Annotated in this window: 52 protein-coding genes and 3 tRNA genes (1 of these 55 running past the window's edge); 26 read left to right on the top strand and 29 right to left on the bottom strand. The window is 48.7% G+C overall.

The genetic code is table 11. The features are described from left to right. The first annotated feature begins 617 nt into the window (after positions 1-617). On the top strand, positions 618-2,315 hold the full coding sequence (locus ACTQ16_RS11920) for a sulfate permease (RefSeq protein ID WP_294972587.1): 1,698 nt from the start codon (positions 618-620) through the stop codon (positions 2,313-2,315). A gap of 142 nt (positions 2,316-2,457) precedes the next feature. Here the strand turns inward: ACTQ16_RS11920 and ACTQ16_RS11925 are convergent, their stop codons facing one another. The 5 genes from ACTQ16_RS11925 to ACTQ16_RS11945 form a co-directional block, all read right to left on the bottom strand. Further along, positions 2,458-3,198, bottom strand: coding sequence for an amino acid ABC transporter ATP-binding protein (locus tag ACTQ16_RS11925; protein WP_294972584.1), 741 nt, complete (start codon positions 3,196-3,198; stop codon positions 2,458-2,460). A 4-nt stretch (positions 3,199-3,202) separates the two neighbouring features. Beyond that, positions 3,203-4,756, bottom strand: a complete 1,554-nt coding sequence (locus ACTQ16_RS11930) for an ABC transporter substrate-binding protein/permease (RefSeq protein ID WP_295346638.1) — start codon at positions 4,754-4,756, stop codon at positions 3,203-3,205. Positions 4,757-4,771: 15 nt separating this feature from the next. Then, positions 4,772-6,451 (bottom strand): NAD(P)/FAD-dependent oxidoreductase, encoded by a 1,680-nt coding sequence (locus tag ACTQ16_RS11935; protein WP_441937581.1) that lies wholly within the window; start codon positions 6,449-6,451, stop codon positions 4,772-4,774. A 102-nt stretch (positions 6,452-6,553) separates the two neighbouring features. Beyond that, a complete protein-coding gene (gene yfcE / locus ACTQ16_RS11940) occupies positions 6,554-7,099 on the bottom strand; it encodes a phosphodiesterase (RefSeq protein ID WP_153126261.1) in 546 nt (181 codons plus the stop codon). 124 nt (positions 7,100-7,223) lie between these two features. Beyond that, positions 7,224-7,478 (bottom strand): hypothetical protein, encoded by a 255-nt coding sequence (locus tag ACTQ16_RS11945; RefSeq protein ID WP_295420433.1) that lies wholly within the window; start codon positions 7,476-7,478, stop codon positions 7,224-7,226. Positions 7,479-7,762: 284 nt separating this feature from the next. On the opposite strand from ACTQ16_RS11945, the gene thrA reads away from it, so the two are divergent. The 4 genes from thrA (at position 7,763) to ACTQ16_RS11965 (ending at position 13,856) form a co-directional block, all read left to right on the top strand. Beyond that, a complete protein-coding gene (thrA, locus tag ACTQ16_RS11950) occupies positions 7,763-10,204 on the top strand; it encodes a bifunctional aspartate kinase/homoserine dehydrogenase I (protein WP_441937582.1) in 2,442 nt (813 codons plus the stop codon). Between the two features lie 55 nt (positions 10,205-10,259). After that, positions 10,260-11,510, top strand: a complete 1,251-nt coding sequence (locus tag ACTQ16_RS11955; RefSeq protein WP_441937584.1) for a cofactor-independent phosphoglycerate mutase — start codon at positions 10,260-10,262, stop codon at positions 11,508-11,510. Positions 11,511-11,585: 75 nt separating this feature from the next. Next, complete coding sequence (thrC, locus tag ACTQ16_RS11960; protein WP_441937585.1) at positions 11,586-12,887, top strand: threonine synthase; 1,302 nt, start codon at positions 11,586-11,588, stop codon at positions 12,885-12,887. Between the two features lie 12 nt (positions 12,888-12,899). Further along, positions 12,900-13,856 (top strand): D-2-hydroxyacid dehydrogenase, encoded by a 957-nt coding sequence (locus ACTQ16_RS11965; RefSeq protein ID WP_441937587.1) that lies wholly within the window; start codon positions 12,900-12,902, stop codon positions 13,854-13,856. A gap of 233 nt (positions 13,857-14,089) precedes the next feature. Here ACTQ16_RS11965 and ACTQ16_RS11970 read toward each other — a convergent pair whose 3' ends face one another. From ACTQ16_RS11970 to ACTQ16_RS12020, 11 genes are all read right to left on the bottom strand, one after another. Further along, positions 14,090-14,383 carry a hypothetical protein gene (locus ACTQ16_RS11970; protein WP_441937588.1) on the bottom strand — a complete coding sequence of 98 codons (294 nt, stop codon included), beginning with the start codon at positions 14,381-14,383 and terminating at the stop codon, positions 14,090-14,092. A gap of 190 nt (positions 14,384-14,573) precedes the next feature. Continuing rightward, entirely contained in the window at positions 14,574-15,617 is a 1,044-nt protein-coding gene (locus ACTQ16_RS11975) for an iron chelate uptake ABC transporter family permease subunit (RefSeq protein WP_441937590.1), read from the bottom strand. A 4-nt stretch (positions 15,618-15,621) separates the two neighbouring features. Beyond that, positions 15,622-17,013, bottom strand: coding sequence for an ABC transporter substrate-binding protein (locus tag ACTQ16_RS11980; RefSeq protein WP_441937591.1), 1,392 nt, complete (start codon positions 17,011-17,013; stop codon positions 15,622-15,624). A gap of 46 nt (positions 17,014-17,059) precedes the next feature. Beyond that, on the bottom strand, positions 17,060-17,620 hold the full coding sequence (locus tag ACTQ16_RS11985) for a GNAT family N-acetyltransferase (protein WP_441937592.1): 561 nt from the start codon (positions 17,618-17,620) through the stop codon (positions 17,060-17,062). A 12-nt stretch (positions 17,621-17,632) separates the two neighbouring features. Further along, positions 17,633-17,785 carry a hypothetical protein gene (locus tag ACTQ16_RS11990; protein ID WP_217327071.1) on the bottom strand — a complete coding sequence of 51 codons (153 nt, stop codon included), beginning with the start codon at positions 17,783-17,785 and terminating at the stop codon, positions 17,633-17,635. 247 nt (positions 17,786-18,032) lie between these two features. After that, positions 18,033-18,569 (bottom strand): hypothetical protein, encoded by a 537-nt coding sequence (locus ACTQ16_RS11995; protein ID WP_295346618.1) that lies wholly within the window; start codon positions 18,567-18,569, stop codon positions 18,033-18,035. Between the two features lie 81 nt (positions 18,570-18,650). Next, positions 18,651-19,694 (bottom strand): CHC2 zinc finger domain-containing protein, encoded by a 1,044-nt coding sequence (locus ACTQ16_RS12000; protein WP_441937594.1) that lies wholly within the window; start codon positions 19,692-19,694, stop codon positions 18,651-18,653. A gap of 30 nt (positions 19,695-19,724) precedes the next feature. Further along, positions 19,725-21,284: a hypothetical protein gene (locus ACTQ16_RS12005; RefSeq protein WP_441937595.1), complete on the bottom strand. Its 1,560-nt coding sequence runs from the start codon at positions 21,282-21,284 to the stop codon at positions 19,725-19,727. Between the two features lie 229 nt (positions 21,285-21,513). Then, positions 21,514-22,137, bottom strand: a complete 624-nt coding sequence (locus ACTQ16_RS12010; protein WP_441937596.1) for a hypothetical protein — start codon at positions 22,135-22,137, stop codon at positions 21,514-21,516. Positions 22,138-22,450: 313 nt separating this feature from the next. Further along, the gene (locus ACTQ16_RS12015; RefSeq protein WP_441937598.1) at positions 22,451-23,476 is read right to left on the bottom strand and encodes a hypothetical protein; all 1,026 of its coding nucleotides are present in this window, start codon (positions 23,474-23,476) and stop codon (positions 22,451-22,453) included. Next, positions 23,463-24,461 carry a hypothetical protein gene (locus ACTQ16_RS12020; protein ID WP_441937599.1) on the bottom strand — a complete coding sequence of 333 codons (999 nt, stop codon included), beginning with the start codon at positions 24,459-24,461 and terminating at the stop codon, positions 23,463-23,465. Before ACTQ16_RS12020 ends, ACTQ16_RS12015 begins: the two co-directional genes overlap by 14 nt. 1,034 nt (positions 24,462-25,495) lie before the next feature. Between ACTQ16_RS12020 and ACTQ16_RS12025 the strand changes: the two genes are divergently transcribed. Next, positions 25,496-25,588: a smalltalk protein gene (locus ACTQ16_RS12025; RefSeq protein ID WP_153117805.1), complete on the top strand. Its 93-nt coding sequence runs from the start codon at positions 25,496-25,498 to the stop codon at positions 25,586-25,588. A 36-nt stretch (positions 25,589-25,624) separates the two neighbouring features. Beyond that, on the top strand, positions 25,625-26,251 hold the full coding sequence (locus ACTQ16_RS12030) for a DNA-binding protein (protein WP_441937601.1): 627 nt from the start codon (positions 25,625-25,627) through the stop codon (positions 26,249-26,251). Positions 26,252-26,764: 513 nt separating this feature from the next. Here ACTQ16_RS12030 and ACTQ16_RS12035 read toward each other — a convergent pair. Further along, complete coding sequence (locus tag ACTQ16_RS12035) at positions 26,765-27,049, bottom strand: hypothetical protein (protein WP_217759943.1); 285 nt, start codon at positions 27,047-27,049, stop codon at positions 26,765-26,767. 412 nt (positions 27,050-27,461) lie between these two features. Between ACTQ16_RS12035 and ACTQ16_RS12040 the strand changes: the two genes are divergently transcribed. The 4 genes from ACTQ16_RS12040 to nrdG all read left to right on the top strand — a co-directional run bounded on the left by ACTQ16_RS12040 (position 27,462) and on the right by nrdG (position 33,114). Then, complete coding sequence (locus tag ACTQ16_RS12040; RefSeq protein ID WP_294969772.1) at positions 27,462-28,928, top strand: SLC13 family permease; 1,467 nt, start codon at positions 27,462-27,464, stop codon at positions 28,926-28,928. A gap of 292 nt (positions 28,929-29,220) precedes the next feature. Beyond that, positions 29,221-30,060, top strand: coding sequence for a type II pantothenate kinase (gene coaW, locus ACTQ16_RS12045; protein WP_294969775.1), 840 nt, complete (start codon positions 29,221-29,223; stop codon positions 30,058-30,060). Between the two features lie 315 nt (positions 30,061-30,375). Beyond that, a complete protein-coding gene (locus ACTQ16_RS12050; RefSeq protein WP_441937603.1) occupies positions 30,376-32,595 on the top strand; it encodes an anaerobic ribonucleoside triphosphate reductase in 2,220 nt (739 codons plus the stop codon). Positions 32,596-32,598: 3 nt separating this feature from the next. Beyond that, positions 32,599-33,114: an anaerobic ribonucleoside-triphosphate reductase activating protein gene (nrdG, locus tag ACTQ16_RS12055; protein WP_153122319.1), complete on the top strand. Its 516-nt coding sequence runs from the start codon at positions 32,599-32,601 to the stop codon at positions 33,112-33,114. A 31-nt stretch (positions 33,115-33,145) separates the two neighbouring features. Here nrdG and ACTQ16_RS12060 read toward each other — a convergent pair whose 3' ends face one another. Then, positions 33,146-33,583 carry a 2-amino-4-hydroxy-6-hydroxymethyldihydropteridine diphosphokinase gene (locus ACTQ16_RS12060; RefSeq protein WP_295346871.1) on the bottom strand — a complete coding sequence of 146 codons (438 nt, stop codon included), beginning with the start codon at positions 33,581-33,583 and terminating at the stop codon, positions 33,146-33,148. A gap of 146 nt (positions 33,584-33,729) precedes the next feature. Here ACTQ16_RS12060 and ACTQ16_RS12065 point away from each other — a divergent pair, with 146 nt between their 5' ends. The 4 genes from ACTQ16_RS12065 to ACTQ16_RS12080 all read left to right on the top strand — a co-directional run bounded on the left by ACTQ16_RS12065 (position 33,730) and on the right by ACTQ16_RS12080 (position 36,794). Continuing rightward, positions 33,730-34,656, top strand: coding sequence for a glucosaminidase domain-containing protein (locus ACTQ16_RS12065; RefSeq protein ID WP_441937605.1), 927 nt, complete (start codon positions 33,730-33,732; stop codon positions 34,654-34,656). A 111-nt stretch (positions 34,657-34,767) separates the two neighbouring features. Next, positions 34,768-36,057 carry a M64 family metallopeptidase gene (locus ACTQ16_RS12070; RefSeq protein WP_294969793.1) on the top strand — a complete coding sequence of 430 codons (1,290 nt, stop codon included), beginning with the start codon at positions 34,768-34,770 and terminating at the stop codon, positions 36,055-36,057. Between the two features lie 48 nt (positions 36,058-36,105). Then, positions 36,106-36,273, top strand: coding sequence for a hypothetical protein (locus ACTQ16_RS12075; RefSeq protein ID WP_441937606.1), 168 nt, complete (start codon positions 36,106-36,108; stop codon positions 36,271-36,273). Positions 36,274-36,311: 38 nt separating this feature from the next. Continuing rightward, positions 36,312-36,794 carry a cytidine deaminase gene (locus ACTQ16_RS12080; RefSeq protein WP_294969797.1) on the top strand — a complete coding sequence of 161 codons (483 nt, stop codon included), beginning with the start codon at positions 36,312-36,314 and terminating at the stop codon, positions 36,792-36,794. A gap of 79 nt (positions 36,795-36,873) precedes the next feature. Here the strand turns inward: ACTQ16_RS12080 and ACTQ16_RS12085 are convergent, their stop codons facing one another. The 9 genes from ACTQ16_RS12085 to spt all read right to left on the bottom strand — a co-directional run bounded on the left by ACTQ16_RS12085 (position 36,874) and on the right by spt (position 42,821). Beyond that, positions 36,874-37,626: a tetratricopeptide repeat protein gene (locus ACTQ16_RS12085; protein ID WP_441937608.1), complete on the bottom strand. Its 753-nt coding sequence runs from the start codon at positions 37,624-37,626 to the stop codon at positions 36,874-36,876. Then, on the bottom strand, positions 37,627-39,081 hold the full coding sequence (locus ACTQ16_RS12090; RefSeq protein WP_441937610.1) for a right-handed parallel beta-helix repeat-containing protein: 1,455 nt from the start codon (positions 39,079-39,081) through the stop codon (positions 37,627-37,629). It lies immediately after the preceding gene. A gap of 42 nt (positions 39,082-39,123) precedes the next feature. Then, complete coding sequence (locus ACTQ16_RS12095) at positions 39,124-39,825, bottom strand: LrgB family protein (protein WP_256621031.1); 702 nt, start codon at positions 39,823-39,825, stop codon at positions 39,124-39,126. Continuing rightward, positions 39,825-40,256 (bottom strand): CidA/LrgA family protein, encoded by a 432-nt coding sequence (locus ACTQ16_RS12100; RefSeq protein ID WP_294969804.1) that lies wholly within the window; start codon positions 40,254-40,256, stop codon positions 39,825-39,827. The genes ACTQ16_RS12095 and ACTQ16_RS12100 overlap by 1 nt, the downstream gene beginning before the upstream one ends. A 202-nt stretch (positions 40,257-40,458) precedes the next feature. Next, entirely contained in the window at positions 40,459-41,025 is a 567-nt protein-coding gene (locus ACTQ16_RS12105) for an AAA family ATPase (RefSeq protein WP_153122311.1), read from the bottom strand. Between the two features lie 78 nt (positions 41,026-41,103). Continuing rightward, a tRNA-Pro gene (locus ACTQ16_RS12110) sits at positions 41,104-41,177 on the bottom strand. Between the two features lie 39 nt (positions 41,178-41,216). Next, positions 41,217-41,290: transfer RNA gene (locus tag ACTQ16_RS12115), tRNA-Pro, on the bottom strand. A 36-nt stretch (positions 41,291-41,326) separates the two neighbouring features. Continuing rightward, a tRNA-Pro gene (locus tag ACTQ16_RS12120) sits at positions 41,327-41,400 on the bottom strand. Between the two features lie 230 nt (positions 41,401-41,630). Next, positions 41,631-42,821: a serine palmitoyltransferase gene (gene spt / locus ACTQ16_RS12125; RefSeq protein ID WP_294969807.1), complete on the bottom strand. Its 1,191-nt coding sequence runs from the start codon at positions 42,819-42,821 to the stop codon at positions 41,631-41,633. 194 nt (positions 42,822-43,015) lie between these two features. Here spt and ACTQ16_RS12130 point away from each other — a divergent pair, with 194 nt between their 5' ends. Then, positions 43,016-44,056 carry a YegS/Rv2252/BmrU family lipid kinase gene (locus ACTQ16_RS12130; RefSeq protein WP_294969810.1) on the top strand — a complete coding sequence of 347 codons (1,041 nt, stop codon included), beginning with the start codon at positions 43,016-43,018 and terminating at the stop codon, positions 44,054-44,056. 128 nt (positions 44,057-44,184) lie between these two features. On the opposite strand, the gene ACTQ16_RS12135 is transcribed toward ACTQ16_RS12130, so the two are convergent. Beyond that, the gene (locus tag ACTQ16_RS12135) at positions 44,185-44,985 is read right to left on the bottom strand and encodes a tRNA1(Val) (adenine(37)-N6)-methyltransferase (protein WP_441937612.1); all 801 of its coding nucleotides are present in this window, start codon (positions 44,983-44,985) and stop codon (positions 44,185-44,187) included. Between the two features lie 219 nt (positions 44,986-45,204). Here ACTQ16_RS12135 and lon point away from each other — a divergent pair, with 219 nt between their 5' ends. The 10 genes from lon (at position 45,205) to ACTQ16_RS12185 (ending at position 56,531) form a co-directional block, all read left to right on the top strand. After that, positions 45,205-47,664, top strand: coding sequence for an endopeptidase La (gene lon / locus ACTQ16_RS12140; protein ID WP_441937613.1), 2,460 nt, complete (start codon positions 45,205-45,207; stop codon positions 47,662-47,664). 2 nt (positions 47,665-47,666) lie between these two features. Next, positions 47,667-48,794 (top strand): tRNA guanosine(34) transglycosylase Tgt, encoded by a 1,128-nt coding sequence (tgt, locus tag ACTQ16_RS12145; protein WP_294969818.1) that lies wholly within the window; start codon positions 47,667-47,669, stop codon positions 48,792-48,794. Positions 48,795-49,002: 208 nt separating this feature from the next. Next, a complete protein-coding gene (locus ACTQ16_RS12150) occupies positions 49,003-50,154 on the top strand; it encodes an LptF/LptG family permease (RefSeq protein WP_441933526.1) in 1,152 nt (383 codons plus the stop codon). 23 nt (positions 50,155-50,177) lie between these two features. Continuing rightward, complete coding sequence (locus ACTQ16_RS12155; protein ID WP_441937615.1) at positions 50,178-52,037, top strand: DEAD/DEAH box helicase; 1,860 nt, start codon at positions 50,178-50,180, stop codon at positions 52,035-52,037. Between the two features lie 192 nt (positions 52,038-52,229). Beyond that, the gene (locus tag ACTQ16_RS12160) at positions 52,230-52,691 is read left to right on the top strand and encodes a peroxiredoxin (protein ID WP_118080839.1); all 462 of its coding nucleotides are present in this window, start codon (positions 52,230-52,232) and stop codon (positions 52,689-52,691) included. 12 nt (positions 52,692-52,703) lie between these two features. Then, positions 52,704-53,432, top strand: coding sequence for a sulfite exporter TauE/SafE family protein (locus ACTQ16_RS12165; RefSeq protein ID WP_441937617.1), 729 nt, complete (start codon positions 52,704-52,706; stop codon positions 53,430-53,432). A 98-nt stretch (positions 53,433-53,530) separates the two neighbouring features. Further along, positions 53,531-53,794 carry a GlsB/YeaQ/YmgE family stress response membrane protein gene (locus tag ACTQ16_RS12170; RefSeq protein ID WP_006847444.1) on the top strand — a complete coding sequence of 88 codons (264 nt, stop codon included), beginning with the start codon at positions 53,531-53,533 and terminating at the stop codon, positions 53,792-53,794. A gap of 45 nt (positions 53,795-53,839) precedes the next feature. After that, a complete protein-coding gene (locus ACTQ16_RS12175) occupies positions 53,840-54,349 on the top strand; it encodes an HD domain-containing protein (RefSeq protein WP_441937618.1) in 510 nt (169 codons plus the stop codon). 39 nt (positions 54,350-54,388) lie between these two features. After that, positions 54,389-55,672 (top strand): dicarboxylate/amino acid:cation symporter, encoded by a 1,284-nt coding sequence (locus ACTQ16_RS12180; RefSeq protein WP_441937620.1) that lies wholly within the window; start codon positions 54,389-54,391, stop codon positions 55,670-55,672. A 418-nt stretch (positions 55,673-56,090) separates the two neighbouring features. Continuing rightward, on the top strand, positions 56,091-56,531 hold the full coding sequence (locus ACTQ16_RS12185; protein ID WP_295346860.1) for an Hsp20/alpha crystallin family protein: 441 nt from the start codon (positions 56,091-56,093) through the stop codon (positions 56,529-56,531). Positions 56,532-56,730: 199 nt separating this feature from the next. Here ACTQ16_RS12185 and ACTQ16_RS12190 read toward each other — a convergent pair whose 3' ends face one another. Next, positions 56,731-57,671 carry the 3' portion of a hypothetical protein gene (locus tag ACTQ16_RS12190; protein WP_337946699.1) on the bottom strand. Its footprint extends 349 nt past the window's final position, so the window shows 941 of its 1,290 coding nt (coding positions 350-1,290); the start codon falls outside the window, past its right edge — the gene reads right to left on this strand; its stop codon occupies positions 56,731-56,733.

Below are 57,671 nucleotides of genomic sequence, written 5' to 3' on the forward strand. Positions count from 1 at the left end.
CGTCTTGCCTCATTGCTGAAGCAATCGGTGTTTGTTGTCTGTACTTAGGACGAATATCCTTTTCGTTTATTGAAGCTTAGTAAACCTGACTTGTCAATTGCTTGACGGTTCATTTCTTTTACCCAGTCAACTTTCTTATTTCTAAGAAGTTAACCGCTTCTTGTACTACTTGTCTGTTTATGTAAAATCTTTCAAAGAACTCTTTCTTTAATTGCTAAGAGAAACCGTATTTCTCAAAAGCGAGTGCAAAAGTACTAACTATTTCCGAAACTACCAAATTTTTCAAGAAGAAAATTTCATTTTTATTTTAAATTTAACAGAATTAAACACTTCACGGCGTTTTATGTCATACTGCTCCTTATAATATACATACGTGCACTCGCAGATATGTGCGGGCACACACATACATGCGCAATCCATAATACTGTATTGAAAAATAAAGGGAGAAGAAAAGAAGAAAGAAAAGAGGAAAGGAAGAAAAGAGAGAATAAAGGAGAAAAAGGATAAAGAAAACAAGAAACTATGAAAAACATTTTGCCATATAAAAAAAATGTAGTACCTTTGCAGACGTTTTAACGGATAACAAGAAATAATTACATAATTTTTAAAACTTTCAAATGAAGGCATTAGCAATTAAGTCGAGTTTGTTTTCCTGTTTGAAGACATACAACAAGAAAACATTCATGTCTGACCTCATGGCAGGTATCATCGTTGGTATTGTAGCCCTGCCTCTGGCCATCGCATTCGGTATCGCTTCTGGCGTGACCCCTGAAAAGGGTATCATCACCGCTATTGTAGCAGGTCTTATCATCTCCATCTTCGGTGGAAGCAAGGTGCAGATAGGTGGTCCTACGGGAGCATTCATCGTTATCATCTATGGCATTATCCAGAAATATGGCATGGAAGGTTTGACGATAGCGACACTGATGGCTGGTCTGTTCCTGGTTCTCTTTGGACTTCTCCGTCTTGGAACCATCATCAAGTATATCCCTTACCCTATCGTAGTGGGATTCACCAGTGGTATCGCCGTAACCATTTTCACGACCCAGATCAAGGACCTCTTTGGATTGACACTAGCTTCCAATCCTTCCGACTTCCTGGAGAAATGGGGTGTCTACTTCCAGAGTTTTGATACCATCGATCCATGGTGTGCCCTCATCGGTGTAGTGAGCGTAGTGGTTATCGCCATCACACCAAAGTTCAGCAAGAAGATTCCGGGTTCTCTCATTGCCATCATCCTGATGACAGTTGTAGCACTATTGCTCAAGCAGTTTGCTGGTGTAGAGAGCATAGAAACCATCGGTGACCGCTTCTCTATCAGCAATGAGTTGCCTGCAGCCCAGGTTCCAGAGATGAACTGGGAGACTATCAAGAGTCTCGTATCTCCAGCCATCACCATCGCCATTCTGGGTGCTATCGAGAGTTTGCTTTCTGCAACCGTAGCCGATGGTGTCATCAGCGATCATCATGACAGTAATACCGAGTTGGTAGCCCAGGGTTTGGCAAACCTCGCTTCCCCACTCTTTGGCGGAATCCCAGCCACAGGTGCCATCGCCCGTACCATGACCAATATTAATAATGGTGGTAAGACTCCAGTTGCCGGCATCATTCATGCTGTGGTATTGTTGCTGATATTCCTCTTCCTGATGCCTCTTGCCAAATACATCCCGATGGCATGTCTTGCCGGTGTATTGGTTGTTGTATCCTACGGAATGAGCGGATGGAGAAGTTTCCTGGCGCTGATGAAGAATCCGAAGAGCGATGTTACAGTGCTCCTGATCACCTTCTTCCTCACCATCATCTTCGACCTGACCGTGGCTATCGAGGTAGGTTTGATTATCGCCTGCCTGCTCTTCATGAAGCGAATGAGCGAAACCACCGACGTGACAGCCATCACAGATGATGAGATTGACTTGAACAAGGAGTTCGACTTCCTCTCTACCAACCTTGAGCACTATACGATTCCTAAGGGTGTAGAGGTATACGAGATCAATGGTCCGTTCTTCTTCGGAGCCGGTAACAAGTTTGAGGAAGTGATGGCAGCTTTCGGAGATCGTCCAAAGGTACGTGTCATCCGTATGCGCAAGGTTCCATTTGTTGATTCTACTGGTATCCACAACCTCACCAACCTCTGCAAGATGAGCCAGAAGGAGGACATTCAGGTTGTACTCTCTGGTGTATGTGAGAAAGTGAATGCCCAGTTGGAGAAGGCAGGTTTCTACAATATTCTTGGCAAGGATAATATCACAGATCACATCAGCAAGGCTCTGAAACGTGCTGAAGAGATTATTGAGAAGGAAACTGTTAATAGTTAATAGTTTACAGTTAACATTTTACTGATTGTAGACCATCAAATAAAAAAGATGCATTGCTGGATATACCAGTAATGCATCTTTTTTTATTGTCATCAAGTAACTGTTAACTATCAACTATTACAAAACTGTTAACTATCAACTATTACAGAACCTTTCCCAGGAACTCCTGCAATCTTGGCGATTTTGGATGGTTGAATATTTGCTCAGGAGTTCCATCTTCCGTGATATAGCCGTCACAGAAGAAGAGAACACGGTTTGCCACTTCTCTTGCAAACCCCATCTCATGCGTCACCACCACCATGGTCATTCCCTCGGCAGCAACATCTTTCATCAACAGCAACACCTCTCCCACCATCTCTGGGTCCAGTGCCGAAGTCGGCTCATCAAAGAGGAGCACCTCGGGATTCATCGCCAGGGCACGGGCGATTGCCACACGCTGCTTCTGTCCACCCGAAAGACTGTCGGGATAGCTGTCTGCCTTGTCCAGCAGTCCGATACGGGTCAGGAGTTCCGTTGCCTTCTCATCGGCTTCTTCCCTTGTCATCTTGCCCAATTCTACCGGAGCCAGCATGATATTGCGGCGAATAGTCATATTAGGGAAGAGATTGAACTGCTGGAACACCATGCCCACTCTCTGGCGCATCTTGTTGATGTCTACATCCCAGGAAGTGATATCCATACCGTCGATATAGATTTTACCTTTGGTAGGTTCCTCCAGCAGATTGATGGAGCGCAGGAAAGTACTCTTTCCGCAACCCGATGGACCGATAATGGCTACAACCTCGCCTTTCTTCACCGAGGTTGTGATGCCTTTCAGTACCTCGTTGTCGCCGAAGCGTTTACGAAGTCCTTCTATCTTGATTATTTCGTTCATTTTATTCATTGTTTTATCTTTCACTCTTTCTCAGTCGCTTCTCCAGCTTTCTCACGCCTGCATTCAGTCCGAGAACGAGGATGAGATAGAGGCAGGCTACTACGCCCAATGGCATCATTGCCTCGTAGGTGATGCTTCGGATGATGTCAGAACCCTTGGTCAAGTCTCCCAGTCCGATATAACCGCTGATAGAGGTTTCCTTGAGCAGAGTGATGAGCTCGTTACCCATTGCCGGGAGCACATTCTTGAAGGCTTGCGGCAGGATGATGAGGCGCATGGTCTTTCCATACGAGAGACCGAGACTTCTGCCCGCCTCCATCTGGCCTTCATCCACCGACATGATGCCCGAACGGATTACCTCGGCAATATAGGCAGCCGAGTTCAATCCGAAGGCGATGACAGCCACCAGTATCTTATTGACATCTGCCGAGGCAAAGACCACATAATAGATGATGAGCAACTGCACCATCGTTGGCGTGCCACGCATGATGGTGAGATACAGCTGACAGAGCATATTCGGAATCCTCCAGCCGCCTCTACGCTCATGACGTGCTCTTACGATGGCTATCACCGTACCCAATATCACGGAAAGGATGATGGCAAAGAAGGTGATGATGAGCGTATTGCCCAAGCCCTGCAACAGATACTGATAACGGTTGTCATCCATGAAGCAGGATTTAAACTTATCTATCATTCCCGGCTGATTGCCAGCAGCTTTCACGTCTCCGGAATTCACCATGATGACCTGTCTGACATCGGCATAGGAATCTGTAAATCCGATATTCTTCTCTCGTTCAGGAGTCACCGTGATACCGGCAATACCTGCATCTGCCTTACCAGCCTGCACTGAGGTGATGATGGCGTCAAACTCCATATCGAGAATCTCCACATCCACGCCCATCACATCGCCGATGGCATTCGCCACATCCACATCGATGCCCACAATCTTGCCATTCTGGTAATACTCGAAAGGCTCGAAAGTAGCGTTGGTGGCAAATCGCAGACTCTTCTTCAGTCCCAGATGCTCCAGCGCTTCCGGTCCCACTTTCTTCACATCCGAAGTCTTGGGCGTATAAGCCACGGCAATGCCCCTTTCCAGATGGCGGTTTACGATAGAGTCGATAACGCCATTCGCTTTCAGGATACGGATGGCATGATTGATGGACTGCTTCAACTCTGAATGATCCTTAGCCACACAGATTGCGAACGAAGAAGCGTCGAAGGTCTCAGGCAGGATATTGAGCGATGGATTCACCCGCTTAAATGCCTTGGCTGGCGCCTCATCGGTCACCATACAGTCTATCTTTCCCTGCAGGAGAGCCTGGATGGCATCGGCACCCTTGTTGTACCGTTCCACCTTGGTGCCATCTCCTTTCTTTTCCAACTCGGTGGCAAGTCCGTCACTCGTGGTACCGAGCTGCACACCTATCACAGCCCCCTTCAGGTCTGCCTTTGTCTTCAACTGCTTTCGGGTTTCTGAAGATTCTGAACCGCATGCTGCCAGGAACAGACAGAGAAGCATCGCCCAGAAACTCAGTCGAAGACATCTTAAATTTCTATATTTCATTATTTCTGTATCTACTTATAACTGCTTCATATACTCAGCGCACATCTCTGCGCATCTCTCACCGTCTATGCCAGCAGATACGATTCCCCCAGCATATCCTGCGCCTTCACCGCATGGGAAGAGTCCCTGGATGCGTACATGCTGCAGGGTTTCCCTGTCACGGATGATGCGGACAGGCGATGAGGTTCTCGTCTCCATCGCTATCAGGGTAGCCTCGTTGGTCAGGAAGCCATGTGCATTCTTGCCGAAGGTCTTAAAGCCTTCCTGCAGACGCTTGCTCACGAACGAAGGCATCCAGAAATGCAGCGGACTGCTGATGATACCCGGAGCATAGCTGCTCTTTGGCAGGTCGTAGCTCAGACGGTTGTTCACGAAGTCGGCCATACGCTGGGCTGGTGCCGTCTGCTTCATGTTGCCCTGTTGCCAGCACTGCTTTTCTACTATCTGCTGGAAGTACATCATCTGGAGTGAAGAGTGAAGATTGAAGAGTGAAGAATTCTCCTGCGCCTTCATTTCCGTCTGGTCGATGATAGCCTGATGTTCCTTCACGAACTGCGCCACATCCTCGGGATGCGTTTCCACCACCATGCCCGAATTGCTCCAGGCAGTGCCACGGTTACTAGGACTCATACCGTTCACCACGAGCTGTTCCGGTCCGGTAGCAGCCGGAATCACAAAGCCACCCGGACACATACAGAAGCTATAGACACCTCTGCCATCTACCTGAGTAACGAAGCTATATTCGGCAGCAGGCAGATATTTTCCTCTACCACTCTTATTGTGATACTGAATCTGGTCGATGAGCTGGGATGGATGTTCCAGGCGCACGCCCACGGCGATGCCCTTTGCCTCGATATCTATCTTTGCCGAAGCGAGATAGCGGTATACATCGCGGGCACTATGACCTGTTGCCAGGATAACCGGTCCGCGATAAGTTTCCTCAGCACCCGTAGCCAGATTCACGGCTTCTACACCTATCACCCTATCGCCAGCTGCAGCATCAGATGCCGTCAGCTTACCTTCACTCTCAAGGATCAGACGAATCATCTTGGTCTGGAAATGCACTTCGCCGCCACACTTGATGATGGTGTTGCGCATGTTTTCAATGACGCGCGGCAACTTGTCGGTACCGATATGCGGATGGGCATCTGCCAGGATATTGGTATTGGCACCATGCTGGCAAAAAACGTTCAGAATCTTGTCTACACTTCCCCTTTTCTTGCTTCGGGTATAGAGTTTGCCGTCACTATAAGCACCGGCTCCACCTTCACCGAAACAGTAGTTGCTCTCCCCATCCACTTTTTGGGTTTTGGTAATGTTAGAAAGGTCCTTCTTGCGTTCGCGCACATCTTTTCCCCTTTCCAATACGATAGGACGGTAACCCAATTCTATCAGGCGCAGAGAAGCGAAGAGGCCGCCAGGTCCCTCACCCACAACAATAACACGAGGTCTGCTGCTCACATCGGGATATTCCGTATGAATATACTGGTCGTCTTGCGGAAACTCATTGATATAGGCACGCACCTTCAGGTTCACGAAGATGGTACGCTGGCGGGCGTCGATGCTTCGCTTCAACACTCTCACCTGATTCAATGTTCTCACATCCAATCCTTTCTCCTTGGCGAGATAACGCTTGATGCCTTCCTCGCTTGCTGCCTGTTCGGGCAGAATTCTTATCTGATACTCCTGAATCATTTATTTTAAACTTTGAACTTTATGATTAGTTTTATGAAAATGACGAGTGACAAGTGACGGATTTCACATTACATTCACAATTCACTTTTCACTTTCACTTTTTCATGCTTCCATTGTAGCCAGCACTTCGAGCGTATCCAGATGATACATGGTGAACTTGCCATCTTCCAATGTTGCGAATGTTGGAGGATTGCCACCCTTCGGGAAGGTGATGCTGCCCGTATTAACGATGGCTTGTCCCTTCTCGTTATGAGAGAGTTCCCAGAGATGGGAGTGGCCATAGATCATAGCCTCGTAAGGACCCTTTGGCATGTTTTCCTTATTATAAACATGACCATGGGTCAGTAGATAACGCTTTCCGTTATCTACCAGCAGGGCATAAGTCTCCATGATAGGGAAATCAAGGAGCATCTGGTCTACTTCCGCATCGCAGTTGCCACGCACGGCGATAATCTTGTCAGCCAGCGCATTCAGTCTTTCTACGATACCCTTAGGGTCGATTCCTTCCGGAATTCGGTTGCGGGGACCGTAGTTGATGATATCACCCATGATGCACATCATGTCACACTTTTCAGCCTCGAAGAAGTCGAGGACTTTTTCCAAGGCTGGCAAACAGCCGTGGATATCAGAGAATAATAGATATTTCATTACTTGATTCTTTAATAATCACCTTCTATCCAACGTCTACCAGATTTAGTAAACTTTCCCCAAAAAACCAAGCTAACACTGATAATAGCAGCTATAGCAAAAAGTATTGTCAACATTTCCATAATTACTTCTTTTTTAATTCTACTTTTAATAACATATTCGCAAATAGGGCTAAACATGCAGCAGCTATTACTGCGCATCCCATGCAAACAATGTTAGTTACTCCCATTGCCTCACCAGTAAACAACGGAGACAATGCACCAATTCCAATACCGCTGCATACCATCTTTGAAAGACCAAAGAAATACTCAGCCAGCATCTCATTTCGTTTGAAATTGCGTTCAACGAGTTGATTCTTACTATTTACTTCTGTAACCATATTGCTGATGCTTTGAATTACATCGGCAAAAGTACACATTTTCTTCGAAACTGGCAAACTTTTTTCTTATTAATTCTCCGCAAATCCCTATATATATAAGGTATAAGAACAAAAACGAACATTAGATTACTGCTATCCGGGCTTTTTCATCTACAATATGCTACTTTTTTGTTAAAATCCTTGGCAGTTTGATAGATTATTTGTACTTTTGCCCACAAGTTTTGCTACAGCCCCGGTCGTTTCGGGGATGGCATTACATTACCAACGCAAAAATTCAAGAACGTATGAAAGTATTAAAATTCGGCGGAACATCGGTTGGTTCCGTAAAAAGCATCCTCAGCTTAAAACGTATCGTTGAAAATGAGGCTAAGAAACAGAGTGTAGTGGTTGTCGTGAGCGCACTTGGCGGTATCACCGACAAACTCTTGCAAACATCTCAGCTTGCCCTCAAGGGTGATGAACAGTGGAAGGTCGAATTCGACGCCATGGTTGATCGCCACCACAAGATGATTGATACCATCATTACCGAAACAACAGACAGAGAGAATCTTTTCAAATCAGTTGATGCACTCTTCGAGCAGTTGAGAAGCATCTACTTCGGTGTGTATCTCATCCACGACCTCAGCGAGAAGACACAGGATGCCATCGTGAGTTATGGAGAAAGACTCAGTTCCAAGATTGTAGCCACGCTCATCCGTGGTGCCAAATGGTTCGATTCCCGCAATTTCATCAAGACCGAACGCATCAACGGCAAGGGTAAGCATACCCTCGACAGCGAACTGACCAACAAGCTGGTAAAGGAAGCCTTTGCCGAGCTTCCTCGCATATCTCTCGTACCGGGTTTCATTAGCCGCGACAAAAACACGGAGCGCACCACCAACCTGGGTCGTGGTGGTAGCGACTACACAGCAGCCATCATTGCAGCAGCCCTCGATGCTGAGGTGCTCGAAATCTGGACCGATGTGGACGGATTCATGACTGCCGATCCACGTGTCATCAAATCTGCTTATACCATCAACGAACTGAGTTATATTGAGGCGATGGAGCTTTGCAACTTTGGTGCAAAGGTCATCTACCCTCCTACTATCTACCCGGTTTGTGTCAAGAATATTCCTATCAGAGTGAAGAATACCTTCAATCCTGATGCTCCTGGCACCATCATCAAGAACAAGATTGATGCCGACCAGAAGCCTATCAAGGGCATTTCTTCCATCAACGGTACCGCCCTCATCACCGTCACCGGTCTTTCCATGGTGGGTGTCATCGGTGTCAACCGCCGCATCTTCACCGCTCTTGCCAGCGAGGGCATCTCTGTGTTCATGGTTTCCCAGGCTTCTTCTGAGAACTCTACATCTATCGGTGTGCGTGAGCAGGATGTGGAAGAGGCTGTCAGCGTATTGAACAATGAGTTCAAGAACGAGATTACCGATGGCGCCATGTTCCCTATGCACGCTGAGTGCGGACTTGCCACCATCGCCATCGTGGGCGAAAACATGAAGCATGCTGCCGGTATCGCCGGTAAGCTCTTCGGCACGCTCGGACGTAGCGGTATTTCCGTCATCGCCTGCGCACAGGGTGCTTCTGAAACCAACATCTCTTTCGTAGTGAAGAGTGATTATCTGAGAAAGTCGCTCAACGTTCTGCACGACAGCTTCTTCCTCTCAGAATACAAGGTGCTCAACCTCTTTATCTGCGGTGTGGGTACCGTGGGCGGAAAACTCATCGAACAGATCAAGAATCAGTATGCCGACCTCATGGAGCGCAGCAAGCTGAAGCTGAACGTAGTAGGAATCGCCTCTTCCAAGAATGCCATTTTCAATCGCGACGGTCTTGATCTCGAGAATTATTACGAGGAGCTGAAGAAGTCTATTCCTAGCACTCCGGAGGTCTTGCGCGATTCCATCCTGGCAATGAACATCTTCAACAGCGTGTTCGTAGACTGTACAGCCAGCAAGGAAGTTGCAGCTCTCTACCAGAGCCTTCTGGAGCACAACGTGAGCGTCATCGCAGCCAACAAGATTGCGGCTTCAAGCGAATATGAAAACTATGAGAAGCTGAAGAAGACAGCCATCCAGCGTGGCGTGGTATTCCGTTTCGAGACCAACGTAGGTGCAGGTCTTCCTATCATCGGAACCATCAACGACCTTCGCAACTCGGGAGATAAAATCCTCAAGATTGAGGCTGTACTCTCCGGCACACTCAACTTCATCTTCAACGCCATTTCAAGCGTGGTACCATTCTCCGAGACCGTCCGTCTCGCCAAGGAGAAGGGCTACAGCGAGCCAGATCCACGCATCGACCTCAGCGGCATGGACGTAATAAGAAAGCTCGTCATCCTTTCACGCGAGGCTGGTTACAGAGTGGAACAGGAGGATGTGGAGAAGAACCTCTTCGTACCAGACAGCTTCTTCCAGGGCTCGCTCGACGACTTCTGGAAAAAGCTTCCTAAGCTCGATGCCGACTTCGAAGCCAAGCGCAAGACGCTCGACCTGGAGCACAAACGCTGGCGCTTCGTAGCTACTCTGGACGGCGGCAAGACCAGCGTAGGCTTGCAGGCGGTGGGTCCGGAGCATCCTTTCTACAATCTGGAGGGTTCCAACAACATCGTATTGCTCACCACCGAGCGCTACAAGGAGTATCCGATGATGATCCAGGGCTACGGAGCCGGAGCCAGCGTAACTGCTGCCGGAGTCTTCGCCAACATCATGAGTATTGCGAATATATAATGAATAATGTACAATGAATAATTGTTCATTATAAATTATGAATTATAAATCGATTATGAAGCATATTATCATTCTTGGCGACGGAATGGCTGACCACCCAGTGGAAAGACTGGGTGGAAAGACACTCCTGCAATACGCCAGCAAACCATATATGGACATGCTTGCCAAGAAAGGCAAGACAGGACGACTGGTTACTGTTCCTGACGGTTTCCTCCCTGGTTCAGAAGTAGCAAACAGCTCTATCATGGGCTATGACCAGAACGAGGTTTACGAGGGACGCGGACCGCTCGAAGCTGCCAGCATCGGCTATGAACTGGAACCTACCGACCTTGCACTGCGCTGCAACATCATCAATGTGCAGGACGGCAAGATTATCACCCACAACGGTGGTAACCTGGAAACGGAAGATGCGGAAGTGCTCATCAAATATCTCAACGATACCCTCGGCAAGAAATATCCTGATGTCAAGTTTGTTACCGGCATCCAGTATCGCCACCTCCTGGTGGTAAAGCACGGAAACAAGCATATCGACTGTGCCCCACCTCATGATCATCCCAACGAGGAGTGGCACAAGCTGATGGTGAAACCCGTCCTGCCGGAGATTGGAGGCGATGAGGGTCACATCAGCCGTCGTGATACAGCCGACCTGCTGAACCAGCTGATTCTTGAGAGTCAGGAACTCCTGGAGAACCATCCTTTCAATGTGGCTCGCAAGGAGCGTGGCGAACGAATGGCCAATCTTATCTGGCCATGGGGCGGAGGTTACCGTCCTCACATGCTCACACTTTCCCAGATGTATCCACAGATCAAGAAGGGTTCCGTTATTTCTGCCGTCGACCTGATCCGAGGCATCGGTCACTACGCCGGTCTGCGCAACATCATCGTTGAGGGCGCTACGGGTCTTGCCAACACTAACTATGAGGGCAAGGCTGCTGCAGCTATCCAGACACTGAAGGATGGCGACGACTTTGTATATGTTCACGTAGAGGCAAGCGACGAGGCGGGTCATGATGGCGATCTGGAACTGAAGCTGAAGACCATCGAGAACCTCGACCAGCGACTCATCAAGCCTATCTTCGATGAGGTAAGCACCTGGGACGAGCCGGTATGCATCGCTGTTCTCCCTGACCATCCTACTCCGGTAGAAATCCGTACCCACGTCAAGGAGCCTGTACCTTTCATCATCTATTATCCTGGCATTGAGCCGGATAGCGTAGAGCAGTATGATGAGGTAAGCTGCGTTAGTGGCGGCTACGGCATGCTGCAGCTGCAGGAGTTCATGAACGCCTTCATGGCGATCAATTAAAATCAACGGCTTCATGATAGCCCCCAAAGCTAATCATAAAGTTCAATGTTCAAATCTCAAAGTTCAAAGTAAAAAATGAAATATTATTCAACAAATAAGAAAGCACCCATCGCCGATCTTCACAAGGCGGTAGTTAAAGGTTTGGCAGAAGACCGTGGTCTCTATATGCCGGAAATCATCAAGAAGCTGCCACAGGACTTCTTCGACAACATCGAGAAACTGAGTTTCCAGGAGATTGCCTACAAGGTAGCTGATGCCTTCTTCGGCGAGGACGTTGATGCCGAGTCATTGAAGAAGATTGTATATGATACCCTGGCTTTCGACTGCCCTGTAGTTGAGGTAGAGCCTAACATCTACTCTCTCGAGCTGTTCCATGGTCCTACCCTCGCCTTCAAGGATGTGGGTGCACGCTTCATGGCACGTCTCTTGCAGTACTTCGTGCGTCAGGAGGGCAAGGAAGAGGTGAATGTGCTCGTAGCTACATCGGGCGATACCGGTTCGGCTGTTGCCAACGGTTTCCTCGGCGTTGACGGCATCCACGTCTACGTGCTCTATCCTAAGGGCAAGGTCAGCAAGATTCAGGAGAGCCAGTTCACTACCCTGGGTCAGAACATCACAGCCCTCGAGGTGGATGGCGTGTTCGATGACTGCCAGGCACTGGTGAAGTCGGCATTCATGGACGGGGAGCTCAACAAGCACATGAAGCTCACCTCAGCCAACTCTATCAACGTGGCCCGCTTCCTGCCTCAGGCTTTCTATTATTTCAACGCCTATGCCCGCATGAAGGAGAAGGGCCTCGCCGACAAGCTGGTCATCTGCGTGCCTAGCGGCAACTTCGGCAACATCACAGCCGGACTCTTCGGTCATGAGATGGGATTGCCTATCCACCGCTTCATCGCAGCCAACAACGCCAACGATATCTTCTACGAATATCTGCAGACTGGCAAGTACAATCCACAGCCTAGCAAGCAGACCATCGCCAATGCCATGGACGTAGGCGACCCTTCAAACTTTGCCCGCATCTACGACCTCTACAAGGGCGATCACGATGCCATCGCAGCCTACATCGGCGGTGCTACATACAAGGACGAACAGATTGCCGAGACCATGAAGCAGTGCTACAACGAGACCAAGTATGTGCTTGACCCTCACGGAGCTTGCGGTTATCGCGCCCTGAAGGAACAGTTGAAGCCAGGCGAGGTTGGCGTCTTCCTGGAGACTGCTCATCCAGCCAAGTTCAAGGAGAAGGTAGACAGCATCCTGGAGAGCGACATCGAGATTCCAGCCCGTCTTGCAGAATTCATGAAGGGCGAGAAGAAGAGCATCCAGATGACCAAGGACTTCGATGCCTTCAAGAATTTCCTGATGAACGAATAATATACAATTAGGATGAAAATCGTAATTTTAGACGGCTATGCCGCAAACCCGGGAGATTTGGATTATCATCTTCTGGAGCAGCTGGGCGAGGTAGTAGTCTACCCTCGCACATCAAACGCCGAGAAAGTGGAACGTGCCAAGGATGCCGACATCATCCTCCTGAACAAGGTGCAGATGGATGCAGAAACGCTGGCACAGCTCCCCAATCTGAAATACATCGGCATTCAGGCTACGGGCTTCAACGTGGTAGACATCAAGGCTGCCAAGGAGCAGGGCATCATCGTGACCAACATTCCTGCCTACAGCACGGACAGTGTGGCTCAGATGACCTTCGCCCTCATCCTTGCCGTAACCAACCGTGTAGAGCATTATGCTCAGGAGAACCGCAACGAGCGCTGGGCAAACAACAAGGATTTCTGCTATTGGGACACCCCATTGATGGAGCTTGCCGGCAAGACCCTGGGCATCATGGGCTTGGGCAATATCGGCATGAAGGTAGCCTGCATCGCCCGCCAGTTTGGCATGAACATCTGTGCCTTCACCAGCAAGAGTGCCAGCTCATTGCCTGAGTGGATTCAGAAGATGAGCAAGGAGGGATTGCTTGCCACGAGCGACATCCTTTCTCTTCATTGTCCGCTGAATGATGATACCTATCATTTCATCAATGCCGAGAGTCTGGAGAAGATGAAGGATACCGCCATCCTGGTGAATACGGGTCGTGGTCCGCTGGTAGATGAGGAAGCCGTAGCCGCCGCTCTTCACGAAGGCAGTCTTGCTGCCTACTGTGCAGACGTGATGACCGAGGAGCCACCATCAAAGGACAATCCTCTCTGGAACGAGCCTAATGCCTACCTCACCCCTCACATTGCCTGGGCCACCTACGAGGCTCGCGAGCGCCTGAACAAGCAGGTAGCCGCCAACGTCAAGGCATTCCTCGAAGGCAATCCTATTAATGTGGTGAATAAGTAAAGATAATTCGTTTAAGTAGCAGAAAACAGCCAACCTTCAATATACCAATTGAAAGTTGGCTGTCTTCTTATAGTTTTCTTCTGAACTGCCTAATCAGATACCTGGGATTTCGTCTCATATCCCATAAGTCAACAAGAATAATTCTATCGTATTCCGCATCATACTGATAGATGATTTTCCAATTTTTCATGATGATGGCACTACGGTATGGGCGTAAAATGGCTTAGATGGTTTTATATAAGCCATAAACCTTTAGCTTTAAGGTGGTCTATCATATCCTCTTCATCAATGAGTCCATTTTTCTCTATGTCGGCTTCTATGGCTTCTATACGAGCTATGGCTTCTTCTTCGTTGACAGGTCCCCATCCCGCAGGTATTCGATTCCAATCAATATCATCATCGAAGTTATCTTCGGTGAACTTTTCTTCAGGAAGTACAACTGCCGTATTTCCATGATAGGCTGGCGTTGGCTCTTCAGCAAAAGCAGCGCCATGTTCTTCCGGTAAGTGATATTTTTTCTCTTTCATACCTCTATCTGTTTAAAATTGTGACTAAGCAGCTTATCTTCTACAAAGATAATGCAAACGAGCGCAATGAAAGCTTGCTTTCAGATTGCCGAGTGCAGCTTATCTTCTACAAAGATAAAAAGAATAATTCAAATATCCAAGAAACTCTTTAAAAAATTGATTTTGCCGTCCCCCTTTTCTTGCCTTTTCCCTATCTCCTCTTCACCAAAACATAGATGATGACGGGGGCACCGAACAATGGGGTGACGGCATTCAGGGGGATGATGCCACCGCCCGAAGGGAGGGTGCAGAAGAGATTGCAGAGAAGGGCAAGGACTGAACCCAACAGCATCGTGACGGGCAACAGCCGGCGATGATTCTCCGTACCGATGAGGAGACGGGCGATGTGGGGAGTGGCTAGACCGATGAAGGCAATGGGACCGCAGAAGGCGGTAACCACTGCCGTGAGAAAGCCCGTGATGAGGAGCAGAATGATGCGCAGACGCCTGATGTTGAAACCCAGATTCTCGGCATACTGATCACCTAACAGCATGGCATTCAGCGGTTTGACAAGGAGCAGGGAGGCGATGAGGGCGATGAGGGCAAGCGGAATGAACCATAATACCTGCGCAGCCGAAACATTGCCAAAGCTTCCCATGCCCCAGACCATATACGATTTCACGCCCTCTGCCGTGCTGAAGAAATTGAGCAGTGAGATGGCGCTGCTGGCAAGATAGCCCACCATCAGACCGATGATGAGCAGCACCGTATGACTGCGCACGATGGCAGAAAAGAAGGTGATGACAGCCATCACGAGCATCGCTCCCACGAAGGCTGCGATGAGAATGGCGAGAAAACCGCTCACTCCTACTCCAGCTGTGGCACCATTGCCTAGAAAGTCTGCACCCATGAAATCGCCCAGGGCGATGTTGCCGCCAAAGGCAAGCATCACAATGGCAACAGCCAGTCCGGCTCCGCTGCTGATACCGAATACGTCAGGACCCGCCAGGGGGTTGCGGAAGGCTGTCTGCAGGAGCAAGCCGCTAGTGGCTAGGGCTGCGCCCGAAAGGAGGGCGGTAATAGCCGCAGGCAAGCGCGATTCCATTACGATATAGCGGAAGCTGTCAGCTTCATCTCCCTGATTTCCAGCGAGTATAGCCACCACATCCTGCCACGGAATGCTTACGCTACCCCATGCCAGGTTGGCAAAAAACAAGATGATAATGGCTATAGCGCCAAAAACAAAGGTTCTCATAAAACTATTTCTTATAGAATTTCAATTTGCCGAACCGGCTGCCATGAGCCAGGATGATGAACTCTCTGAGCAGCAGCTCGGGATGAAAGCTCGTAAGCTCGAAATAAGGCACCGTAGAGGTATCTACCTGATAGATATTGCCCCGGCTGAAGGCGGCAAGAGCCTTGTAACCGTCATATTCCTGAAGCAGCTGAACCTGCGACAAAGGAGCACCTCCGAAGTATTTGAATGCCCATACATCCACCTGGCTTCCCTTCGCCAGAATCTGCTCCGGACTCATCGGCAGACTTCCGCTGTGCTTATCATCCGAGAAGATATAACGGGCGTTGGCATCCTTCAGGAGAATGCCGATAGTGCTCTGTCCACCAGGCACATACCATACATTGCCCGTTTTTCTTTCGGTCAATATCGAAAGTCCCTTAGGTAGCTTTCCAGCCTCAGCCTTCAACTTCAGATACTCCTTTTCAATCTTCGCAAAAAGAGAATCAGCCTTTAATTCGCAAGATGCAGGAAGAGTAGCCTCTGATGCTTTTCCGGCAACAGTAGTTAATGCTTTTCCGGCAACAGTAGTTGAAATATTCTTGTCTTTTCCAAAGAGCATGCCGTAGAATTTCATCCATTCCGCCCTTCCCAGTGGCGAAGACTCCATATAGTCGGCAGCTTCAATGATGGGGATATGCAGCTTGTCGAGCTTGCCATATCCACCGCTGTTCTCGAAGGGTGAAACGAGGATGGCTTCGGGTTTCAGGGCGATGATGCGCTCGATGTCGGGAGCCATGCTGGAACCGCAATCCACGATGGAATTCTGGGCAGAAGCATTTCCGGAAGAAGCATTTCCAGAAGAAGCATTTCCGGAAGAAGCATTTCCGGAAGAAGCATTTCCGGAAGAAGCCTTCCCTGCAGAAGCAGCCCTCTTCCTGACATCCGGAATATTGATGTAATTGAGGTCGCAGACGCCACGGATAGCCTGCTGGCATCCCAGTTCGTACATCAGCTGGCAATGGGGAGCGATGAAAACGGCACTCCTCTCCACCGGTGTCCTCACGGTATCGGTAGTGCATCCCATGCCCGAAGTGCGCTGCAGGGCGAGTCGGGTAACCGTCTTATCCCCCTCCTCTCCCTTCGGAATCAGGATGTAGCGATGCAGCAGCGTCCCCGCCTTCCAGGGGTTCGCAACGTTCACCTCAGCATACTGATACTCAGCGTCTTCCGCATCCTTATCCGAAGATGCAGTCCCCTTCTCCCCATACTTCACGATGGTTAGCAGTTTGGCATACTTCATCTTCAGAGTATCCCCCTCTTCAGCCTCTCCCGCCGTCGTCTTTCCGCCCTGGCAGGCAGTCAGCACAAGGAGCGTCAGGAGTGCCCCGAATATATATTTTTTTCTGTTCATCATAATTGGTTAATTAAGGAATACGTAAATATATTATTCCAAAACCTTACTATTTAATATTTTCCTGATAATTAGAAGCCAAATCATAATACATTAATTTGGTATGCTCATTGTTATCCTTACTTGTCAAGGGTAAAAAGCCATTCTTTTCATAGAAAGGAACTGCCGCCTTATAAGCATCAACTGTTATAAACCGACAACCAGTTTTATTATTTATAACAAACAAGGTTTTAATAAAGTCCAAGAGGAAAGAGCCCATACCTGTACCTCGACATTCTATATCAACCCCTAATCTACAAAGTTTTACGGCTGGATAACTTCTCAATCTTTTCTCATGAACAAAGCGATGTTTTCTAAATCTATTAAATTCGCTATTAGAATTGAAATCCGTTATAGAAACCTTATCATTAGCTAGACTAAAATATGCAGCAATCTGATGTTGCTTATCTTCTACAACGTATGTAACCGCAAGCATTGCCTGCTTGTAAAGACCAGCTTCCTGAATAACGAAATCATTCAAGTCTTCATCTCCACAATCAAATGCGGTTACACATTCCATACCTGCCAAACTATGCACAGTATACCTAGTTTGAAACTCTTCCTCTGTCATACGCCATTCTTTTTAACCTTGAAATACACTCATGACTGCATGATAATGCTTCATTCTTTCTTCATATTGCTCCTTACTTTCCTTTGGTGGATTTTTCATTCTTGCCTCAAACTTGCGAGCATCACCACCATAAAGAATCGGAGTTTCTCTAATTGGTCTTGCCATAATACATTCCTCCTTGAGTTTATTAATTAATAATCTTTAATAGGTATTATTCTTATATATAACTGAATTGTTATTTACCTAATCCGCTTCAAAATTACAAAAAGTTTGGGAGATAATAGCTTTTTTTAGAGAAAACTTTTGGTTTTGTACGTAAATTCCTAGTTTTTATGGTTATTCTGCGTTTCTATGAATATAAAAACAGCGAAAGATGACATCCAAGGATGCCATCTTTCACCTCTCTCCCCACCTACTCTATCCTGATAACCACTTCGCCCCCGCGTCTCAGCACCTTGTTTACACGGTCGAAGAGCTGGAGGAAGAGTTCCTGGCTTCTGAGGACGAAGCCGGGAGCATGAGCCTCGCCGATGAGGATGCCGCCCTGGCGGAGACGGAACGGACCATTGCCCGGCTGGAGCATGGGGCACGAAAGGGCATGAAGCTCATCCAGGCACCCGAACCTATGATGCTTGCGCTCCAGGCGGCAGCGCTCGCAGATTTCGGGGAGAGGAAGAGGCGAACAGCCCACCCCTGATGAAGCATCAGAAGAAGAGGAAGCCTCCTTCTTCACCGCCTCCAAGAACATCATCTTGCGGGCGAAACTGCGGCATTTAGCCACCACTACGCGATATTCACCAGGCTCCAGGCAGCCCCCCTCGCGCTCTACTGTATCGCAAATATGCTCGTGATCAACAACGCCACCCTTGCGATCTGCTATTTCCTGACTGAGGCGACCCACTACGGCGCCACGAACTGTACGAAAACGATTTAATACTAATTTCATCATAACAGACAATAACCGATAAAAATAACAAACAATATCTACCCAAAAAGCAATTGAGAAAACATTTGAAATTCACATTCACTTTCACATTTTCTGAACGTAAGAGGACTGATAATAATCAGATAAATCCTTGCATCCTTCGGGCAACTGATGATACACCAACTGCGGAAACATCTCCTTCAATTTCATATAGAGACTAATGCCAGGCTTATCCTGATCTGGCCACATGTGAAGATTTCTTCCCGACAAAAGACTGCGACATTCTTCATTACAAAGTGTAGCACTGGGTATTGCTATCGCCTTATAACCCATAGACATAGCACTCCAACAGTCGGTACATCCCTCAGTAATAACCAAAGGTTCATTATCAGCTACTTGGGGCAAAATCTGCATCCCGTATACCATAGGTTTGCTGCCAGGTGCAAATTTAAACCGGGGCTTCTCCTTAGATTTATCCCCCAGAAATCTGCTCTGTACCGTTAGCAATCTTCCATCCACCCCATAGTAAGGTATGAGCAGGGAAGGCCCATCAAAAAACTTACCACCAAAGCGATAGCCAGCGATAGAAAAATCTGTACTTACCACTCTGCACCAATAGATGTATTCGGGGCGCAGCTTTCGCTGTTCGAAAAGGAAATCCCTTGCCGTCTCGGTGAGTTTCTTTCCCTCAAGCATTCTCATGAGATAATCTACATCCGGCTGATGCTGGAATGGTCCTCTAAGGTTGATTCTGTCCGTATCGCATTCCGTTTTCTGCTGCCTGTCCGTATCGCATTCCGTTTTCTGCTGTCCGACCGTACCCCTTGCTGGCTGTCCGACCGTACCCCTTGCTGGCTGTCGGCCATTCCCCACAACAATACCGAAGTTTCTTCCCAACCATTGGCAGGCTTCGGTAAAAGAGAGATTCTCCCGCTTCATCACCAGGTCGATATTATCACCACCCCACCCGCATGCAAAACAATGGCAAGTATTGGTTGATGGCCAGAAATGCAAGCTCGGATTAGAATCGTTATGACTGATACAGAGCGCATTGCGATGACGCAAGCCTATTCCCAAAGCATCAGCCACCACCAGTATATTGATGCCTCTGAGTTTAGAGAGCGTGATTGAATCTATATATTCTGCCATATAATAATTGATTTATTAATACGTGAAAATCTATTTATCAGGAATATCATCATCAGCTGCATGGGTAGTTTTCTGCTGCGTTTTTCTAAGCACTTTCTTGTTCTCACCCTTTTTAGGCTTCTCGAGCCATCCCCATCTGCGCCAGTTGCATACCATGTTGCGGGCAGGGGTCTTGAGCCCCTTCTGCGTCAGAAATTCCTCCAGGAACTGATAAGAAAATTCCTGTGGCAACTCGCTGAAATAGTCTACAGTATGATAAGGCTCTCCTTCGCCCTCGGCAGAAATCTGCTCGAAAGCCTTGCCCCACCGCTGCAACATATTACGCAAGATGTGGTCGGCACAAGCCAGATAGGTCTGCCTTACCAGTTTCCGGATTTCCTTCTCGCTTTTCTTCCCCTCAACCTTGTATAGCACTTGCATGAGGGCAGCGATGCGGAAGGCTGAAACCGAACTGCGCTTGTAGAAGACATCCATCGACTTGGACATGGTTTTCACCACCTGCTGGCGGCAGTCGTTACACCATTTTACCACCGTCTTGTTGAGCCAGCTCATATCTTCCTCTATCTCCTGATGGAATTTTCCATCTTCCTCATAGCACAACCCGAAGAGCTTATCCAACGTATTCTCCAGCTCCTTACGCTGCATATCGGTCAACGCCTGAAACTGAGGCGGATTGTCGCCCAGATGACTGATGAGCGGGCATAAAATAGTACGAGTAACCGAACCGCCCTCAATGGCAGCCTTGTTCATATATCTGCTCACCGCACTCTGGGTGCCGCAGAATACGAACGACAGCAAGGCATCTACCATGGCACTATAGCTGGTTTCGCTCATGAAATCCTGACCATAGACGCTGCCCAGATCGTATGCCGTCTTGATAACCTGCGAGAGGTCGGCAAACTGGCGCTTGGCAGAATGCACGATGGCAGAAATCTCATCGGCAAATTCGAAGAGCGTCTTCGGAGCACCATAGAGCTTGACTGCAGCATCGCATCGCTTGATAAACATGGTGAGCGATACGGTTTCGGGCAGGATGGTGATGTCGGTCTTCGGTTCGGGTGGCAGCTTGCCATCCTTCTTTCCCTGGCGTCGCTTCAGGGCAGCATACTCCTGCTCCTTGGCTCTCATTTCGCTGTCGCGCTCAATGAAAGGTTTCATCAGGGTACGCATGATGTATCTGGCAAACGACTTTCCGCTCGACTGCTCGCCCTCTACGATGACCTGCAGCACGATGGCCGATTTTTCTCCCTGATTATCATACACATACTGTATTCTGACACGTGTAAGATAAACGCTGAGCATGGCAGCAGCCACCACCAGCGTAGGATACTTGAGTTCAGAAGGCGAAGTGATCATCCATTCTCTGATGCCCGACGGATAATCCTTATCGGCAATCAGGTGATGCATGGGCATCTCTTCATTCTCTTCAGCCTGTTCAGCCAGCTTTTTTCCTATCAACCCAGATGCCAGCTTTGCTCCTTTCAACCCAGATGATACCATGTTATTGATTCCGCCCTTGGTATCCTCAGGCTTTGCCACTGGATTAGTCTGAGACGCTTCCTGTGGAGGTATTTTCTTTCCTTTTTCCATAATCACAATCATTGATTATTTCTGTATGCAAAAGTAAGGAAAAAAAGCCTCCCCGGCAATAGGCGTCCTGCCGGTTCGCCTCCTACTAAGCCTCATCGCCGGCAACTAAGCCTTCCGCTAAGCCTCGGGCTCATCTGAAGGCATAAAAAAAAGCACTTTCTGCTTGCAAACGAAGCAAAAAGTGCTGATACTGTATTATTTCTAAAAATTCTTCTGTTCAGATATGTTCCTATTCATTTATAATATCGCCCCCACTGACATAAGAAAGAACCAAACGGCGAACCACGGCATGAATGTCTTCATTAGGGAACTTCTGGCGATATTTCTCCGTAAGGTCTTCGCAGAAATACATCTTGCTATGAAGCAAAGAATTAGGAATATTTTGATGCATAAACACATCGTATGTTGCAACAGGCTTGCCATCCTTTGTGTCGACAGGCACAATATCCATCTTATACCAACCATGTACAGAAGCGGCAGAGAACAATCTATAATTGTCCTTATACTCCACTTTACCAGCGATGTCCAGTATATATCCGTCAGCAGACTTATCGTCCTCAGGATTCACCGCATATAGCATATATAAAGCAGGAAGCATCGAGTGTTTTTTTATGACAAACTGATATTTCTTGCTTCCTCCAAAAGGAGGGTTTGCCTTCAAATCCTGCTCTATATCCTCACGAATTTGTGGCGCATCCACCACAAACTCTACTTCGCCAGTACAATTGACGACAGTTTTCGATGACTGTGGCTTTGGCTGAATAACTTCACCATTTTCATTGCTGTTGTCACACGCACAAAAAGCCAAGACTACCAACAGTAGTAAGACTGATTTTTTTACAAAATACTTCATATCCTAATTTGTCTATTAAACCTATTCTAATGTTAAACGTATTCAAGTTTCGCAAGTGAGGGAATTGATTGAAGTTAAAGAAGTTATCACTCCCTACGGTCGTTCGGGAAGTTAAGGGACAATAGTCTTCTAGCGTAAAACGTAGGACATTTGTCCCTTAACTTCCTTCTAACTTCCCTAACTTCACTTAACTTCCCCATATGAGAAAGTTCAGTTAAACGTAGAATATGCCTAAAGATTGCTCTATTTTACGTTTTTAACATTCCATCTAAAACTTGCCAACACTCACAAGAAGCAATCATTTCCCCGCTTCCTAATGTCCCTTACGGTAGATGGAAACAAAACGGTTAGCGATGTTGATGAGTTTCTGCCGGGCGTTAGGATCACTTACGTCATCAAACAACCAGTTGGGAAATTCGCCACGCATCTTGGAGAAACGCTTGGAGATGGCACCGGCATTGGTCAGGTCGGAAGGCAAGCCCAGCTGCTCCGTAAGATACTTGCAGAAAGATGCGCCATTATCAAATTTGCCTGCAAAATCATCGATACTGGAGAGCGCCACCATAATCAGGGCATAGTCTTTCTTCAAAGGAATAGCCTTCTCGTCTATCATCTTCTGCAAGGCTTGCTTTACTCTTTCTCCCTGGCTCAATTTGAGCCATTCCTTCTCCTTATTTTCTTCTTCCGTTTTTTCCTGCCCGCCGTTTTCCTGACGCTCATCGTCTGTCACTTCCAATTCCAATGTCCTCTTCTGTTCAGGCTCGAATCCGTGCAGATATTCTTCATCATTGTTCTGGCGCATCAGTTCATTAATCTGAGATGAAACGAAGAAACCATCCTCGCCATAATAACCGATTTTGGCTGCCAGCCGCTCAACCACATCCCGGTTCTTCTCCAGCGATTCCAGGCACCGCTGAGAAAACTCCTGAGTTACGTAGCCTCTCCATTGCCCCATAATCATTGAGCAAAATTGAAACACTTTCGACTCCAAAGGCATCATATGAAGTATCATAGCTGCCATATACAGGATGACAAATACGATTCTCTGCCGCTCGTCCTGAGCTGTAGCATACTCATCCTCGTCAACATAGTTTTTCTCATATTGCCCTATTCCTTCCACAAAGGCAAGGCGGCTCTCCGTATCGGTATGCGAAAACATCATTTTGTCTACGATGCAGAATACCTCATAAAAAACATCCTCGCATGAACATCTGGACGTAGGAAACCAAGTCTTGTCATTGAAAATATCATGGGTGACGGCTTGGAAAGCCTGATAAACCAGATACTGCGAGAAAGACTTATCTACCATCTTCCTGGTCTTCATATTAAATAACTTCATCGTCGTAACCCTTTAAATCATCAAGAATAATATCAAGAGAATTGATCAAGGCAAACTGAGAATTCCCATGACAATCACAACAAACAGCCTCTCCTATGACCAGGGCAGAAATCTCTGCATCAGATATTTTCACCTTGGTCCGTTTCAGCGAACGGGAAGAGGTGCACGGACCTTTCCAATAGTATACCTTGATGCCGTAATCTTCTTTACTGCACAGGTTCACCAACATGGCAATGTCTCTGTTTGCCTTGTCCAAGCGCAACTGCTCACCAGGATCAGCTTCATATCTGGCATGAAACTTACGAGCATTGATGCACTCCATGAAGGAATGCTGCATCTGGAATTGCCTGACAAAGGAATATGGCGCATCGCTAAGAGTCTGATGGCGAGGAAATGAAAACACCACAGCCTTTGGCTTATAGCCAGCCTTGATTCTTTCAGCCACGGCATCAAAGAAATCACCAGGTGGCAACTTGGCTGAAATAACCATATTCCAGCCATATTGATTGGCCACCCTGTTGATATTATCCCGCAGAAGAGCCACCACCTTGTCCTGTCCTCTTTTGCCCCCGAAGATTGTAGATTCTTCCACAAAAAGGAAACCTTTGTTGGGGCGATTATCAATAATCACCTTGCAGAAAGGCTGGTTGTGAATTTCATTCTCAGTAAAATTACTCCAATAGAATTCCTTCTTGTCTGCACATACGTCCAGCACAGCCACTCCCTCTCGAAATCCCAATATTCGATTGTCGTGGATGATGGCATCAGCATTCTTCTTTGATTCCACCAAAGTCATTTTCTTGCTTTCCAGCAAACTGTCCATTACTCTCTCAAAACCATTCTGACATTCCAGATAATGTTCAGAAGATGGTATACCGGAAAACTCCAAAGGCAGAGTTCCCTCTACTTTTGAAAGATTTCGTGTTTTGCAGAAATCATACTTGAAAACCACAAAAGATGTGATGTTATTATTGTTATAGGTCATTAGCCCTTATTTTAAAAATTCACTATGAAAGTTATTTCTCATAGTAGGTACAAAAGTAACACTTTTTTCTCAAACTAACAAGAAAAAAGTTATTTTTTTTCAGATTTAAATATCATTTTTCCATATAGCAGTCGGAACAAAATGTGAATGTGAATGTGAATTTGAAATGTAAGTCAATGTATCGGGTTGTTCCATCCATTCCTTTTATAGGATATTGTGAATGAAATTCAGGCCTCGCGCGCGTACCTTATTATATATATAATATTAACCAATTATAATGGCTACTATTACTTAAACACGATTATACGCTTCTCCTTCAGGTAACATTGAAAAACATTTCAAATTCACATTCACATTCACATTTTTGCCTTTCCTCCTATCAACCAGCTAACCCACATAGAGGAAGTAACTGTGCGCCCGATGCCCCCAAAACTGCGTGGCGACGCAGCGCCAGCCACGTCACGACGCAACGGGCGATACGTGGCGACGCAGCGCCGACTGCATCGGGACGCAGTTGGAAAGGCAAAACATGCCATATAATGTTAACGGATTTAACATTTAATTCAAGTTTCGCAAGTGAGGGAATTGATTGAAGTTAAAGAAGTTATCACTCCCTACGGTCGTTCGGGAAGTTAAGGGACAATAGTCTTCTAGCGTAAAACGTAGGACATTTGTCCCTTAACTTCCTTCTAACTTCCCTAACTTCACTTAACTTCCCCATATGCGAAAGTTCAGCATTTAATTTAATGGCCATTAAATTAATGGCGGTTAAATTAGGCGGAAGAGAATGGGAAACGAGGGAGGAATGCACATGATTCGGGACAAGGATGCACGTGATTCAGGACAACTATTGCATTCGGGCGATTTTTTTTGTATCTTTGCACTGTGTTAGAAGAAAAGCTGCACTGTCATTCATCAAGAACGGCAAATGGGAAATTAACCACTAAAAAACGGAGGGGGAAAACGACAGGGGTGCACACCTGCCCTATCTCTTTCTAAATGTTGAACCACTAAAAAAGAAAGGAAAAAAGAAAATGAAAAAGGAAGTTTGGAAAACTATCTTGCAGATGCTCATCGCAGTACTCACCGCCATCGGCACTACCCTCGGCGTTACCAGCTGCATGTAGACTGATTGTTTAACCATTTAAAAAACTATTTAGATTATGGGAATTAAAGTAAAAGCTATCGAGCGCAACGTGGCGTTCGAAAAAGGAAAGCAGAAGTGGGCGTTCGTCATGCAGGCTGACCTCTACAGCCAGCTGAACGCAAGTAAGGTAATCGAGGAAGCTGCCATCCGAAGCGGTCTGCCTAAGGCGGTGATCAATGCCGGATGGACTGCCATCGGCGACGTGATAGCTGCCTGGGCCACCGAGGGCCATAGCGTGGCTGTGCCAGGACTGGGTAGCCTCCGTTTCGGTCTCAACTCTACTGCCGTGGAGGATGTGAACAAGGTGAGCACCAACCTCATCACCCGCCGTTACATCATCTTCGTGCCTAACACCGAAATCAAGAAGCAACTGGAGGAGACTTCCGTCAGCATCACCTGCTACGACCGAAACGGTAAGGTGGTGAAGCAGGTTACCTCTACCGACAAGCCTTCGGGCGACGACAACCCTGGCGGTGGCGGTTCTGACGGAACCGGAAGCAATACCGAGGGCGGTGGCGGAAATACCGAAGGCGGTAGCGGAAATACCGAAGGCGGTGGCACCGATAGCGGTGGAGGAAATACCGAAGGCGGTAGCGGAAATACCGAGGGCGGTGGCACCGATAGCGGAGACGTAGGTCTCTAAACAGCTCCCCTAAAAGAGGAAGAATCTAACAGAGAAAAACTCTAAAAGAGGAAGAATCTAACAGAGAAAAAACTCTAAAAGAGGAAGAATCTAACAGGGGAGAATTCTAAAAAAAAGTAGGGTGACATGCCCGAGGCATACCTTTTACAGTATACCTTGGTCATGTACACCCTTTTTGTATCCTTGCACCTTTCTTCCTGCCTAAATTAAACTAATCTACCAAAAAACAGTTTCCTGCGCATCACTGCGCAAGAAAAAAACAAACACTAATCTTAAAAACTAACACCAAAGAATGGCGTTAAAAATAACAACCAACAGCGCATCCCTGCGCAAATTGAATTCATGACGCACTTAAAAAAAGTGCTTTTACTAACAACAGAAAATCCCCCGGCGCATCCCTGCGCCGGAAAGACGTCTGACTCTAATAATTTGCTGTCGCACACCGCCGTGTGCGAAACCCAAAATATGACAGGTCGGTAAGGTCAGTAAGACCAGTCAACCTAATAACTAATTCTATAATAATGTCACGAACTCAGCGGCGATATCCACCAGCTTCTTGCGACGAGCCACACCGATGATGTAGTGCGCCTCCTTGGCTGAGCAATGGAAATGCTTCTTGATGCCAGTCACAAGCTCCTGCTTGGTGATGGAATCCACACCCTTAGGAAATGACTTTCTAACCGCCTTTTCTATATCGCTCATCTTGTACTCCATATGTCGTTTATGGTAGTAGGAAGATACTGTGACTGCGAAGACAATCACCAGCACGATGATAGTGAACAATACTGTCTGATTCATGATCTTAAATTCTATACGTTTTTACGTTTTATCCAAGTTGTAGTATTCTCTCTACCGCCTGTAGTCCTCGCTCCCGTCCAGGGGCAATCATCCCAATGCGATAGGCGCCCGCAATAGCTGTTATCTCGAAACGCACCGCAAATATAGCAAAAATATTCCAATGTTGTTCAAAAAATCCCGATTATTTTTAGTTTTTGCATAAAAAAAGTGCTTTTTCCTTCGTTTTTCCCGATAAAACATGGTTTTTTCAAAAAATATATGTATTTTTGCAATGTGTTGGAGTGCCGCCCCAAGGTGGCGCTCCAATAATCTGAAAGCCCCTTTATATATATAATAATGTATTGGGATTCCGGAAAAGGAAAAACTATCAATTTGAAAGCAAAACTAACAAATAACACAATAACATAGAGAAATGCAAGAAACGGTAAAAAAGGTACTGACCGGCGATTTTAATCGCAAGAAGGCACTGCTCTTCTTACTGACGGCACTCGTCACGGTCATTGTTTGGAACTTGCCCATCGACAGCTTCGGCATCGAGGGACTTACAGTAGTTCAACAGCGCATCATCGCCATCTTCGTGATGGCAGTGATGCTGTGGCTCACCGAAGCTATTCCGGCCTGGGCCACGAGTGTGGTAATCATCTTCGTGCTGCTCTTCTTTGCCAGCGACTCGGCATTCAAGATCATGCAGGGTTCTGAGGCCGAGATGGGACAGCTGCTCGACTATCAGGGTGTGATGGCATGCTTTGCCGACCCAACCATCATCCTCTTCCTGGGCGGATTCGTGCTGGCGATAGCAGCCACGAAGAGCGGACTGGATGCCAAGATGGCAAAAGTGCTGATAGCCCCGTTCGGCAAGCGCTCGGAGCACGTGCTGCTGGGCTTCATGCTCATCACCGGCATCTTCTCGATGTTCATCTCCAACACCGCCACCGCAGCCATGATGCTCACCTTCCTCACCCCTGTGTTCAAGGCTTTGCCTCCGGGCGGAAAGGGCCGCGTGGCGCTCACCATGGCCATTCCTATCGGAGCCAACCTGGGCGGTATGGGTACACCTATCGGAACCCCTCCTAACGCCTTCGCCTACAAGGTGCTCAACGACCCTCAGGGTCTGAACATGGGCATCGGATTCGGCGACTGGATGATGATCATGGCGCCGATGGTCATCCTGATGCTCATCGTGGCATGGTTCATCCTGCTCAAGATGTTCCCATTCTCACAGAAAACCATCGAAATCAAGATAGAGAGCCATGCGCACAGCAACTGGCGCACAGCCGTAGTGGCTGCCACCTTCATCCTCACCATCATCCTCTGGGTATTCGGTAAGCAGCTGGGCGTCAACGCCAATACCGTGGCGATGCTGCCTATCGCCGTGTTCGCCTTCACGGGCGTCATCACCGCCAACGACCTGAAGGACATCGACTGGTCGGTTATCTGGATGGTGGCAGGAGGTTTCGCCCTGGGTCTTGCGATGAACGGTACCGGACTGGCCGAGGTAGCCGTGAAGAGTATTCCGTTTGGCGAGTTCAACCCGCTGGTCATCATGGTCATCTCCGGTCTGGTATGCTTTGCGCTGAGTAACTTCATCTCCAACACCGCCACCGCAGCCCTCCTGATTCCTATCCTGAGCGTGGTATGTGCGGGCATGGGCGACAAGCTTGCCGAAATCGGCGGTACATCCACCATCCTCATCGGTGTGGCAGTAGCAGCCAGCTGTGCCATGTCGCTGCCTATCTCAACCCCTCCAAACGCCATCGCCTACTCTACCGGACTCATCCAGCAGACGGACATGGTGAAGGCAGGAGCCACCATCGGTGTCATCTGCATCCTGATAGGCTACTCCATGCTGGTATTCTTCTGCCGCATGGGAGTCCTGTAAGGAGAAACTACAATAAATAACTGAACTTTCGCATATGGGGAAGTTAAGTGAAGTTAGGGAAGTTAGAAGGAAGTTAAGGGACAAATGTCCTACGTTTTACGCTAGAAGACTATTGTCCCTTAACTTCCCGAACGACCGTAGGGAGTGATAACTTCTTTAACTTCTATCAATTCCCTCACTTGCGAAACTTGAATAAAGAGCCCACTGCAAAATAAATGAGGTTTTATTTTGCAGTGTCTTTTTTTTGGCGTAACTTTGCACCCGCAAAAACAAAATACAGAAAAATATTGAGATGAAGAAGATAGTAATCGGAATAGACGTAGGCATTTCTACGACCAAGATAGTAGGTATCGACGCCAGCGGCATGGTAATCAGCCCTATCCGCATCAAGGCTACCGACCCCATCACATCGCTCTACGGAGCCTTCGGAAAATACCTGCACGACAACAGGATTACCCTCGACGAGGTGGAACACGTGATGCTGACCGGTGTGGGAGCAGCCTACATCGAAGAGCGCATCTACGGTCTGCCCACATCGAAGAGTGAGGAATTCGTTGCCGACGGACTGGGAGCCCGATACGAGAGCAAGCTCGACCGCATGATCGTGGTGAGCATGGGCACGGGCACATCGCTCGTGAAATGCGACGGCAACGACATCAAGCACATCGGAGGTATCGGCATCGGAGGCGGCACCCTGGCGGGTCTGAGCCGCATCATGCTGAAGACCGACGACATCAAGCAGATAGTGAACCTGGCCAAGGACGGTGACATCTCGAAGATCAACCTCCTGATAGGCGACATCAGCGCCAAGCCTCTGCCGGGTCTTCCGATGACCGCCACGGCTTCGCTCTTCAGCAATGCCAAGGCGAATGCATCGCGCGAGGACATCGCCATGGGACTCATCGGCATGGTATTGCAGAGCATCGGTTCTGCCACCATCCTCTCGTCCCTGGAATCGGGCATCAAGGACTTCGTGATGATAGGCAATCTCACCCTCCTGCCCCAGTGCCGCGAGGTATTCCCAGCCATGGAAAAGCTCTACGGCGTGAGATTCAGAATACCGAAATACTCGGAGTTCTGTACCGCCATCGGTGCTGCCCTCGACTACAAAAGGGGGCAGAAGGAGGAATAGTCTGCCCCGGCAGAAAAAGCACAAGAAACAAGAAAAAAGCACCCACAGAAAGCACAGCGCCACAACGGCCTGATATATAACCATTTAAACGTTTTGGGAAACAAAATTTTGTAAAGGTTTTCCAAAACGTTTTGTTATTTCCCTGATTTTCAGTGACTTAATATTTTTTAACCATAAAAAAGTTATCCAAAAGCTTGCCGTTTCAGGAATTATTTGTACCTTTGCAATGTCGAAAATGGTTACACTGTAATCTATTCGAGACATAAGAACTTAATATTAAGCAATTTAATCATTAATCGTAAAAGTAATAGTATAATGATTCAAACAGTAGTAAAGCGCGACGGACGCATCGTTGGATTCAACGAACAAAAGATAATGGCTGCAATCCGTAAAGCCATGTTGCATACCGATAAGGGTGAAGATATCGCCCTCATCGAGCAGATTACCGACCACATCTCTTATCGTGGCAAGAGCCAGATGAGCGTGGAGGCCATCCAGGACGCCATCGAGCTGGAACTCATGAAGAGTGCCCGCAAGGATGTTGCCCAGAAGTATATCGCATACCGCAACCAGCGCAACATCGCCCGCAAGGCGAAGACACGCGACGTGTTCATGAGCATCGTCAATGCCAAGAACAACGACATCACCCGCGAGAATGCCAACATGAACGCTGACACTCCTGCCGGAATGATGATGAAGTTCGCATCGGAGACCACCAAGCCTTTCGTTGACGACTACCTGCTCTCAGAAGAGTCGCGCGACGCCGTTACGCACAACTATCTCCACATCCACGACAAGGACTACTATCCAACCAAGAGCCTCACCTGCGTGCAGCATCCGCTGGACATCATCCTGCACCACGGATTCACGGCAGGCCACGGTTCAAGCCGTCCTGCCAAGCGCATAGAGACAGCAGCCGTACTGGCCTGCATCTCGCTGGAAACCTGCCAGAACGAAATGCACGGCGGACAGGCTATCCCTGCCTTCGACTTCTACCTGGCTCCATACGTACGCATGTCGTATCAGGAAGAGGTGAAGAACCTGGAGAAGCTGACAGGCGAAGACCTGAAGGACCTCTACGACGCTCCTATCGACGACTACGAGGAGAAGCCGCTGGAAGGACTGCAGGGCAAGGCACGCCTGGAGCAGCACGCCATCAACAAGACCGTGAACCGCGTGCATCAGGCTATGGAGGCTTTCATCCACAACATGAACACCATCCACTCACGTGGCGGTAACCAGGTGGTATTCTCAAGCATCAACTATGGTACGGATACCAGTGCCGAGGGGCGCTGCATCATGCGCGAAATCCTGCTCAGCACCTACGATGGCGTGGGCAACGGCGAGACTGCCATCTTCCCTATCCAGATATGGAAGAAGAAGAGAGGCGTCAACTATCTGCCTGAGGACAGAAACTACGACCTCTACCAGCTTGCATGCAAGGTGACAGCACGCCGTTTCTTCCCTAACTTCCTGAACCTGGATGCCACATTCAACCAGAACGAGAAGTGGAGAGCTGACGACCCTGAGCGCTACAAGTGGGAGATAGCAACCATGGGATGCCGCACCCGCGTATTCGAAGACCGCTGGGGCGAGAAGACCAGCATCGCACGAGGCAACCTGAGCTTCTCTACCATCAACATCGTGAAGCTCGCCATCGAATGCATGGGCATCGAGAACAAGCAGCAGCGCATCGACATGTTCTTTGCCAAGCTCGACAACCTGCTGGATATCACTGCCAAGCAGCTGGACGAGCGATTCCAGTTCCAGAAGACTGCCATGGCAAAGCAGTTCCCACTGCTGATGAAATATCTCTGGGTGGGCGCTGAAAAGCTGGAGCCTACTGACACCATCGAAAGCGTCATCAACCACGGAACTCTGGGCATCGGATTCATCGGACTGGCTGAGTGCCTCAAGGCGCTCATCGGCAAGCACCACGGCGAGAGCGAGGAAGCTCAGGAGCTGGGTCTGAAGATCGTGACCTACATGCGCGACCGTGCCAACGAATTCAGCGAGAAATATCACCACAACTACTCCGTGCTGGCTACCCCAGCCGAGGGCTTGAGCGGCAAGTTTACCAAGAAGGACCGCAAGGAGTTTGGCGTCATCCCAGGCATTACAGACCGCGACTACTATACCAACTCCAACCACGTGCCTGTATACTACAAGTGTACAGCGCTGCAGAAGGCAAAGATCGAGGCTCCTTACCACGACCTGACCCGTGGCGGCCACATCTTCTATGTAGAGATTGACGGCGACGCTACCCACAACCCAGCAGTCATCTCCAGCGTGGTAGACATGATGGACAAGTACAACATGGGCTACGGTTCCGTGAACCACAACCGCAACCGCTGTCTCGACTGCGGCTACGAGAATGCCGATGCCAACCTGGAGGTTTGTCCAAAGTGCGGCAGCCACCACATCGACAAGCTGCAGCGCATCACCGGCTACCTGGTAGGTACCACCGACCGCTGGAACAGTGGCAAGCTGGCTGAGCTCCACGACCGTGTTACCCATATTGGAGGTTCAAAGTAAGCTATGATCAGCGTATTGAGCGTAGTACATGATACGATGGTAGATGGTCCGGGCTTCCGCACATCCATATATTGTGCCGGCTGCCCGAACCACTGTCCGGAGTGTCATAATCCCCAGTCATGGGACATCAACCATGGCACGATGACGTCTACCGAGGAGCTGATGAAGGAAATCATGGACGATCCCTTCGCCAACGTCACCTTCTCGGGCGGCGACCCGATGTTTCAGGCAGAGGGTTTTGCCGAACTGGCACGAGCCATCCGCCAGCAGAGCGACAAGACCATCTGGTGCTTCACGGGCTTTCTCTTCGAGAACCTGGTGAAGAATCCGGCTCAGCTTGAACTCCTGAAGCTGATAGACGTACTGGTAGACGGTCCTTACCAGAAGGACAAGCGCGATACCGACCTCTTCTTCCGGGGCAGCAGCAACCAGCGCATCATCAATGTAAAGAAATCCCTGCAGGAAGGCAAGGTAGTAGAAATACATCTCACAAAAGAAAATCCGAATCCCGTGCTCTGATTCCCAAAAGCACGAGATTCGGATTCTTTTTTTATTCCTTGATTTTCTCCGCCAGCATCTTCCACTCTTCTTCCGAGAGATACGACTTGAGTTCCCTGACCAGTTGCCGGATATAGTCGCGGTCCCAGTCCTCTTCATGGCAGAAGTGATCCTCATAGAAGAGCAGGTCTACATCTATCAGAATCTCCCCACGCCTGCTGCGGGCAACGGTGCGCCCACATCTCCGCTCCACATCCCGGAACGCCTGCAGCACACGGTCCTCAACCACATGGACATACGTCGCCCCAACCGTATTGAGAAACGGTTTGGAATGAGGCATGCCGATGGGTTTGGTCCACATGTCAGGGCTGAACCTGATGTCTTCAAAGGCATTCTCCAGCTGACGTTTGGCCATAGCCACATGATTCTTCTGATTCTCGTTGGAACCCACTGCAAAGATGATCAGTATTTTCTTCTTGAAATTAAGCATTTTCTCTTCATTTTTGCTGCCGGGAGCTACGAAAGAACAGTTCCCCGAATTGCCGAAGGCAGCCAATTAATATAATTCTTATGCAAAGATAGTGAAAATACTTAAATAAATGATGGTTTTATTGCTTTTTTTATTATTTTTGCACTATGAATCGAATAAAAACATATTTTCTGGCCTTTTTGCTATCAACCTGCGCACTCTCTTCGGGAGCACAGATGAAATGGAATCAGACCTACCAGACATACATCAACCAGTATAAGGACCTGGCCATCGAACAGATGCTACGTTACCGCATACCTGCCAGCATCACCCTAGCACAGGGACTCTTTGAGAGTGCTGCCGGAAGGAGCGACCTCGTGAGGCAGGGCAACAACCACTTCGGCATCAAATGCCACGACTGGACCGGTCCTACACAGTATCATGACGACGATGCCCGGGGCGAATGCTTCAGAGTATACCGTGACGCAAGAGACAGCTATGAAGACCATAGCAAGTTTCTTGCAAGACAGCCACGCTATTCCCGCCTGTTCCAGCTCTCGCTGACCGACTACAAGGGTTGGGCAAGAGGACTGAAGGCCTGCGGCTATGCCACCAATCCGCAGTATGCCAACAAGCTGATACAGATTATCGAGCTCTACAAGCTCTTCGACTACGACAAGGCAAAGCGCTACGACCGCTTCATGGCAAGCCACAGCGGCACCGACCAGCCTATCAACGGTCAGGGGCTGCTCCACCCTATCCACCTGTTCAACGACAACTACTATCTCTATGCCCGCGAGGGAGATACCTTCAAGGCACTGAGCAAGGAAGTGGGCATCAGCTGGAGAAAACTGGCCAGATACAACGAGCGCGACAAGCACGACGTGCTGAAGAAGGGCGACATCGTCTATCTGAAGAAGAAGCGCAAGAAGGCGCCTAAGCAGTACAAGCGACGTCCTCACGTGGTTCAGCCGGGAGAAAGCATGTACACCATCTCGCAGAAGTATGGCATGCGCATGAAGTATCTCTACAAGAAGAACCATCTCCCTGCCGACTACAAGCTCAGAATAGGCGACAGGCTGAGAGTGAGATAGGGATTAGTGATTCGGTCACTTGGTGATTCGGTGATTTCATGGACCTGCCGGAAATGTGAACGAAATGTGAACGAAATGTGAATGTGAATGTGAATTTTAAATGAAAAGACAATGAAGAAAATGATATTATCCCTCGCCACCATGGCGATGCTGCTGGCGCCCAGCACAATACAGGCGCAGAACTTTGACGATTATTTCGTAGACAAGACGCTGCGAGTAGACTATACCTTTGCCGGCAACAAGAAGACACAGATGATTGCCGTAGACCAGCTGAACGTGATGCCACGATGGTATGGCAAGCATCAGCGACTGGCAGAACTGCCTGTAGAGGGCAACGGACAGATTACCGTCCGCGACCATCGCACGGGCAAGGTCATCTACCGCAACTCCTTCTCTACCCTCTTCCAGGAATGGCTCTCCTACCCGGAATCAGAGAAGAACACCCAGAGCTTCGAAAACGTATTCCTCGTGCCGATGCCAAAGGATACGGTAGACATCACCGTAGACCTGCGCAACAACCGACGCGAGGTGATGACATCGCTCACCCATCAGGTGGCTCCGACGGACATCCTCATCCATCAGATGGGCAACCAGCCTACTCCTTACGAAACCCTGCAGCAGGCTGCCGATACCACCAAGTGTATCCACATCGCCTACGTGGCTGAGGGCTATACCGAGGCAGAAATGCCTGTCTTCCTGAAGGATGCCAAGGAGGCTACGGAGGCCATCTTCGCCCATGAGCCGTTCAAGAGCATGAGAGACCGCTTCAACATCGTTGCCGTGAAGTCGCCATCCCAGGAGAGCGGACCTAGCATCCCATCCAAGGGCATCTGGCACAAGACGGCACTCAGCTCCCATTTCGACACCTTCTACAGCGACCGGTACCTGACCACCCTGCATCTGAAGGACCTGCACAACTGGCTGGCTGGTACACCATACGAGCACATCATCGTCCTCGTGAATTCAGACAAATACGGTGGCGGCGGCATCCTCAACTCCTACAACCTCACCACCTGCCACCAGCAGTGGTTCAAGCCGGTAGTGGTACACGAGTTCGGACATTCATTTGCCGGTCTTGCCGATGAGTATGCCTACGAGTCAGAGCAGATTCCGATGTATCCACACGATGTGGAGCCATGGGAGAAGAACATCACCACCCTTGCCGACTTCCACGGAAAATGGGAGAACATGATCAAGAAGGGCACCAAGGTCCCTACTCCATTGTCAAAGAACGAGAAGGTGGCAAAGACCAAGGTGGGCGTCTTCGAGGGTGCCGGATACAGTCCTAAGGGCGTATACCGAGGCGTTCAGGACTGCCGCATGCGCATCAACGAGACTCCAGAGTTCTGCTCCGTTTGCCAGGATGCATTGAAGCAGATCATCGATTTCTATACGAAGTAGTATGAGCGGTTTCTGCTTTTTGCAGTTATCGGATTTTGCATGAAGCAGATGAGCGGATTCTGCTTTATGCAGATCATCGGATTTTGCATGAAGCAGATGAGCAGATTCTGCACGAAGCAGATCATCGATTTCTGCATGAAGCAGATGAGCGGATTCTGCACGAAGCAGATCATCGATTTCTGCATGAAGCAGATGAGCAGATTCTGCTTTTTGTAGAAAGAGAATCGGAATAAAAACCTATAAAAGAGAAACTTATGAAAGAGAAAGAATTAAAGATCCAATACCAGATAGCTGAACTCTCGGAGTTGGGCGAAACAGAGCAGGAGTTGGTGAAGAAGGCGATGGACGCTACGAATCATGCCTATGCCAACTACAGTCATTTCTACGTAGGTGCAGCCTGTCTTCTTGCAGACGGCAAGATGGTGATAGGTGCCAATCAGGAGAATGCGGCATTCCCATCGGGACTATGTGCCGAGCGCAGTGCTATCTTTGGTGCGCAGAGCTATTATCCTGAACTGGCGATTACCACCCTGGCGATAGCTGCCCGCAATGAGAACGGTTTCCTCAAGTCGCCTATTTCGCCCTGCGGTGCCTGCCGCCAGGTGATATTGGAGATGGAGGACCGCTATCAGAAGCCCGTCCGCATCCTGCTCTATGGCGAGAATGGCATCTTCTGCTTCCACAGCATCAAGGACCTCCTCCCCTTCTCTTTCGTGGATGCGAACATGAAGGAATAAAGGTTATTGCCCCATGCGCCCTGAACCAACGATCACCGGCCGTTGGTTCAGGGCGTGTGGCGAATCGGGGCGATTTGTCTTATTTCAAACCTCCTAACATGTGGCGAATCTGGGCGATTCTTGCCTTTTCATTGGGAGTGTTCCTATACTTCAAATACCCTTCCAGGGAAAGCTCGAAACATTTCTTCGCCTTCTTCCTTTCTTCTGCCGATGAACCCGAACTTTCCGAAGAACCCGAAGCCTTTTCTGAAGAAGAAGCCCCCGGACTTTCTGCTGCGAAGAGATGGCAGAAGCCCAGGCGATAATAGGCATCAGGCTTCTCATTATCCCAACAAATAGGCAGCATCTTCCCGTAGAGCGGCAAGGCACGGTCATATTGCTGGAGCGCAAAATAACTCTCCGCATCCATCCAGTAATAGAGCGAAAGCTCATGGGGAGCCAAACCCTGCAACTGCGGAAGCACCTCATCAAAGAGCCGGATGGCTTCGGCATACTCCCACTCATAATACAGGCACACCGCCAGATAAGCCCGGTAGCGGGGATTCAACTTGTAACGCCTGTTGAGCGGCTGGAGCAACACCAGGCACTCATGAAACTTCTCGGAAGCGAAGTAATCCAATGCCCTCGCCAACTGCTCGGCATCCGCCTTCCTATCACCCTTCTTCTCTTGAAAGGAAGCGCTTTCCGCTGCCGTTTCCGAGCGGTTCAAGGAGGGGCTGAAGGCACAAAAGCTCCTACCCCCAGAAAGGGCCAAAGCTCCAATACCCGGCACTGCCCAACCCGGCAAACTTCCCCAGACAAGCAGACTGCCAACCAATATCCTAAACTTCATCTACTCCTCCTCCCCATCATCATACTCCGACTCATAGCAGCCGGCATCAGGCGTCTCCTTTCTTCTCAATCCATTCCTGTCTACAGGCAATGAGGTGGCTGCATCAGCCTTTCCTATCGCTGCCGACTCCTTGCGGAGACGGAAATCATACTTCAGATTATCGGTATCGAACAGCACGAAATGCTTCTCGCCATACATCGTGGTATCCTTCACATCCTCATAAATGACATTGGTAAACTTCAGACTGTCGTCCCCCTGCATCTTCTCCGTGCGCAACACGCAATGGTCGAAGAGGAAATTGAAGGCATCCTCCTCTTTCGGAGCCTCCCAAACCACCTCATCATCATGATAACCCGTTACGAGCGAATTTCTCACCTCGAAACGAGGCAACGGAGAGGCAAAACCGATGGCCGACTCGCGACGACCATCAAACGGATAGAACTGGGCAATGGTGCAGCCGTTTACCTCAACATCTCCACCCTCTACATAGAGCGGATGTTTCAGGCAGTTGGTTATCTGCGAGTTATAAATCTGCACCTTGGCAGAATCAACCCTCACTCCGTAGCCCTGACTGTTATGAACCGTAGCATTCTCGATGAGCAGCTTCTGCTTCGTAGCATCGCCCGGTTCTATCATCACGGCATTGTAGGCACTATGAATATCAGCAAACGAAATCCTACAGTCATGAGCCGAAGACATCAGTCTGATGCCCTGCCATTGTCCCGGCGTGCGGTCATAAGGCAGATAATCGAACATGTGGTCCAGTCGGTCGCCCCGCATCACCACTTCCCTGTCCTTCTCGCCCTCAATCTTCAGCGAACCGAACACCTGCAAGCCTGCATTCTCGTGGAAATAGAGTTGGGTGCCCGGAGCTATGGTCAGCGTAGCCGCCGAATCAACCCTGATGCCGCCATAAACCACAACCGGCAACGTGCTCTCCAGAAGCTTGTCTTCCTTCACCTCAAGCGAATTGAGTTTCATCGCATCCCATGAAAACGCCCTCAGATTCACCTTCTGCTCCACGCCGCTTTCCAGCGCAAACACCAGGTTATCGCTCACCAGCTGCGGCTTTTCGCTGTTCTGCATCGCCGTAGTCAGCTCTACAAACACGCGTATGCTGTCACCCTTCCTGATCTCCACATTCTGCGTCTGGAATCCCGCTTCGCTGCCCAGATAAGATCCGTCAACATTCACCCGGTAGCCCTTCTGGTTACCATTTTCCAGACGCACCGACTGGCAGCGCAGCCCCTTGCCCGTACGGTTGTAAACCCAGAAGCTTCGGGTAGGAGTAGGCACATTCGAGAAGGTGGTGTCCATCTTCAGCGTATCTACCGAAAACGACAGCACATCTCCCCTCGACGTTGAGAAACTCTCATCGTCGGCACAACTGGCAAGCAGGGCGCTCATCGCCATCCCCACACCCATTATATACAAAAATCCCTTTTTCCGTTTCATATCTATAAAAACGGAAAAAGGGAAATATTATTGTATCTGATTCTACATGAACAGGGCAAAGATAGAGGCACCCACAACCGTCATCACACCGCAGACCACGATGCTCAGACTGCTCATGGCACCCTCGATGGTACCCATCTCCATCGCCTTGGCAGTACCCAGGGCATGGGCAGAACAGCCGATGGCGATACCCTTGGCTATCGGTTCCTGGATGCGCAACAGCTTCAGGAACTTCTCGGCAAAGATATTGCCCAGCACACCCGTAACGATGATAACTACCACTGACACAGCCACATGGCCGCCCAACTCCTCAGACACGCCGATACCTATCGCCGTAGTGATGCTCTTAGGCAGGAAGGTGACGTAAGAGGCATGGTCGAAATGGAAAAGCAGGGCAAGCAGCAATACGGAGCACAAACTGGCAAGGACACCCGACACGATGCCTGCCACCACAGCCCGATAGTTCTTCTTGAGCAATTCTACCTGCTGATACAGAGGAACAGCCAGACAGATGGTGGCTGGAGTAAGCAGATAGCTGATCATATTGGCACCGGCAGAATAGGTCTTGTAGTCTACACCCGTAAGGAGCAACACGCAGATTACCAATACGATAGCAATGAGAAGGGGATTCATCAGCGACCACCCCGTCTTCATCTTCAGCAGCATACCGATACCGTATGATGCCAGACTAATCAGAACTCCGAAGAACACGGAATCCTGGAAAAGCGAAATAGAACTCATCATCATTTCTTTGCCTCCTTTTCTGTCTTGTTTTCTGAAACTTCTACACTTGCAAGGCTTTCAGCAGTCTTCTCCTGCTGCGCCTTCATCCGGTTCTTACGGATTACCATCTGGGTAATCCATCCCGAAACACCCATCACGATGAAGGTGCTCACCACCGTCACAATGATATACTGCAGCCACGAATTGCCTATCGCCTGCCAGGAATCGATGAGCCCCACGGCAGCAGGGATAAACATCACCGGCATGACGGCAATCAGAAAGCTGCTCGTCTCACGAATATCCTTCACCTTAATCCATTTCAACTCCAGTGCCCCGAAAAGCAAGATGATGCCATAGATACTGGCAGGAATCGGCAACGGCAGCAGGAAATGGAGCAGTTCTCCCGCAAAAGAGAACGCTATGATTATCAAAAATTGAATTAAAAACTTCATCCTGAATTACTTTTTACTTTGAACCTTGAACTTTGAGCTTTGAGCTTTGAACCTTGAACTTTGATCTTTGAACCTTGAACTTTGAGCTTTGAGCTTTGAGCTTTATGATTACCCATGCCCCCCTGAGCCACCGTTGAATCCGATTCCATCGGATTCCCTCCCCAGGAAAGGCCAGCAGGAAGCCCAAAAGCAAACCTCTCTCTTACAACAACCCTATATACTGTTCAATGATGCTGGCAGTCTTTTCTGCCCCCAGGCGCACGGTATCGAGGCAGATGTCATAGTCATCGGCATTGCCCCAGGTAAGCCCGGTATAATACTTATGATAGGCGATGCGGCAGTCATCCGCATGCTCCACGAACTCCTCAGCCTCCAGTCTTCCCAGACCTTCCTCATGGCGGATATTCGCAATGCGCTCCTCAAGATTGCCCTTCAGGAACACCGAAACGAGATCCTTGCGGTCGCGGAAGATATAATTGCCGCAACGGCCGATGATGATGCAGTTCTCCTGCCCAATCATATCCGTCAATACCTGAATCGGCTTTTCGGTGAGCGCCTTCTGAGGCTCACCCAGGGAAGACATGGCAAAGAGCAGCTCGTCTACCGGACGCTCATCAAAGAACGACTCCATCTCATCAAGCACCCCATGCTCCCGTGCCATATCCATCAAAGTCTTACGGGTATAGAAAGGGATGCCATAATGTTCAGCCAGCAACTTGCCCACATGAACAGCGCCACATCCACATTGGCGCGCAATCGTAATAATCATAACTCTAAAACTATTAAATCAAAACCTATATATGCCAAGAAAGCTAAGAAGATTTGACTCTTCTTAGCTTTCTCGAAGTCGGGGCGACAGGATTCGAACCTGCGACCACCTGTTCCCAAAACAGGAGCGCTACCGGGCTGCGCTACACCCCGCTAACAATAGAAGCGATAACCAGAAGCAATGATTTGAAGTCGGGGCGACAGGATTCGAACCTGCGACCACCTGTTCCCAAAACAGGAGCGCTACCGGGCTGCGCTACACCCCGCTTCTAAACCTACCCAAGGACTATCTGAGAGAAATGTCGGGGCGACAGGATTCGAACCTGCGACCACCTGTTCCCAAAACAGGAGCGCTACCGGGCTGCGCTACACCCCGTCTTTTTCTCTATGATAACCTCTTATCATTTAGGGCAAGTATCATTTCTGATTTGCGGCTGCAAAGGTACAACATTTTTTTTGTTTCACCAAATTTTTGAATAACTTTTTTCTAAAAAAGATTCTTTTCCCTCTGTTCGCCTGCCTTTATATACGAATATAGGGCAACTTCATACCGAAATCGCCCTATATACCTTATTATATATAATATATATGATTGCTCAATACATACTACTTGATGATTCCCTCTTCTACGAAAATCTTCTTCAAAATCTGGACAGCCTGCTCAACCTGGTCTCTTGTGTGAGTAGCCATGAGGGCAAAACGTACCAATGTATCCTGAGGAGCACATGCTGGAGGGATAACAGGGTTGATGAACACACCTGCATCATAAGCCATCTTGGTAACCACGAAGGTCTTCTCTGCATCGCGTACGTAAAGAGGAATGATTGGACTCTCTGTCTCACCAATCTCGAAACCTTCCTCACGGAAACGCTTCAATGCATAGTGGGTAACATCCCAGAGATTCTCGAAACGCTCTGGCTCATTCTGAATGATGTGGAGTGCCTCAAGCGCTGCTGCTGTAGCTGCAGGAGTATTGGATGCACTGAAGATGTAGGTACGGCAGTTGTGACGGAGGAAGTTGATGGTATCCTTGTCTGATGCGATGAAACCGCCGATAGATGCCAAGCTCTTTGAGAAGGTACCCATGATGAGGTCTACCTCATCGGTCAGACCGAAGTGGTCGCAAACGCCACGTCCCTGCTTGCCGAATACGCCAAGGCCATGAGCCTCGTCTACCATGATAGAGCAGTTGTACTTATGCTTGAGCTTTACGATCTCAGGCAAGTTAGCCAAATCGCCCTCCATAGAGAACACGCCATCCACAACGATGAGCTTGATAGCATCCTCAGGAAGCTTAGAGAGCACACGCTCCAGATCTTCCATATCGTTGTGCTTGTAGTGAAGCTGGGTAGCGAAAGAGAGACGGCGACCGTCTACGATGGAAGCATGGTCGCGATCATCACAGATGATATAGTCGTTACGACCTACCACACATGCCAACACACCCTGGTTCACAGAGAAACCAGTAGAGAAGCACAATGTCTCATCCTTACCCATAAACTCAGCGAGCTCTTTCTCGAGCTGCACATGTAAATCGAGGGTACCATTGAGGAAGCGGCTTCCTGCACAGCCAGAACCGTACTTGTCGAGCGCAGCCTTAGCTGCATCGATAACGCGCTGATCGTTGGTTAAACCCTGATAAGCATTAGAACCGAACATCAAAATCTTGTGACCGTCTATATCGGTAACCTCGGTCATCTGCTTACTTGTGATTTCACGGAAATATGGATACACACCGGCAGCCATATACTTCTGTGGTTCACGATAATTCTTGTATCTTTCTTGTAATTGTCCCATTATTAATAGGTGTACTTTATTTTCGATTTTTTATTTTTCTACATTTCAGGGTGCAAAGATACAAAAAAAGACTAATAAATCCGCTATTTTCCTAAGAAAGTTTATTTTTAGCGTTTTTTTTAATGATAAATCTTGCCATTTTAGGTATTTTTATTACTTTTGCAGTACAAAATCACTAAACTCTTGACACAAAAATGAAGAAAAAGATAATATTCATCATGAATCCCATTTCGGGAACAGCCAGCAAGGCTGGCATTCCGAATCTGATAGATTCAACTTTGGACAAAGAGCTTTTTGAGTACGAGATAAAATTGACTGAAAGAGCAGGACATGCATCGGAACTGGCTACAGAGGCTAAGAACAATCACGCTGACATCGTAGTGGCAGTAGGCGGTGATGGGACCGTCAACGAAGTAGCCCGTTCGCTGGTTCATTCGGACACGGCCCTTGGCATTCTGCCTTGCGGTTCGGGCAACGGACTGGCACGCCATCTTCTCCTGCCGATGAACCTGAAGAAGAGCATCGAGGTAATCAACGCAGGCAAGATTCACGACCTCGACTATGGCGTCATCAACGGTCATCCATTCTTCTGCACCTGCGGCATGGGCTTCGACGCCTTCGTCAGCATGAAGTTTGCAGAGAGTGGAAAACGGGGACCTATCAGCTATGCTGAAAACATACTGAGAGAAGGACTGAAGTATGAGCCGGAGACGTATACGCTGGAAGACGAGACGGGAACCAAGCAATACAAGGCGTTCCTGATTTCCTGCGCCAACGCATCGCAATATGGCAACAATGCCTATATTGCCCCACAGGCTTCGATGAGCGACGGACTGATAGACGTTGTCATCATGGAGCCGTTCGATGTGATTGAGGCTCCGCAGGTCAGTTTCGACATGTTCAACAAGACACTCGACAAAAACTCGAAAATCAAATCGTTCCGTTGTAAGAAGTTGCATATCACGAGAAGCCAGCCTGGCGTGATACACTATGACGGCGATCCGGTTATGACGGGAGCCGAAATAGATGTTCATCTTGAAGAAAAAGGCATCAAGATGGTAGTTAACCCGTTTGCTGACAAGAGCGTACGCAAGCCAAACATGATACAGAATGGCATTGCCGAGTTCTTCAACGACCTGAATGCCGTGCGCGACGATATCCAAAAGGACATCCAGCGACAGAGCAAGAAGGTGGAAGCCATCAGCAAAATGGTGCAAAGGAAACTGAACCTTTGATATTGTGATTAAAGAGTAGTGAGTAGTGATTAATTTGCCTGCGGGTTGACATCATCCCTGTGCAATTACCCACTAATCACTACTAAACAATCACTACTCACTAATAATTAATCACTACTAAGCAACCACTATTCCAGATAAAATTCTTCCGTAATTTTCGCATACCATTCAGAGCGGTTTCCTTCAGAATCCGTCATGATTTCCGTGCACTTATCCATCATGCCCGCACGACTCTTGGAGAAGGCAACAAGATAGCGCTTGGGCTGCTTGCGCTCCACCGTCTTCACACCACACTGTCGGACAATTGAAAGTCCTGAGCAATAGGCTTCTGAAACAAAAGACTCCAGCACATCGGCTGGCACTATCGCAGAGAACACGCCCTCATCGGAAAGCCATCGCCTGACACCCTTCATCAGAACCGGAAACGGCAGACTGTCAGAATGCCGAGCCATCGCGCGCTTACTGTCAGGATTTTTCAGCCCGTTCACAAAGAAAGGCGGATTGCTTACTATCGCATCGAAAAGTATTCCGTCAGCCTTAGCCGCTTCCGACTTTTCCATCATTTTCTCATCCTCCTTCATCACCTTGCCATTCCCCATTTCCATCCTTTCATCCTGTCCCCTCAACAGATGTTCTTCAGAAAGATCCTGCAAGGCGCAGCACGCTATCCCTACCCGGTCGGCAAAAGGACTGGCAGCCACATTCTCCCTAGCCTGCATGCAGGCATCCGGATCAATATCTATTCCCCAAACCTGAGCCTCAGGGAAACGCTGCGCCATCATGAGCGAGATAAGTCCCGTACCCGACCCAATGTCGAGTATACGTTGTCCACCCTCAGCCCATGCACCCAGCAGCACCCCGTCGGTGCCCACCTTCATCGCACAGCGATCCTGCTGTATTTCAAACTGTTTAAATGTAAATCCAGCCATAAATCTTCTCTCGTTATTTTTTATTTTCCAAAACTATCCATTTCAGAGATAATAACGTGCAACAGTGCCATATATTGTAAAATATCGGGAAAAAGACTTCTTTTGTCACTCATAACGGAGATAAATCGGCTTTTATTTATTAAATAATCTATACTTCTACACGAATTCGCAAAAAAATGAGTAACTTTGCACCTTAAAAATAAGAATTCGATAAAAGAAATGAAAAGAAACGAAACTCAGATACAAATGTTTGCCGATTTCGAGGGCGATCCAAGCTCATTGCTCACAGAAAATCCGGCAGGAATCTATCCGATGCTCTGCACCAGAGAGCTCGTTGCCTTTCCTACTGTGCTCATCCCTATCGTCGTGGGGAGAACTGCCAGCAAGAATCTGGCAGAAAAACTGGCTAACAAGCCAAATACCATCTTCTGCGTCTTCTGCCAGAAGAACAAGGATGAAGACCATCCAAAGGAAGCCGACCTTTATGATACCGGTGTCTTCGCCAAACTCGTAAAGGTAATCAACATGCCTGACGGTTCGGGCAACCAGACCATCATCATCCAGTGCCTGAGCAGATGTCACCTGGAGAAAATCGAGAAAACCACTCCATACTATAGCGCCAGCGTAACCAGTCTGCCGGAAATATGGCCAGCGGAAAACGATACCGATTTCCCAACCATCCACCAGACACTCCTGAAGGAAACCATCAGCTATATCAACGCCAACGATAATATCCCTACCGACCTGGCTTATGCCATCAACGAGATGTCGCATAGCACCATCCAGGGAAACTTCATCTGCAGCGCCATCCCTTTCAGCATCGAAGACAAGATAAAGATGCTGGAACAGGACACACTGAACGACCGTCTGCTGGAAGCCCTCAGGGCTTTGCACAAGGAATCGAAACTGCTCCACCTGCAGAACGAAATCAGCATGAAGACCCGCTATGACCTGGACGAGGAACAGAAGGAATACTTTCTGAAACAGCAGATAAGAAACATCAGAAAGGAACTGGGAGATGGAGACGGAAGACCGGAGAGAAAGGAAATCATAGAGAAAGCCAAAGGAAAGAACTGGAACGAGGCCACTCAGAAGATATTCAAGAAGGAACTTGCCAAGCTGGACACCATCCATCCGCAAAGTCCAGACTACTCCATACAGATAAGCTTCCTGCAGACCATGGTAGACCTGCCTTGGAATGAATATACCGAGGACGACCTGAGTCTGTCGCGCGCCAAGAGAATACTGAACCGTGACCACTACGGCATGGAAAAGGTGAAGGAGCGCATCCTGGAATACCTGGCTGTAAGAGCACTGAACGGCGGACAGAAGAGTCCGATACTCTGCCTCTACGGTCCTCCGGGAGTTGGAAAGACCAGTCTCGGCAAGAGCATCGCCGACGCCATGAAGCGCAAATACGTGCGCATGTCATTGGGCGGTCTGCACGACGAGGCAGAAATACGCGGTCATCGCCGCACCTATATCGGAGCCATGCCAGGACGCATCATCAAGAACATCCAGAAGGCTGGCAGCAGCAACCCTGTCTTCATCCTCGACGAGATAGACAAGGTGGGCAAGAACAACTTCCAGGGAGACCCGGCATCGGCTCTGCTCGAAGTGCTGGACCCGGAACAGAACAACGCCTTCCACGACAACTATCTGGATGCCGACTACGACCTCTCGAAGGTTCTCTTCATCGCAACAGCCAATGACCTGGGAAGCATTCCACGCCCATTGCTCGACCGTATGGAGCTGATAGAAGTGGGCGGATACATTACCGAGGAAAAGATAGAAATAGCCAAGCGCCACCTGGTACCTACGGAACTGGAGAACAACGGTCTTGACAAGCAGGAGGAGAAAATCAGCTTAAACAAGGCTGCCCTGGAATGCATCATCGAGCACTATACACGCGAAAGCGGAGTAAGACAGCTGAAGAAGCAGATCAACAAGTGCCTGAGAAAGGTGGCATACAAGATGGCATGTGACGGCAAGCTGGAGCATCCTACCATCGGCATGGACGAGGTGAAGGAACTCCTGGGCAATCCCCCATTCAACCGCGACATCTATCAGGGCAACGACTATGCCGGAGTGGTAACCGGACTGGCGTGGACCTCTGTGGGCGGCGAGATTCTCTTCATCGAGACCTCATTGAGCCGTGGCAAGGCAGGCAAGCTGACCCTTACCGGCAATCTGGGCGACGTGATGAAGGAGTCGGCAGTCATCGCCCTGGAATACATCAAGTCGCACATCGACCTGCTGGGCGTAGACTACCGCATCTTCGAGAACTGGAATCTCCACATCCACGTACCGGAAGGAGCCACTCCGAAAGACGGTCCGTCGGCAGGTATTACCATCGCCACCAGCATCGCCTCGGCCATCACCCAGCGCAAGGTTCGCAAGAACACAGCCATGACGGGCGAAATCACCCTGCGCGGAAAGGTTCTGCCAGTAGGCGGCATCAAGGAGAAGATACTTGCAGCCAAGCGCGCCGGCATCACCGACATCGTAATCTGCAAGGACAACCGCAAGGACATCGAAGAGATTCCGGCAAAATATCTTAAGGGCGTATCCTTCCACTATGTAGAAGACGTGGCCGACGTATGGGAATTTGCCCTCACCGATGAAAAGGTAAAGCACCCTATCGACTTCACCATTCCAGAAAATGACAAAAAGAATTAAAAATGAAATTTGAATTACAAGTAACAGATAAGGCTAGCGATGCACGCACCGGCATCATCACCACCGACCACGGACAGATCAAGACTCCTATCTTCATGCCAGTAGGAACGGTGGGCAGCGTGAAAGGTGTACACTTCGAGGAACTCAAAAAGCAGGTGAAGGCTCAGATCATCCTGGGCAATACCTATCACCTCTATCTGCGTCCGGGACTTGAAGTAATCAAGGCTGCAGGCGGACTGCACAAGTTTAACGGCTGGGACCGCCCTATCCTCACCGACAGCGGCGGCTTCCAGGTATTCTCGCTCACGGGCATCCGCAAGCTGAAGGAGGAAGGTTGCGAATTCCGCTCACACATCGACGGAAGCAAGCACTTCTTCACACCGGAAAACGTGATGGATACGGAGCGCATCATCGGTGCCGACATCATGATGGCTTTCGACGAATGCCCTCCGGGACAGAGCGACTTCCAGTATGCCAAGAAGAGTCTTGAACTGACCCAGCGCTGGCTGGACCGCTGCCTGAAGCGCTTCAACGAGACCGAACCGCTCTACGGCTACCATCAGAGCCTCTTCCCTATCGTACAGGGCTGCACCTTCCCGGAGCTCCGCCGCGAGGCAGCCAAGTTTATCGCAGACAAGGGAGCAGACGGCAACGCCATCGGAGGTCTGGCTGTAGGCGAACCTACCGAGGTGATGTATGAGATGATAGAAGTGGTGAACGAAATCCTGCCAAAGGACAAGCCACGTTACCTGATGGGCGTGGGTACCCCTCAGAACATCCTGGAAGCCATCGAGCGAGGCGTAGACATGTTCGACTGCGTGATGCCAACCCGCAACGGAAGAAACGCGATGCTCTTCACCTACAACGGCACCATGAACATGCGCAACAAAAAATGGGAGATGGACTTCAGCCCAGTGGATCCGGACGGATGCGAAATCGACCAGATTACCAGCAAGGCATACCTGCACCACCTCTTCAAGGCACAGGAACTCCTGGCGATGCAAATAGCCAGCATCCACAACCTCTCGTTCTATCTGCGACTCGTTACCGATGCACGCCAGCATATAGAGCAGGGCGACTTCGTACAGTGGAAGCAATCTGTCATCGACCAGCTCGGCAGAAGAATTTAAATTACTGAAGTTAGGAGTAAGAAGTCTCAGGAGCATGGAGCCCCCGACGGCTCCTACTCCCGGAAAATACTGATTTATGAAAGATTTTAAATACATCAGAAAACATCGCAGAAGATTAAAGTTCGGCAGAACCATGGCTCGAAGATTCGGATGGCTCACCGCTGCCCTCAGATGGCTGGGCAGAAAACTGAGCTGGATGGGAAAGGTCATGCGATGGATTGGGCATAAACTGCGATTCCTCAAGGTGCTCAAGTATCTCAACCCACTGAGATACATCAAACGATTGGACTGGTATATCATCAAGAAGTTCGTAGGCTACTACTTCTTCTCGATAGCGCTCATCATCACCATTGCCATCGTGTTCGACTTCAACGACAACCTGTCGAAGTTTACCGAGTATCATGCACCGGCACGAGCTATCATCTTCGATTACTATGCCAACTTCGTGCCATATTTCGCCAACCTCTTCAGTGCGCTGTTCGTGTTCGTAGCGGTCATCATGTTCACCTCCAAGCTGGCAGGCAATTCCGAGATCATCGCCATGCTGGCATCGGGAGTATCGTTCAAGCGCCTGCTTCGCCCGTACATGATTACCTGCATGTTCCTCTCGGCACTCTCCTACACGCTCTCTGCCTATGTGATTCCGCACGGCACGGTCATCCGACAAAACTTTGAGACGATGTACAAGAACAAGAAGAAGAATACCTCTGCCGAAAACGTGCAGCTGCAGGTGGACCGAGGCGTGATAGCCTACATCCAGCATTACGACAACAACTTGAAGAGGGGCTACGGATTCTGTCTAGACAAGTTCCAGGAAAAGAAACTGGTGAGCCACCTGACGGCATCAGAAATACAGTATGATACCATCAGCGACTCCAAATACCACTGGAAACTTACCAACTGGAAGGTACGCCGACTGCATGGCATGAAAGAGAAGATTACGAGCGGAATGAATAAAGATACGCTCATCACCATGGAGCCAACCGACCTGGTCTACTCCAAGGGACAGCAGGAAACCTTTACCAGTCCGGAGCTGAAGGATTACATCTCCAAGCAGATCAACCGCGGTTCGGGCAATGTGGTACAGTACAAGGTGGAGTATCATAAGCGCATCGCCTCCTCCTTCGCCTCATTCATCCTCACCATCATCGGCGTGTCGCTCTCCTCACGCAAGCGCAAGGGCGGCATGGGTAAGGCTCTGGGACTGGGTCTGGCTTTGAGCTTCGGCTATATCATGCTGCAGACCGTCTGCGCCACCTTCGCCATCCAGGCAAACTTCCCGCCGATGCTGGCGGCATGGTTGCCTAACATCATTTACGCCTTCGTGGCATACTTCTGCTACCGCAAGGCACCGAGATAATAAACATTGAAAAAAGAAAGAAAATGTATTTCGACGAATTAGATTTAAACGACAACGTGCTCGACGCATTATACGATATGCGATTCGACACATGCACCCCAGTACAGGAAAAATGTATACCAGAGATATTGGAAGGTCATGATGTGCTCGGCGTAGCCCAGACCGGAACCGGAAAGACAGCAGCCTATCTGCTGCCGGTATTGAGCAAGCTGGATGATGGTGGCTATCCTAAGGATGCCATCAACTGCGTCATCATGTCGCCTACCCGTGAGCTCGCACAGCAGATTGACCAGGCGATGCAGGGCTTCGGCTATTATCTGCAGGACGTGAGCAGCGTGGCTGTATATGGTGGAAACGACGGCAACCGCTACGATCAGGAGCTGAAGAGTCTCCGCATGGGTGCCGATGTAGTCATCGCTACACCAGGACGTCTCATCACCCACATCTCGCTGGGCAACGTAGACCTCAGCAAGGTAAGCTTCTTCATCCTCGACGAGGCCGACCGCATGCTCGACATGGGTTTCTCGGAGGATATCAATACCATCGCTGCCAAGCTGCCTAAGACTTGCCAGACCATCATGTTCTCGGCTACCATGCCAGAGAAGATTGAGGAATTGGCAAAGTCGCTGCTCAAGAATCCGGTAGAGATCAAGCTCGCAGTGAGCAAGCCTGCAGAGAAAATCAAGCAGGAGGCTTACGTATGTTACGAAACCCAGAAGATGACCATCATCAAGGATATCTTCAAGGCTGGCGACATGAAGCGTGTCATCATATTCAGCGGCAGCAAGATGAAGGTGAAGCAGCTGGCTGCTGCCCTCCAGCAGACCGGTATCAACTGCGGCGCCATGCACTCTGACCTGGAGCAGGCTGAGCGTGATGATGTGATGTTCAAGTTCAAGAGCGGTCAGTATGACGTGCTTGTGGCTACCGACATCGTGGCTCGTGGTATCGACATCGACGACATCGAGATGGTTATCAATTATGACGTGCCTCACGATACCGAAGATTACGTTCACCGCATCGGTCGTACAGCACGTGCCAACCGCGACGGTAGAGCCATCACCTTCGTCAACGAAGAGGACATGTTCTGGTTCCAGCAGATTGAGAAGTTCCTGGAGAAGGTGGTAGAGAAGATGCCGCTTCCTGAGGGATGCGGCGAGGGGCCTGAATATATCAAGCTGAACAAGCCTAGCAAGAAAGGCGGACGTGGAGGCAAGGGCGGAAACGGACGCAAGGGCAATGGACGTGGCGGAAATGAGAACGGCGAAAAGACCAAAGCTAAAAACAGACGCCAGAAAGACCGCGAGCAGACTGCTCATAAGCATAAGCCAAACAACCCTAACAACCGACAGGAGAAAGCTCCTAAGGAAGGAAAGGGACAGAACGGTGAGGCTCAGCAGAACGGTCAGAACGGACAGCAGAAGAAGGACGCTCAGAACGGACAGCAGAAGCAGGGCAACAAGAAGCCTCAGCAGAACAAGCCATATCCACAAAACCAGGAAGGCGAACAGACAAGAAGCAACGACAATCCAAACAACAAGCGTCGCAACAACAACAAACGCCGCAATGGTAACAATGGCAACAACGGTAACAATGCTGAGAATGCAAACCCTCAGCAGCGCCCTGGTACAGAAAACAATGTACGCCCAGGAAGCAACGGTCGTGGCAGAGGCGTAGCTCAGAAGAAGCAGAATCCAAACAACCAGCAGAAGCAGAATGCAGCTCCACAGAAACCGGGGGCAGCTCCTCAGCAGAAGCCAGCCCCAGCTCAGAAAAAGGGCGACAAGCAGGGTTCACGCAAGTATGAGCCAGTGGTAAATCCACAGAAGAAAGAAAACGTGGTAAAGAAAATCTTCAACAAGATTTTCGGATTCAAGAAGTAATATAACAAGTCGCAAAAAGGCAAAAGCATTCAAACCCTGATTGCTTTTGCCTTTTATGTTTTCCTTCCACCGATAACCGTTAGTTCTGTCATCAATAGTGTTAAAAATCATAAGAATCACATCGGTTCGCATTATTTTTATTATCTTTGCATTTCAATAAGACATATATAAATAAATATAGAATATAAAATTATGAATGTAGGAGATAGAATACCAGAGATTCTTGGCATTGACCAGGACGGACGTGAGATCAAGGCAAGCGACTATCGTGGTCGCAAGATAGTACTCTACAGTTATCCGAAGGCTAACACCAGCGGATGCACTGCCGAGGCCTGCTCGCTGCAGGCACACAAGGAGGAGCTGGCAGCAGCCGGTTACGAGATTATCGGCGTGAGCAAGGACAAGCAGGCGCTGCAGAAGAAGTTTGCAGAAACCAAGGGCCTGCAGTTCCCTCTTATTGCTGATACCGAGACCACCCTGTTGCAGGAACTCGGCTGCTGGGGCGAAAAGGTAACCTGCGGCAGAAAGACCATCGGCATCCTCCGCACCACTTATCTCGTCAACGAAGAAGGCGTCATTGAGAAGATTTTCACTCCAAAGGAGATCAAGACCAAGATTCATGCTGAGCAGATTCTGGATTACATCCATCAATAAGCCTACAGCAGAATGGACGATATTGTCATCGAACTTTTTCTGTTGAACATCGGAGCCAGTTTTGTACAACGCACTACTGGCTTCGGCTTTGGCATCTTCATCATGACGATGCTCCCCTCCATCATGCCCTCATACGGTGAGGCAACAACCCTCTCTGGCATCCTGGCGATGACAACCTCCCTGATCATCGTCATTCAGAAATACAAGTACATCACCTGGAGACGGCTGCTGCCCATTCTGTTCACCTTCATCATCATCTCCATCGGAGCCATCTTCGTGCTCAAGCGGATGGAATATCACATACTGAACATATTGCTAGGCATTACGCTGATCATCGTAAGCATCTACTTCGCCTTCTTCAGCAAGCGCATCAAGGTGAAGACTACGCTGCCCGTGCAGGTTACGGCAGGAACATTGAGCGGACTGATGGGAGGATTCTTCGGTATGCAGGGACCACCAGCCGTACTCTATTTCGTCAGTTCAGAGCCCGACAAGGATCGCTATCTGGCGATGACGCAGACCTATTTCCTGGCAGGCAATCTGATAATGACACTGGCAAGAGCCTACAACGGTTTCTTCACCACCACGGTCTCCATAGGTTATATCTACGGAATAGCCGGAGTCTTCCTCGGCAACCTGATAGGCTCCTGGGTATTCAAGCACCTCAGCGGTTCCCTGCTCAAATATATCATCTATACCTATATCGGAATCAGCGGATTAACCTTCCTTCTGGGGGCGTAACCCTCTGTCAGGCACACATAAATAGCAGAACTTTGCAAAAAGATAGAGTTATCAATAAGCATTTTATGCTAAAAGATAAAGTTTAAAATTTAAAGAGTATGTTAGAACATATTGCAGATTTCACAGCGTGGCCAATCCTTACTGGTATTTTCATTGGCTATATTGCCAACCGCATTATGAGCGGTGAAGGAAAAGGATGTTGTATGAATCTCTTCATAGGTATTGTAGGCAGTTATGCCGGTGCCATCATCAGCAGTCTGCTGAACATTGAGTTGTTTGGCAAAGGTTATCTTACCAATTTCATCTTCTGTGTCATTGGTGCCATAGCGGTATTGTGGATTTGGAAGAAGCTTTTCGATTAACATCCCATCAAGTAGATATAAATATTGGTTTAAAGACATAAGATAATGACAAATAAGGAATTGATACTCGCCAGTCTGATGAGGGCGATGATAAAATACGATGGTGGCGATGCGCCACGCATCCAGCATTTCGTAAAGGTGCACGACTTTGCCCGTATGATTGCGATAGCAGAGGGAATGAACCAGGAAGACCTCTTCGTGCTCGAAGCAGCAGCCATTCTTCACGATGTAGGCATTCATGTTTCAGAAGCCAGATACGGCAACTGCGATGGCAAGCACCAGGAAGAACTGGGTCCTGATGAGGCAAGAAAAGTACTGTCAGAAGTAGATGGATTCACAGCCGCGCAGACAGAAAGAATCTGCTGGCTCATTGCCCATCATCATACTTATAAAGATGTTACCAGCCTCGACCACCGCATTCTGCTCGAAGCAGATTTCCTGGTCAATTCCTTCGAAGCCCAACTTGCTCCCAAAGGCATCATCATCTTCCGCGACCATGTATTTCGCTCGGAGTCAGCCATCAGAATGCTGAATGATATGTGGGGACTGGAATAAGGAGAATACTTTTGTCTAAAAAAATAATAATTTAAAATCATGGGAAAAACAATAAATGATATGGGAAATAGACAGCCGGATAGCAATGCTGGCAGCAGTAAGCAAAAAGGAGTGAAAAATAAGCAAACCCGGCAGTTGGCACTATGGATTGGCGCTTTGATAGTAGGCGCAGTCTTAGGTATGTTCGGCATCAGCTGGCTGGATGGCCTGATGAATGTCATCGCCACGGTCTATACCCGCTTATTCCAACTTCTAGCAGTACCAACCATAGCCTTGGCAGTCATCACAACCCTGGCATCCTTGGGCAACCAGGCAGATACCGGTAAGATATTCCGCCACGCCATCACCTACACCCTACTCACGACGATAGCAGCTGCAGCAGTGGGACTGGTGCTCTACAACATCGTTTCTCCAGGCAATTTACCTACAACCTTGGTACAGAACGGTATGGCAGATGTTCCCCAAAAGCTGGGAGAAACCAGCTATTATGACCATATTCTTGGGGTAATACCCAACAACATCATCAAGCCGTTTGCCGAAGGAAATGTACTCTCCATCCTGATTTTGGCTGCAGCTGCAGGTATTGCTTTAACCAAAATGCCATCAAGCGATAAGAAAGAAGTCGTGATGAAGGGATTGTTTGGATTACAGGATTTGCTTTTCTTGCTGATTCATGGATTAATCTGGGCTCTGCCTCTGGGTATCGTTGCCTTTGCAGCACAACTCTCTGCCCAGTTCTCTGCGGGTATCGTGATGGCTTCTCTAGGAAAGTACGTAGCTGTTATCCTGGGAGGTAATGTCATTCAATTCTTCATCATTCTCCCGCTCTTCCTCTTGGCAAGAGGCTTGAATCCTGTGCGTACATTGGGAAAGATGATGCCGGCAGTATTAATGGCTCTGTTTACAAAGAGTTCTGCTGCTACGTTGCCGGTAACGATGCAGACTGCAGAAGATAGGCTGGGAGTTTCCAATCAGGTTTCCCGCTTCGTATTGCCTATCTGTACTACCATCAACATGAATGGTTGCGCTGCCTTTATCCTCGTAACTTCCTTATTCCTGATGCAGAATGGAGGAATGCCTTTACCTTGGACTACGATGATTCTCTGGCTCTTCATTTCAGTTATCTCAGCCGTGGGTAATGCAGGAGTGCCGATGGGATGTTATTTTCTGACCCTATCTCTGATGTCCGGCATCAATGCTCCTATCGGCATCATGGGTATCATCCTGCCAATCTATACCATTATCGACATGGTAGAGACGGCAGAGAATGTATGGTCAGACTCCTGTGTCTGCGCCATGGTGGATAAGGACTTGAAAGGATAGAGTCCACTTGAAAAAGTATTCTCATTAAAAGTTTAACATACATTCGTTCTTCAAGCAACAGACGGGAACAACTGAGGAGGGAAAACGGAACATTTTGGCAGAAATGATTAAATTAATTATACTTTGATGCCACTTTTGCAGCATTTATTGCCAGTTCTGGCAAAAACCGTTCACTCCTGATATAAAAATTCACCTGGCACATAACTTGCTAATACATAAGATGAAAGCGGAAGCCGAAAGGGCAAGGGGAACGTTAAGAACCCTAAGCAATGGCATTTGAGGGTTTCTCGAAATCCTTGAGTCCCGAAAGCCGAAGCGTTCATTAAGAAAAAGGATAAATTAATAAACAATTAGAAATCCCGACAGAGCCGGAAGGCGAAGAGAGGACGAGAAAAATAAAATTCGGAGGTTTTACATTATGTTGTTAGCTCGTAGAAATAATAGTGTTTCAAATTGGTTGAATAGTTGGTTTAATGACAACTTCTTCGATACAGAATTGATGCCACACATGAACGCCACAGCTCCTGCTGTTAACGTGAAGGAGGATGCTACAGCTTACAAAATGGAGATTGCAGCTCCTGGCTTGAAGAAGGATATGGTCAAGATGAACATTGATAAGGATGGTTATCTGAATGTATCTATCGAGAACAAGAACGAGAAGAAGGAGGAAAAGAAGGAAGAGCATTACCTGCGTCGTGAATTCTCTTACAGCAGCTACTCTCAGAGCTATGCTTTACCTGAGGATGCCAACCACGAGAAGATTTCTGCTGAGGTCAGCGATGGTGTCTTGAAGATTGAGATTCCTAAGGTAGCCAAGGAGGAGAAGAAAGACGATGTGAAGCACATTGAGGTAAAGTAATCACTCATAACGTGCTAAGCAGCTTTTTGGATGACATTTCATTGCACCCTAGAAAATAATTAAAACGGAGGGCTAGTCCTGATAATGGGACTAGTCCTTTTTTGTGCCGGTTCTCATATATATACATATTATATGTGCCGATTCCTCTATATCAATATCAAAAAACACCTATTTCAATACGAATACCTTCGTTTCATGATTACTGCAAGAAATCATCGTTGCTTACCTTTACACCAAGTGGTCCATAGTCGCCAAGAGCTTTGTGAGCAAGCTGCTTGTCGGGATCGGTCACATGGTCGATAGGCTCGCCAGTATCATCCTTGTAAGCTGTAGGTGTCATGGTTGCGATGGAGTGTTTCCATTCCCTGTCTGGAAGAATGTTCCTATACATGACAGCCACAATCTCTCCGATAGGATTGCCGTCTATGTTCTTTTTCTCACTGTCCCAAATGAAGAGATTGACATACTCTCCGTTGGCATTCATTTCGTTCACCTTGCTCTGTATGGCTGATAGCTTAGGATTCTTTTTCAGGCAAACCACAAATGTTGCTTTCTTGCCATCGGCATAGCGAGCCTTCGCATCATATACAGACATATATGAGCGTGTGTCGCTTGCTGAGCCAATGCAGATAGACCAGTAACGTGTCACAGCTTTTCTGTATTCCTCAGGCTTTGTTGGCACCGTGGCCGGTATGAAGGAGAATGTGAGCACAGAGTCCTCGCGCAAATGCGTTCTTCCATAAAGGTATGACGTGGAGTTGTTTGGATAGTACCTGCCAACTGGAGCAAGGAAGAATGGCATCTCCCTGTTTTCGTCGGATTTCTGTGTAAACACCTTCGATGTTACCTTATAGACATTTGATGCAACGTGTTCTGGCACGAAGGTCTCATGCAAGTTCATGTCGAGTGCGGTAATGGCTGGAAGTTCTACTCCTGCGTATTCGTCTTTTTGGCTTCCATCAGCAGTAGTTCCCAGGTAATGTCTGAGAGCAATGGCTACTTTGTTCACACCTTCTGCAACTTTCACCACATTCTCTGAACCAAGTTTGTCTATTACGCTTTGTGGCGTTCCGTTTGGCACCACATAGAGGGTGAAATAGTTCTTTCCCGTAGTGGTTGCGACGAAAGGATTCGTGCTTC

This window comes from Prevotella sp. LCP21S3_D2, assembly GCF_052118345.1.
Taxonomy (GTDB): domain Bacteria; phylum Bacteroidota; class Bacteroidia; order Bacteroidales; family Bacteroidaceae; genus Prevotella.

Bases quoted from the DNA above. Each gene is read 5' to 3' on its own strand.
- ACTQ16_RS12095 (WP_256621031.1), bottom strand. From the start codon at position 39,825: ATGATGAGTTCTATTTCGCTTTTCCAGGATTCCGTGTTCTTCGGAGTT.
- yfcE (WP_153126261.1), bottom strand. From the start codon at position 7,099: ATGAAATATCTATTATTCTCTGATATCCACGGCTGTTTGCCAGCCTTG.
- ACTQ16_RS12075 (WP_441937606.1), top strand. From the start codon at position 36,106: ATGAGCGGATTCTGCTTTATGCAGATCATCGGATTTTGCATGAAGCAG.
- ACTQ16_RS11975 (WP_441937590.1), bottom strand. From the start codon at position 15,617: ATGAGAACCTTTGTTTTTGGCGCTATAGCCATTATCATCTTGTTTTTT.
- ACTQ16_RS12070 (WP_294969793.1), top strand. From the start codon at position 34,768: ATGAAGAAAATGATATTATCCCTCGCCACCATGGCGATGCTGCTGGCG.
- ACTQ16_RS12155 (WP_441937615.1), top strand. From the start codon at position 50,178: ATGTATTTCGACGAATTAGATTTAAACGACAACGTGCTCGACGCATTA.
- ACTQ16_RS12050 (WP_441937603.1), top strand. From the start codon at position 30,376: ATGATTCAAACAGTAGTAAAGCGCGACGGACGCATCGTTGGATTCAAC.
- ACTQ16_RS11955 (WP_441937584.1), top strand. From the start codon at position 10,260: ATGAAGCATATTATCATTCTTGGCGACGGAATGGCTGACCACCCAGTG.
- ACTQ16_RS11945 (WP_295420433.1), bottom strand. From the start codon at position 7,478: ATGGTTACAGAAGTAAATAGTAAGAATCAACTCGTTGAACGCAATTTC.
- ACTQ16_RS12010 (WP_441937596.1), bottom strand. From the start codon at position 22,137: ATGAAGTATTTTGTAAAAAAATCAGTCTTACTACTGTTGGTAGTCTTG.
- ACTQ16_RS11995 (WP_295346618.1), bottom strand. From the start codon at position 18,569: ATGATGAAATTAGTATTAAATCGTTTTCGTACAGTTCGTGGCGCCGTA.
- ACTQ16_RS12090 (WP_441937610.1), bottom strand. From the start codon at position 39,081: ATGAAACGGAAAAAGGGATTTTTGTATATAATGGGTGTGGGGATGGCG.
- ACTQ16_RS12135 (WP_441937612.1), bottom strand. From the start codon at position 44,985: ATGGCTGGATTTACATTTAAACAGTTTGAAATACAGCAGGATCGCTGT.
- ACTQ16_RS12150 (WP_441933526.1), top strand. From the start codon at position 49,003: ATGCGATGGATTGGGCATAAACTGCGATTCCTCAAGGTGCTCAAGTAT.
- ACTQ16_RS12060 (WP_295346871.1), bottom strand. From the start codon at position 33,583: ATGCTTAATTTCAAGAAGAAAATACTGATCATCTTTGCAGTGGGTTCC.
- thrA (WP_441937582.1), top strand. From the start codon at position 7,763: ATGAAAGTATTAAAATTCGGCGGAACATCGGTTGGTTCCGTAAAAAGC.
- ACTQ16_RS12005 (WP_441937595.1), bottom strand. From the start codon at position 21,284: ATGGAAAAAGGAAAGAAAATACCTCCACAGGAAGCGTCTCAGACTAAT.
- coaW (WP_294969775.1), top strand. From the start codon at position 29,221: ATGAAGAAGATAGTAATCGGAATAGACGTAGGCATTTCTACGACCAAG.
- ACTQ16_RS12085 (WP_441937608.1), bottom strand. From the start codon at position 37,626: ATGAAGTTTAGGATATTGGTTGGCAGTCTGCTTGTCTGGGGAAGTTTG.
- ACTQ16_RS11930 (WP_295346638.1), bottom strand. From the start codon at position 4,756: ATGAAATATAGAAATTTAAGATGTCTTCGACTGAGTTTCTGGGCGATG.
- thrC (WP_441937585.1), top strand. From the start codon at position 11,586: ATGAAATATTATTCAACAAATAAGAAAGCACCCATCGCCGATCTTCAC.
- ACTQ16_RS12065 (WP_441937605.1), top strand. From the start codon at position 33,730: ATGAATCGAATAAAAACATATTTTCTGGCCTTTTTGCTATCAACCTGC.
- spt (WP_294969807.1), bottom strand. From the start codon at position 42,821: ATGGGACAATTACAAGAAAGATACAAGAATTATCGTGAACCACAGAAG.
- nrdG (WP_153122319.1), top strand. From the start codon at position 32,599: ATGATCAGCGTATTGAGCGTAGTACATGATACGATGGTAGATGGTCCG.
- ACTQ16_RS11970 (WP_441937588.1), bottom strand. From the start codon at position 14,383: ATGAAAGAGAAAAAATATCACTTACCGGAAGAACATGGCGCTGCTTTT.
- ACTQ16_RS11935 (WP_441937581.1), bottom strand. From the start codon at position 6,451: ATGATTCAGGAGTATCAGATAAGAATTCTGCCCGAACAGGCAGCAAGC.
- ACTQ16_RS12080 (WP_294969797.1), top strand. From the start codon at position 36,312: ATGAAAGAGAAAGAATTAAAGATCCAATACCAGATAGCTGAACTCTCG.
- lon (WP_441937613.1), top strand. From the start codon at position 45,205: ATGAAAAGAAACGAAACTCAGATACAAATGTTTGCCGATTTCGAGGGC.
- ACTQ16_RS12000 (WP_441937594.1), bottom strand. From the start codon at position 19,694: ATGGCAGAATATATAGATTCAATCACGCTCTCTAAACTCAGAGGCATC.
- ACTQ16_RS11965 (WP_441937587.1), top strand. From the start codon at position 12,900: ATGAAAATCGTAATTTTAGACGGCTATGCCGCAAACCCGGGAGATTTG.
- ACTQ16_RS12165 (WP_441937617.1), top strand. From the start codon at position 52,704: ATGGACGATATTGTCATCGAACTTTTTCTGTTGAACATCGGAGCCAGT.
- ACTQ16_RS12100 (WP_294969804.1), bottom strand. From the start codon at position 40,256: ATGAAGTTTTTAATTCAATTTTTGATAATCATAGCGTTCTCTTTTGCG.
- ACTQ16_RS12105 (WP_153122311.1), bottom strand. From the start codon at position 41,025: ATGATTATTACGATTGCGCGCCAATGTGGATGTGGCGCTGTTCATGTG.
- ACTQ16_RS12160 (WP_118080839.1), top strand. From the start codon at position 52,230: ATGAATGTAGGAGATAGAATACCAGAGATTCTTGGCATTGACCAGGAC.
- ACTQ16_RS12175 (WP_441937618.1), top strand. From the start codon at position 53,840: ATGACAAATAAGGAATTGATACTCGCCAGTCTGATGAGGGCGATGATA.
- ACTQ16_RS12130 (WP_294969810.1), top strand. From the start codon at position 43,016: ATGAAGAAAAAGATAATATTCATCATGAATCCCATTTCGGGAACAGCC.
- ACTQ16_RS11920 (WP_294972587.1), top strand. From the start codon at position 618: ATGAAGGCATTAGCAATTAAGTCGAGTTTGTTTTCCTGTTTGAAGACA.
- ACTQ16_RS12030 (WP_441937601.1), top strand. From the start codon at position 25,625: ATGGGAATTAAAGTAAAAGCTATCGAGCGCAACGTGGCGTTCGAAAAA.
- ACTQ16_RS12025 (WP_153117805.1), top strand. From the start codon at position 25,496: ATGAAAAAGGAAGTTTGGAAAACTATCTTGCAGATGCTCATCGCAGTA.
- ACTQ16_RS11990 (WP_217327071.1), bottom strand. From the start codon at position 17,785: ATGGCAAGACCAATTAGAGAAACTCCGATTCTTTATGGTGGTGATGCT.
- ACTQ16_RS12040 (WP_294969772.1), top strand. From the start codon at position 27,462: ATGCAAGAAACGGTAAAAAAGGTACTGACCGGCGATTTTAATCGCAAG.
- ACTQ16_RS12170 (WP_006847444.1), top strand. From the start codon at position 53,531: ATGTTAGAACATATTGCAGATTTCACAGCGTGGCCAATCCTTACTGGT.
- ACTQ16_RS12015 (WP_441937598.1), bottom strand. From the start codon at position 23,476: ATGAAGTTATTTAATATGAAGACCAGGAAGATGGTAGATAAGTCTTTC.
- ACTQ16_RS12020 (WP_441937599.1), bottom strand. From the start codon at position 24,461: ATGACCTATAACAATAATAACATCACATCTTTTGTGGTTTTCAAGTAT.
- ACTQ16_RS11985 (WP_441937592.1), bottom strand. From the start codon at position 17,620: ATGACAGAGGAAGAGTTTCAAACTAGGTATACTGTGCATAGTTTGGCA.
- ACTQ16_RS12035 (WP_217759943.1), bottom strand. From the start codon at position 27,049: ATGAATCAGACAGTATTGTTCACTATCATCGTGCTGGTGATTGTCTTC.
- ACTQ16_RS11980 (WP_441937591.1), bottom strand. From the start codon at position 17,013: ATGATGAACAGAAAAAAATATATATTCGGGGCACTCCTGACGCTCCTT.
- ACTQ16_RS12180 (WP_441937620.1), top strand. From the start codon at position 54,389: ATGGGAAAAACAATAAATGATATGGGAAATAGACAGCCGGATAGCAAT.
- ACTQ16_RS12185 (WP_295346860.1), top strand. From the start codon at position 56,091: ATGTTGTTAGCTCGTAGAAATAATAGTGTTTCAAATTGGTTGAATAGT.
- tgt (WP_294969818.1), top strand. From the start codon at position 47,667: ATGAAATTTGAATTACAAGTAACAGATAAGGCTAGCGATGCACGCACC.
- ACTQ16_RS11925 (WP_294972584.1), bottom strand. From the start codon at position 3,198: ATGAATAAAATGAACGAAATAATCAAGATAGAAGGACTTCGTAAACGC.